The following is a 57,671-nucleotide window of genomic DNA, read 5'->3' on the forward strand; positions in this document are numbered from 1 at the left end:
CGCCGAAGCCCGACGCGGACCGCACGGCGCCCACCCCGCCGGCGACACCGGACGCCACCCCGACGCCGGAGTCGGACACGGGGTCCTGAGACGGACGCCGGACGGCGCGTCCCGCAGCCGACGTCGGCTGCGTGAGGCGCGCCTCCCGGCCGTCCCCGACCCGCTCAGCGACCCTCGAGCGCCTCGATCGTCGCCACGAGACCAGCCCGCCGCGGCGACCGCCGCGGCAACGCGGCGAGCAGGGCGCGGAGCACCCGCGCGTCCGCCGATCCGTCCGGCGTGCGCGACCACGCGAGGAGCGCGTCGACGCCGCCGTCGGCGACGACCGCCTCGCGGAACGCTCCGCGCACCCGGTCCCGCAGCGCGTCGACGCCCGGCGCGGCCGAGCCCGGGAGCACCGGTCCGGCGTACCGGTCGACGGCCTGGAGGCGCGCCCCGCGGTCGAGCGCGGACAGCACGCCGTCGACGTCGGTGCGGAGACCGGACAAGCGGTACGGCCGCGACGTCAGGGTCACGTCCGGCGTGGCCGCGGCGAGCACCCGGCGGAGGCGGACGACCTCCGCGCGGAGCGTGACCAGCGCACCGGGGTCGCCCCAGACCGCGAGGGCGAGGTCCTCGGCGGCGAGGCCGTCCGGGTGCGCCGCGAGGACCGCGAGGACCTCGGAGTGCCGGGCCGACAGCTGCACGGTCCGGTGCTCGGTGCGGAGGGTGGCGACGTCGGTGCCGAGCAGCCGCAGCTCGGCGTCCGCGTGACCGATCGGTCGGCCCGCGTGCGGGTGCTCCCGTGGCGGACGGAGCGCGGCGAGGGCGATCTCCGCCTCGGCGGCGGCGACCGTGGCGGTGAGGAGCGGCAGGGTGTGCCGGTCCACCGCGCGGTCGTCGCCCGTGACGTCGAGCACGCCGACGACGGTGCCGGCGCGGTCGTGCACGGGGACCGCACTGCACGACCACGGCTTCACCGCGTTCGCGTAGTGCTCCTCGGAGCGGATCTGCACCGGGCGGTCGATGCGGAGCGCCGTGCCGGGCGCGCTCGTGCCGACGTGCTCCTCGGCCCAGTCCGCACCGGGCACGAACCCCATGTCCTCGGCGGCACGACGGGCTCCGCTGGCTCCGTCGACCCAGACGAGCCGTCCGTCGGCGTCACCGACGGCGACCACGCAGTCCGCGGAGCGGGTCTCGTCGAGCAGGAGGCGACGGACGACCGGCAGCAGGACCGCCAGCGGGCCGTCACGCCGGGCGGCGTCGAGCTGGTCGTGGTCGAGCGCGAGCGTCGGCAGCCCGTCCGGATCGACGCGAGCCGACCGCTGCCAGGACGCGGCGACCAGCGGGCGGAGCGACCCGGGAGCGCGCATGCGTCCTCCGTCCGGGTCGCCGCCGCGCCGTCGCGTCGGGGTGGTCGGCCGCGTCGTCGCGGTCGTCGTCGTCAGCCTACGTCCGGCGCACCACCGGGACCAGACCGAGATCGACGAGCTCGGCGTCGTCGAACATCCGCGAGCGGGTGAGGAACCGCTTGCCCTCCGGCACCTCGAGGGAGAAGCCGCCGCCCCGGCCGTCGACGACGTCGATGGTGAGGGCGGTGTACTTCCAGTACTCGAACTGGGACTTCGACATGTAGACCTCGACGGGGGCGATGCCGTCGACCTCGAGCGCGCCGAGGAGCACGTCCCCGGGGCCGGTCAGGAACATCCCGACGGGGTAGCACATCGGACTCGAGCCGTCGCAGCAACCACCGGACTGGTGGAACATGAGCGGCCCGTGCCGGGCGGCGAGGGAGCGGAGGAGCTCCCCCGCCGCCGGCGTGACGGTGACCCGGTCGGTCGTCATCAGAAGAAACCCATCGGGCCCTCGGCGTAGGACACGAGCAGGTTCTTCGTCTGCTGGTAGTGGTCGAGCATCATCTTGTGGTTCTCGCGCCCGACCCCGGACTGCTTGTACCCGCCGAACGCCGCACCCGCCGGGTACTGGTGGTACGTGTTCTCCCACACACGGCCCGCCTGGATGTCCCGACCGGCGCGGTAGAGCGTGGTGGCCTCGCGGCTCCACACCCCGGCGCCGAGGCCGTACAGGGTGTCGTTGGCGATCGAGATCGCGTCGTCGTAGCCGCTGAAGGACGTCAGGGCGAGCACCGGGCCGAAGATCTCCTCCTGGAAGATCCGCATCGAGTTGTCGCCCTCGAACACCGTCGGGGTCACGTAGTAGCCGCCGGACAGGTCGCCGCCGAGGTCCGCACGCTCGCCGCCGGTCAGGAGCTTCGCGCCCTCCTGCTTGCCGATGTCGATGTAGCTCAGGATCTTCTCGAGCTGGTCGTTCGACGCCTGCGCGCCGATCATCGTCGACAGGTCGAGCGGGTGCCCCTGCTTGACCGCGCGCACCCGGTCGAGGCCGTCCGCGACGAACCCGTCGTAGATCTCCTTCGCCACGAGTGCGCGGGACGGGCACGTGCACACCTCACCCTGGTTGAGGTTGAAGAACGCGAAGCCCTCGAGTGCCTTGTCGTAGAAGGCGTCCTTCTCCTGCGCGACGTCCGCGAAGAAGAGGTTCGGGCTCTTGCCGCCGAGCTCGAGCGTCACCGGGATCAGGTTCTGGGAGGCGTACTGCATGATCAGCCGGCCGGTGGTGGTCTCACCGGTGAAGGCGACCTTCCGGACCTCGGGGTGCTGCGCGAGCGGCGCCCCGACCTCGAACCCGAAGCCGTTCACCACGTTGAGCACCCCGGCCGGGATGAGGTCCTGGATGAGCTCGACGAGCACGTGGATCGACGCCGGGGTCTGCTCCGCCGGCTTGAGCACGACGCAGTTGCCCGCGGCCAGTGCCGGCGCGAGCTTCCACACCGCCATCAGGATCGGGAAGTTCCACGGGATGATCTGCGCCACGACGCCGAGTGGCTCGTGGAAGTGGTACGCCACCGTGTCGTGGTCGATCTCCCCCGTCGACCCCTCCTGCGCGCGGATCGCGCCGGCGAAGTAGCGGAAGTGGTCGATCGCGAGCGGGATGTCGGCGCCGATGGTCTCGCGGATCGGCTTGCCGTTCTCCCACGTCTCGGCGACGGCGAGCATCTCGAGGTTCGCCTCCATGCGGTCGGCGATCTTGTTGAGGATGCCGGCGCGCTCGGCCACGCTCGTCCGACCCCAGGCCGGGAACGCCTTCCACGCCGCCGCGACGGCGCGGTCGACGTCGGTGGAGTCACCGCGGGCGACCTCGGTGAAGGTCTTCCCCGTGACGGGGGTCGGGTTCTCGAAGTACTGCCCACCGGTCGGCGGCACGTACTCGCCACCGATGAAGTGGTCGTACCGGGAACGGAACGAGACGAGGGAGCCCTCCTCGCCGGGTGCGGCGTAGCTGGTGGGCGACGGTGCGATGGTCATGGTGGACACCTTTCGACGACTCTGTCGGGGCGCTGGATCCGCGCCTGCCCGCACGCTACGTCGCCGCACGTTGCATCCGGTTGCGCGAGCCCGGCGGATAGGCTCGCCCCGTGGGGACGAACGACGACGCACTGTTCACGAGCCTGTTCGCGGCGCTCGAGGCCGCTCCGGACGACGCCGCCTTGCGGGGTCAGGTGGCGCAGCTCCTGCTCGACCGCGGTCGTGCGGCCGAAGCGTTGCAGCATGCCGGTCAGGTCCTGCAGCACGCTCCCGGCGACCCGGTCGCCCTCCGCGTGCTGACCGATGCGTCGGCGGCACTGCGCGGCCCCACGGCGGACGGTGGTGGCGCGGAGAGCCGACCCGCGCCTCCAGGCCGGACCCGCGACCCCTTCGACTGGCGAGCCGCCGAGGCGGAGCTGGGACACGCGGTGCCCGCGCCCTTCGTCGAGCCGGCCGACGATGCAGCCCCCGTCGACGACGCCGCAGGCGTCGACGAACCGCAGCGGCTCCGTGCGGACGGCGAGGGCACGAGCGAGCACGTCGTGGACGTCGAGGTCGAACGGCCGACGGTGACCCTCGACGACGTCGGCGGTCTCGAGGACGTGAAGCAGCGCATCCGCGAGTCGTTCCTCGAGCCCATGCGCCACCCGGAGATCGCCGCGGCCTTCGGCAAGACCCTCCGCGGCGGACTCGTCCTGTACGGACCGCCCGGGTGCGGGAAGACCTTCATGGCGAAGGCCATCGCCGGCGAACTCGGGGCGCACTTCGTGACGGTGCGCATCGACCAGGTGCTCGACCCGTACGTCGGCAACACCGAGAAGAACCTCCACGCCGTGTTCGAGGCCGCGCGGGCGAAGGCGCCCGCCGTGCTGTTCCTGGACGAGATCGACGCCCTCGGTGCCCGGCGATCGAGCATCGGGACCGGGTGGAGCGGCCTCCGCCAGATGGTGAACCAGCTGCTGCTCGAACTCGACTCGGTCGGGTCCGAGAACGACGGGCTCTTCGTGCTCGCCGCGACGAACAGCCCGTGGGACGTCGACCCGGCGCTGCTGCGACCCGGACGGTTCGACCGGATGACCCTCGTCCTGCCGCCGGACGCGCCGGCCCGCGAAGCGATCCTGCGCCACCACTTCTCGCGACGCCCGATCGCCGGGATCGAACTCCGCACGGTGGTGGAGGCGACGGACGACTTCTCCGGAGCCGACCTCGAACACCTCGTGACCTCGTCCGCCGAGCAGGCGATGTCCCGTTCGCTCGCGTCCGGGCAGATCGAGCCGATCACGATGGACGACGTCCGGACCGCCCTCGGGCAGGTGCGGCCGTCCACCGGGTCGTGGCTCGTCACCGCGAAGAACGTCGCGGCCTTCGCCAACGCCGACGGACGGTACGACGAGCTCGTCGCGCACCTGCACCGCAAGCGTGTCCTCTAGGGGCGGTCCCGGCAGCGTGCCGTCCGGCGGGGGTGCCGGCAGCCCGGCCGACGTCGTCGCGCGTGCCGGGGCGCTCCGCGCCGTCGGGCAGCTCGACGCGGCCGAGCGGGTCCTCGGGCAGGCGCTCGCCGCCGCCCCGGAGGACGGGACCCTGCTCACCGAGTGGGCAGGACTGCAGCAGGCGCGCGGCGACCTCGCCGGTGCCGAGGCGACGGCGCGTGCGGCCGTCCAGACGTCCCCGGAACAGCTCGGGCCGTACATCCGGCTCACCAACGTCCTCATCGCGCAGGGGCGGAACGCCGACGCTCGCGAGGTCACGACGGCGCTCATCGGGATGGCCCCGGACGTGGCGGCCGTCTGGGCGCACCACGCGCTCGCGAGTCTCGAGGACCGTGCGCGGCACACGCCACCGTCCGTCCGGACCGCCTACGATCGCGCACTCGAACTCGAACCGGAGACACCTGAGTGGTGGGCGATCGCCGCACTGTGCGAGCAGGTGTACGGCAACGTCACCCTCGCCCGAACGCTCGTGACCGAGGGGCTCCGCACCGCGCCCCAGCACCGGAGGCTGCTCGCGCTCCGTGCCGAGTACGCACCCGTCGGCGACCAGCCGGAGCTCCTCGTCGACCTGCTCGCCACCGACCCGGGCGACGTCGAGTCACGCGAGCTGCTCGACGCCGCCGTGAGCTGGCAGCGCCGTCTCGCGACCACGGCGGCGCTCCTACCCGCCGCGGTGGCCCTCGTCGCGCTGACCGGCTCGCCCCTCGCCACGACGGTCTCCGCCGTCCTGGCGGCCGTCGTCGCCCTGCTCGCCCACCGCCGATCCGCCGACCGCCGGCGACGGCTGCCGAGCGGGTACCGGGTCCCCGGCTCACGCTCGGGCCCGGTCGTCGCGCGGTCCGCCGGGTTCGGGGCCTGGGTCGCGGCCGCCGTCGGCATCGCAACGGCGTGGTGGTCGAGCGTGCCGGCACTCGCGGTGTTCGGAGCAGCGGTCGTGCTCGGAGCCGTGTCGATCGGCGCGACGCTGCTCGACGACGACCGTGTGCTCGCCGCCGCACGCGCCCGGACCGGACGCGTGCCGTGGGGCACGGCGTGGCGGTTCGGCGGCCTCCGACAAGAGACCGCGCTCTGGACCGGACTGGCACTCGGCATCGCCGGGGTCGTCGCTGCCGGGACCGGGCTCGGGTCGACGCTGCCGGCGGGCGCGGTGCCCCTCGTCGCGTGGCCGGTGGCGCTCGTCACCGCCGGGAGCGTCGTCGAGGCACTCCGTGCCGGACGCCACGCGCCGCAGCGGTACCTCCGGACGGTCGGCGTCCGGTACCGGCTGCTCGCGATCGGCGCCTGCACGATCGGGCTGATCGCGCTCGGTGCCGCCGGACTGGCGAGCCCGGGTGCGCGGACGGCGCCGGAGGGCGGTCCCGAACCCGACCGGCCGGTGCCGACGTTCTCGGTTCCGTCGTACCCCGCGCCGTCGACCCGTCCGAGCGTGCCGGTGCCCCTGCCGACCTTCGACCTGCCGACGATCCCGCCGATCGAGATCCCGACGGAGCCGGCCGGCGGCTGAGCACAACCGGCGGCCGTGGGTCGCGGTAGCGTCGAGGCGAGCAGTTCTGACAGGGAGGAGTGCTCGTGGATTCTCGTGCCGTCCGGACCTTCCGGGTGTTCGTCGTCGTCACCGCCGTCGTGGCCATCGCCCTCGGCGTCGTCGCGATCGTCTGGCCGCGGCCGTCGCTGGTCGTCGTCGCACTGCTCTTCGGCGTGTACCTCGTCGTCGCCGGGGCGCTCCGCGTGTTCGCCGCCGTCCGCGGCCACGGCACCCCGCCGGCGTGGCGATGGACCTCCGGCGTGGTCGGCGCCCTGGTCGGGGTGGCCGGGCTCGTGACGCTGCTCGACCCGGCCGTGCCGCTCGTGGTCTACGCCGTCCTGGCGGGCATCGGGTTCATCGTCGAGGGCATCGCCTCGCTCGTCGGGGGCTTCGTCGGCCACCCGGGTTCGTCGCGCATCCCGACGATCGTGAGCGGCGTGCTGTCGATCCTCGGCGGGGTGGTCGTCCTCGTCGCACCGGGGCTCGCGCTGACGGTGTTCATGGTGTTCTCGGGCATCGCCCTCATCGTCGTCGGGGCCGCGGCGCTCCTGCTCCTGCCGCCCCGAGCTGCGGTGCGGCGGTAGTCCCGCTACGCGCTACCGGTGCCGAAGAGCAGCCCGAGCGCGTACGTGACGGCCGCGGCACCGAAGCCGATGGCGAGCTGCCGGAGCGCTCGACGGAGCGGCGACGCACCGCTCAGCACGCCGACGACGGCCCCGGTGCCCAGCAGCGCGATGCCGACCAGGACCGCGGCGACCGCGATCGCCGGCCACCCCTCGAGCCCGAACAGGTAGGGCAGCACCGGGATGATCGCCCCGGAGGCGAAGAAGCAGAAGCTCGAGACCGCCGCGCTCATCCCGTTGCCGATCGCCTCGTGGTCGTCGGTCGGCGCGGTGCTGGTCGTCGCCGTGCCGCGCAGGACCTCGGCGGCGTGCGCCTGCGCCTCGGTCTCGGTCATCCCCCGCGCCCGGTAGACGAGGGCGAGTTCGTTCGCGTCGACGTCGAGGTCGGCCACGGCACGACCAGCCTCGGGGTGGGGTGCCGAGGCGGTGAGGAGCTCGCGCTGCGACCGCACCGACACGTACTCCCCCGCACCCATCGAGAGGGCACCCGCGAGCAGTCCCGCGATGCCGCTCAGCAGGACGAAGTGCCGGTCGGCCCCGGACGCGCTGATGCCGATGATGAGCGCGAGGTTCGACACGAGCCCGTCGTTCGCGCCGAACACCGCCGCACGGAACGTGCCCGACAGCCGCATCCGGCCCCGGTTCGCCAGACCCCGGACCACTTCGCCGTGGATGCGTTCGTCGGCCGCCATCCGCGCGGTCGCGTCGTCGTCGTCGGCGTAGGGCGAGCGGTCCTCCGCGCGCTGCATCAGCGCCAGCACGAAGACCGACCCGAACCGCTTCGCCAGCGAGGCGAGCACGCGGGTGCGGAGGCTGCCCCGCTGCGGCCGCCCGACGTCGTCGCCGAGGAGCTCGAGCCAGTGCTGCTCGTGCCGCCCCTCGGCCTCGGCCAGCGCCGACAGGATCTCGCGTTCCTCGCCGTCGCGCCGCGCGGCGAGGTTCCGGTACACGGCCGCCTCGGCACGTTCGTCGGCGAGGTAGCGGCGCCAACGGCGCACGTCGGCGCGTTGCGCCGTGGATCCGGTCTGGAGGCTCACACCACTCATCCTGCCGTGTCACGACGACACGAGCGCACCACCAGGGCGCCCTGTGGGTTCCCGGCGTCGGCCGGCGGTTGTGGAGGGAGAACGCGACAGGGCGCGGACCGGAGGCGACGTGCGCGTGCTGCGCCGTGCCTCCAGTCCGCGCCCCGTCGGACGTCGGACGCGCTCGTCAGTCGCGCACGTAGGCCGGCGCGGCCTCGGCGTGGGCGTCACCGACGCGGTGCACCCGGAGGTCGTTCGTCGAGCCCTCGATGCCGGGAGGCGACCCGGCCGTCACGATGACGCGGTCGCCGGGCGAAGCGAGCCCGTTCTCGAGCAGGACGTCGTCCACCTGCGAGAAGAGCTCGTCGGTGTGGGTCTTCCGCTCGACGAGGAACGAGCGGACGCCCCACGTCAGCGCCATGCGGCGGCGGGTCGCCTCGTTCGGCGTGAACGCGATGATCGGCAGGCCGTGACGCAGACGCGACATGCGACGAGCGGAGTCGCCGGACTCGGTGAACACGCAGAGGTACGACGCCTCGGTGAACTCCGCGATCTCGACCGCGGCGAGCGTGATGGCCCCGCCGAGGGTGCGCGGCTTCGTGCCGAGGGGCGCGATGCGCTCGAGACCGTGGTCCTCCGTCGACTCGACGATGCGGGCCATCGTGCGGACCGTCTGCACCGGGTACTCGCCGACGCTCGTCTCACCGGACAGCATGACCGCGTCGGCACCGTCGAGGACGGCGTTCGCGACGTCGGAGGTCTCGGCGCGGGTCGGGATCGGCGACGAGATCATCGACTCGAGCATCTGGGTCGCGACGATGACCGGCTTCGCCATCCGGCGAGCGAGCTCGACGGCACGCTTCTGCACGATCGGGACCGCCTCGAGCGGGAGCTCGACGCCGAGGTCACCGCGGGCGACCATGATGCTGTCGAAGGCGTCGATGATCTCCTCGAGCGCGTCGACGGCCTGCGGCTTCTCGACCTTGGCGATGACGGGGAGGCGCTTGCCCTCCTCGTCCATGATCTCGTGGGCGCGGTCGACGTCGGCGGCGTTGCGCACGAACGACAGGGCGATGAGGTCCGCACCCATGCGGATGCCCCAACGGAGGTCGGCTTCGTCCTTCTCGCTCAGCGCGGGGACGTTCACGGCGACGCCGGGCAGGTTGATGCCCTTGTTGTTCGACACGGTGCCGCCGACGACGACCTCGGTCCGGACCCGGACGCCGTCGGTGTCGAGCACGCGGAGGCGCACACGACCGTCGTCGATGAGCAGCGGGTCGCCGGGCTTGACGTCCTGCGGCAGCCCCTTGAACGTGGTGCCGCAGATCTCCTTGGAGCCGGGGACGTCCTCGGTCGTGATCGTGAAGACGTCGCCGACCGCGAGCTCGTGCGGGCCGTCGGCGAACTTGGCCAGGCGGATCTTCGGACCCTGCAGGTCGACGAGGATCGCGACGGGCTTGCCGAGCTCCTCCGCGGCGCGACGGACGTTCACGTAGTTGGCCTCGTGGACGCTGTAGTCACCGTGGCTGAGGTTGAGGCGGGCGACGTCGACGCCCGCTTCGATGATCTCCTTGACGGTCTCGTACTCCGACGTTGCCGGTCCGAGCGTCGAAACGATCTTTGCGCGTCTCAATGGATTCCTTCGTGGTTTCGGATGGTGCTTGGGTTTCCGCGCTGTGGGGCCGCGCGGAACGAAGCGAGGCCACCAGCACCCTATCGAGTGCTGGTGGCCTCACGCTCACGGGAGGGTGAGCAACTGGTGGTCGTGTCCGGACATCAGACCGAGAGCGCCCGGTCGGTCGCCTTGACCGGCGCCGGCAGGATCGTCGAGCCCTCGAGGTACTCGTCGACCTTCGCCGCCGCGGCACGGCCCTCTGCGATCGCCCAGACGATCAGGGACTGCCCACGACCGGCGTCGCCGGCGACGAACACGCCCGGCTCGTTGGTCGTGTAGTCGGCCTGGCGGGAGACGGCGCCCGAGACGGTCGTCGGCAGGCCGAGCTGCGGCTCGAGCGTGTCGGTCTCCGGCCCGGTGAAGCCCATCGCGATGAGGACGAGGTCCGCGGGGATCTCGCGCTCGGTGCCGGCCTTCGGGACCCGGCGTCCGTCGAGGTACTCGGTCTCGGCGACACGGAGCGAGCGGACCTCGCCGGCCTCGTTCGACAGGAACTCGACGGTCGACGCCAGGTAGTGCCGCTCGCCGCCTTCCTCGTGGGCGCTCGTGACCTCGAACACGGTCGGGAACATCGGCCACGGCTGCTCGGAGGGACGCTCCAGCGGCGGCTGCTTGCCGATCGCCAGGTTCGTCACGCTGAGCGCGCCCTGCCGGTGCGCGGTGCCGATGCAGTCCGCACCGGTGTCGCCACCGCCGATGACGATGACGTGCTTGCCCTCGGCCGTCAGCTGGTTGTCGACCTTCGTGCCGGCGTTCGCCCGGTTCTGCTGGACGAGGTAGTCCATGGCGAAGTGCACGCCCTCGAGGTCGCGCCCCGGGATGGGCAGGTCGCGGGGCACCGTGGCGCCGGTGGCGACGACGACCGCGTCGTAGCGGGACTTCAGGTCGTCCCAGGTGATGTCACGGCCGATCTCGACGCCCGCCCGGAAGCGGGTGCCCTCGGCCTGCATCTGGGCGAGACGCGCGTCGATCTGGCGCTTCTCCATCTTGAAGTCCGGGATGCCGTAGCGGAGGAGCCCGCCGATGCGGTCGTCACGCTCGTAGACGGCGACGGTGTGCCCGGCGCGGGTGAGCTGCTGCGCGGCGGCGAGTCCGGCGGGGCCGGAGCCGACGACGGCGACGGTCTTGCCGGTCAGGCGCTCCGGCGGATGCGGGGTGACCCACCCGTTCTGGAACGCCTCGTCGATGATCGAGACCTCGACCTGCTTGATCGTCACCGGGGGCTGGTTGATGCCGAGCACGCACGAGGACTCGCACGGTGCCGGACAGAGCCGACCGGTGAACTCCGGGAAGTTGTTCGTCGCGTGCAGCCGCTCGATCGCCTGGCGGCCCTCGCCGCGCCACGTCAGGTCGTTCCACTCCGGGATGAGGTTGCCGAGCGGGCAGCCCTGGTGGCAGAACGGGACGCCGCAGTCCATGCAGCGCCCGGCCTGGCGCTTGAGCGCGCCGGACTCCTGCTGCTCGTAGACCTCTTTCCAGTCCATGAGCCGCACGGGGACGGGTCGACGGGGCGGGAGCTCGCGCTCCTGCACCTTGAGGAAGCCCTTGGGGTCAGCCACCAGTTACCTCCAGAATGCGGTTCCAGACGACGTCGCCGTCCGGGTCGAGGCCTTCGTCGACGGCCTGCTGTCGGGTCTCGAGCACGGCCGCGTAGTCACGCGGCAGCACCTTGACGAAGTCGCTCAGGTCGCCGGAGTCGAGCAGTTCGGCCGCCAGCGCCGACCCGGTCTCCGCCTGGTGACGGGCGAGCAGGTCGGTGACGATCTCGACGTCGGCGCTGTCGAGCGCCTCGAGTCGGAGCTCGCTGGACGCGAGCGAGTCGGTGTTCACGTGCTCCTCGCGGAGGCCGCGGACGTACGCCGTGCCACCGGACATGCCGGCGCCGAGGTTCCGTCCGGTCTCGCCGAGGATGAGCGCGAGGCCACCCGTCATGTACTCGAGCGCGTGGTCGCCCACGCCCTCGACCACCGCGGTGGCGCCCGAGTTGCGCACCAGGAAGCGCTCGCCCACGATGCCGCGGATGAACATGCTGCCCTGGGTCGCGCCGTAGCCGATGACGTTGCCGGCGATGACGTTCTGCGCCGGGTCGAACCCGGAGCCGGCGTCGGGCCGCACGATGATCTCGCCGCCCGACAGCCCCTTCCCGACGTAGTCGTTGCTGTCGCCGATGAGCCGCAGCGTGATGCCGGCCGGCAGGAACGCGCCGAGCGACTGGCCCGCCGAACCGCGGAGGGTCACGTCGATCGATCCAGCAGGCAGCCCGTTCTCGCCGTGGCGCAGGGTCACCTCGTGGCCGAGCATCGTGCCGACGGCACGCTCGGTGTTACGGATCGGCAGGTCCAGCGCGATCGTGCCGCCGTGCTCGAGCACGTCCGACGTCTGCTGGATGAGCTGCACGTCGAAGTGCTGCTCGAGCTCGTGGTCCTGGTCGCGGTGGTGCCGACGTGGCTCGTCCGCCTCGAAGCGCGGACCGTTCAGGACGGGCTCGAGGTCGAGACCTGATGCCTTCCAGTGCTGGACGGCGCGGTCGACGTCGAGGGCGTCGGCCTGGCCGATCGCCTCTTCCAGCGTGCGGAAGCCGAGCTCGGCGAGGAGCTCGCGCACTTCCTGCGCGATGAACTCGAAGAAGTTCACGACGAACTCGGGCTTGCCGGTGAAGCGCTTCCGGAGCTCCGGGTTCTGCGTCGCGACGCCGACCGGGCAGGTGTCCAGGTGGCACACCCGCATCAGGATGCAGCCCTCGACGACGAGCGGCGCCGTCGCGAAGCCGTACTCTTCCGCACCGAGCAGCGCGGCCACGACGACGTCACGGCCGGTCTTCATCTGCCCGTCGACCTGCACGACGACGCGGTCGCGCATGCCGTTCAGCATCAGGGTCTGCTGCGTCTCGGCGAGGCCGATCTCCCACGGGGTCCCGGCGTGCTTGAGCGAGTTCAGCGGCGACGCACCCGTCCCGCCGTCGTGCCCGGAGACGAGCACGACGTCGGCGAGGGCCTTCGTCACACCGGCGGCCACGGCCCCGATGCCCGACTGGCTCACGAGCTTGACGTGCACACGAGCGGACGGGTTGGCCCGCTTCACGTCGAAGATCAGCTGCTTGAGGTCCTCGATCGAGTAGATGTCGTGGTGCGGCGGCGGCGAGATGAGGCCGACGCCCGCGGTGGCGTGGCGGGTACGGGCGACCCACGGGTACACCTTCGTGGGGGGCAGCTGTCCGCCCTCGCCGGGCTTCGCACCCTGCGCCATCTTGAGCTGGATGTCCGTCGCGTGGGTCAGGTACATGCTCGTGACGCCGAAGCGCCCGGATGCCACCTGCTTGATCGCGCTGCGACGCTCGGGGTCGAGCAGTCGGTCGACGTCCTCGCCGCCCTCGCCGGTGTTCGACCGGCCGCCGAGCCGGTTCATAGCGATGGCGAGCGTCTCGTGGGCTTCCTTCGAGATGGACCCGTAGGACATCGCACCGGTGTTGAACCGCTTGACGATCGACTCGATGGGCTCGACCTCGTCGAGCGGGATCGGCTTCCGGGCGTCCGTCTTGAACCGGAACAGCCCGCGGAGCGTCATGAGCTGCTCGGACTGGTCGTCGACGGCCTTCGAGTACTCGCGGAAGATGTCGTACCGGCGCGACCGGGTCGCGTGCTGCAGCCGGAACACCGTGTCCGGGTTGAACAGGTGCGGCGGGCCCTCGCGGCGCCACTGGTACTCGCCGCCGGTCTGCAGGCGCTCGTGCGAGAGCACCGCGCCGTCCTGGGGGTACGCCTGGGCGTGCCGCTCGGCGTTCTCCTTCGCGATGACCTCGATGCCGACGCCGCCGAGGATCGACGAGGTGCCGGTGAAGTAGCGGTCGACGAACTCCTGGCTCAGCCCGACGGCCTCGAACGCCTGGGCGCCGGCGTAGCTCGACACCGTGGAGATGCCCATCTTCGACATGATCTTCAGCACGCCCTTGCCGAGCGCCTTGATCACGTTCTTGACGGCCTGCTCCGGGGTGATGCCGGTGATCATGCCCTGGCGGACGAGGATCTCGCAGGTCTCCATGGCGAGGTACGGGTTGATCGCCGACGCGCCGTACCCGATGAGGGTCGCCACGTGGTGGACCTCGCGCACGTCGCCGGCCTCGACGATCAGGCCGACCTTCATGCGCTGCTCGGTGCGGATCAGGTGGTGGTGCACCGCCGCGAGCAGCAGGAGGCTCGGCACGGGCGCCTGCTCGGCGTTGCCGTCGCGGTCGGACAGCACGATGAACTGCTTGCCCGCTTCGATCGCGGCGTCGACCTCGTCGCACACCGCCGCGATCCGCTTCTGCATCGCCTTCTTGCCGGCGTCGACCCGGTACAGGCCCTTGATCGTGACCGTCAGGTGCCGACCGGTCTCCGTCTCGAAGTGCTGGATCTTCGCGAGCTCGTCGTTGTCGATGACCGGGAAGTCGAGCGTGATCTGCTTCGCGTGCTCCGGGCCGGCGGTGAGGAGGTTGCGCTCCGGACCGAGGCCCATCCCCATCGACGTGATGACCTGTTCGCGGATCGAGTCGAGCGGCGGGTTCGTGACCTGGGCGAACTGCTGCGTGAAGTAGTCGAACAGCAGCCGCGGACGCTGGGACAGCACGGCGATCGGCGTGTCCGAGCCCATGGCGCCGAGGGGCTCCGCACCGGTCTGCGCCATCGGACGCAGCAGGATGCGGACCTCTTCCTCGGTGTAGCCGAACGCCCGCTGGCGTCGGGTCACGGAGGCCGGGGTGTGCACGATGTGCTCGCGGTCGGGCAGGTCGGCGAGGTTGATGCGACCCTGCTCGAGCCACTCGCCCCACGGACCCGACGTGGCGAGCTCGCGCTTGACCTCGTCGTCCTCGATGATGCGACCGGCCTCGGTGTCGACGAGGAACATCCGTCCGGGGCGCAGGCGGCCCTTGCGGACGACCTTGCCAGCGGGCACGTCGATGACACCCGTCTCGGAGCCCATCACGATGAGGCCGTCGTCGGTGACGAGGAAGCGCCCGGGGCGCAGGCCGTTGCGGTCGAGGGTCGCGCCGACGACGGAGCCGTCGGTGAACGTGATCGCGGCGGGGCCGTCCCACGGCTCCATGAGCATCGAGTGGTACTCGTAGAACGCCCGGAGCTCGGGGTCCATCCCGACCTGGTTCTCCCAGGCCTCCGGCACCATCATCGACACCGCGTGCGGCAGCGAGCGACCGGTGAGCGTGAGGAGCTCGAGGACCTCGTCGAAGGAGGCCGAGTCGCTCGCGCCCGGGCTGACGATCGGCAGGAGCGGTGCCAGGTCGCCGAGCAGTTCGCTGTGCAGCTGCGACTGGCGCGCCCGCATCCAGTTGCGGTTGCCGCGGACGGTGTTGATCTCGCCGTTGTGCGCCAGCGTCCGGAACGGCTGCGCGAGCGGCCACGACGGGAAGGTGTTGGTGGAGTAGCGCGAGTGGACGATCGCGAGCTTCGACGCGAAGCGCTCGTCGCTGAGGTCCGGGTAGAACGGCTCGAGCTGGAGCGTCGTGACCATGCCCTTGTAGACCATGGTCCGGCTCGACAGCGACATGAAGTAGACCTCGGTGTCGTGCTCGGCACGCTTCCGCAGGCGGAAGGCCTGACGGTCGAGGGCGATGCCGCTCCACGACGCACCGTGCACGTCGTGCCGGATCGACGCGACGAAGAGCTGCTCGAACGCCGGCATCGCGGCACGGGCCAGCGTTCCGAGGACCTCCGGGCGCACCGGGACCTCGCGCCAGCCGAGGACACGCAGGCCCTCTTCGCGGGCGAGCCGCTCGACGGCGCCCTTCACCGCGTGCCGCTCGTCCTCGTCGACGGGCAGGTACGCCGTCCCCACGGCGTACTCCCCCGCGTCCGGCAGGTCGAACCCGACCTCGTCGCGGAAGAACGCGTCCGGCACCTGGCAGAGGATGCCGGCGCCGTCACCGGTGCCCGCGTCCGAACCGACGGCACCGCGGTGCTCGAGGTTGCGCAGGGCGCCGAGCGCGGCGTCGACGATGTCGTGCCCCGCCGTGCCGCGGAGGGTCGCGACCATCGCGAGACCGCACGCGTCCTTCTCGTTCGCCGGGTCGTACATGCCGGCGGCGTCCGGGATCGCGGAGAACCGCCGGTGCGGCGGCACGAGGGCTGCGGACTGGGGTGGCTGGAGCGCCATGGGGAACCGTCCTCACGAGGAAGTGGAACAGGGACAGCGGTGGCCCGGTGGTGCGTTCCGCCCGAGCGGGCGGGACTGGTGCCCGTGCTCGCCGTCAGTGAGTTGCCCTGGCGGCGTGCGAGGTGTCGGACTCGCTTGTGGCAGGTCCAGCTGGGTGCGGCTGGCGATCGTGACCGATCCGGGATCGGTCACGCAGGAGGGGTGCTTCCTAGGCGCGGCCAGTCGCGGGAGTGGCGACCGGATCGGACTCGGTGACCGCCGCCGGAGCGTCGTCGTCGTTCTCCGACCAGGTGTCGTCCGAGTCTACATCGGACTTCGAGCGCGGCTCGCGACCGGGCAGGTACGGACTCGGCTCCTTGCCGACGTGCCGCCTGGTCTGCACGAGGAAGATGACGATGCCGAGCAGGATCGCCGCGAAGGCCACCCAGACGTTGGTGCGGATGCCGAAGAACGTCTCGCTCGTGTCGACGCGGATCGACTCGAGCACGGAGCGGCCGGTGCCGTACCAGACGAGGTAGAGCGCCATGACGCGGCCCCACTGCAGCTGGAACTTGCGGTCGAGCAGCAGGATCACGACGACGCCGACGACGTTCCAGATGATCTCGTAAAGGAACGTCGGGTGGAACAGCGTGCCCTCGGGCAGGCCCTTCGGGTACGCAGCGTTCGACGACTCGATCTGCAGGCCCCACGGCAGGCTGGTGGGCATGCCGAACAGCTCGTGGTTGAAGTAGTTGCCGAGGCGACCGAAGGCCTGGGCGAGCAGGACGCCCGGCGCGACGGCGTCGATGAACGCGCTGAAGCGCAGGCCAACCTGCCGGCAGCCGATCCAGGCGCCGACGGAACCCAGGATGAGCGCACCGAAGATCGCGAGGCCGCCTTCCCAGATGTAGAGGAAGGAGAGCGGGTCGCGGCCAGGACCGAAGTAGTCGCTGACGTGCGTGAACACGTGGAAGAGCCGGCCGCCGATGATGCCGGCGGGCACCGCCCAGATCGCGATGTCGATGATGATCCAGCGCTCGACCCCGCGGGCGTTGAGGCGGCGGTTCGCGAGCACGACGGCGGCGACGATCCCCAGGAGGATGCAGATCGCGTACGCGTGGATGCGGAAGTCGAGCGGCAGCGACCAGCCGAACACGTCACGCAGCCAGGCGGTGAGGTCGAAGTACTGCCAGGCGGTGCTCGGGCTCGGGATGCTCAGGAGGGGCATGGAGGTGCTGTCGCCTTTCGGTGCTGGCTGCCGCGGTGCTGGCTGGCTGTGCCGACGTGTCGCCGGACCCGCTCACTGTAGCGCGGGACGCGACCCGGTCAGGAACCGGGGGCCCGGTCCTGTGGAAACTGTGACCGACGCCGGTGACGGACTGGAGGCGCGGAGCGGGTGACCGACGTCGGTCACGCACACCGCGCCTCCAGTCCGAACGTCGGTGACCGACGGACGACCGAACGGCCGGGTCGCGTCGGCTGCGGCTGGACCGTCAGCGGCGCTGCGCGCCCGTCGTGAGGTCGGCAGCCCGGTCGGCGACGCCCTGGACGCCCAGGTCGGCCAGCGCCCGGACGAAGGCCGACCCGACGATGGCGCCGTCCGCGTACTCGAGGACCTCGCCCACCTGGTCGGCCGTCGAGATGCCGAGCCCGACGCAGGTGCGCTCGACGCCGGCGTCCCGGAGCCGCGACACGACCGTCCGGGCCGCAACGTCGACGCCCACGCGGGCACCGGTGACGCCCATCGTCGACACGGCGTAGACGAACCCACGGCTCGACGCGACCGCCTGCTGCATCCGTGCGTCCGTCGAGGACGGCGCGGCGAGGAACACCCGGTCGAGGCCGGTGCGCTCGGACGCGCCGATCCACTCGGCACCCTCGTCCGGCACCAGGTCCGGCGTGATGAGCCCGGCGGCCCCGGCTGCGACGAGGTCGTCGGCGAACCGGTCGACCCCGTAGCGGAGCACCGGGTTCCAGTACGTCATCACGAGCACGGGGACGTTCGCCCGCTCGGTGATCTGGTGCACGGCGTCGAAGACCTGCGCGACCCGGAAGCCGTTGGCCAGGCTCTCCTCGGCCGCACGCTGGATGACCGGGCCGTCCATGACGGGGTCGGAGTAGGGCAGCCCGAGCTCGATGACGTCCACGCCGTTCTCGGCGAGGGCGACCGCGGCGTCGACGCTGGTCTGCACGTCCGGGTAGCCGGCGGGCAGGTAGCCGACGACGGCACCCGCGCGCTCGGCGTTGGCGGTGTCGATGGTGTCCGCGACCGTCCGGTGCGCGTTCGTCCGGCCGGAGGTCTGGTCAGTGGTCACAGCTGTACCGCGTTCTCGTCGAGGATGCCGAAGTAGCGACTGGCGGATGCCACGTCCTTGTCGCCACGGCCGGACAGGGACACCAGGATGACGCCGTCGGGACCGAGCTCCTTGCCGAGCTTCATCGCGCCGGCGAGGGCGTGCGAGGACTCGATCGCGGGCAGGATGCCCTCGGTGCGACTCAGCAGGCGGAACGCCTCCATCGCCTCGTCGTCGGTGATCGGCTGGTACTTCGCCCGACCGATCGACGCGAGGTACGCGTGCTCCGGGCCGACGCTCGGGTAGTCGAGTCCCGCGGAGATGCTGTGGCTCTCGATCGTCTGGCCGTCCTCGTCCTGCATGAGGTAGGACTTCGTGCCCTGCAGGACGCCTTCGCGACCCAGGGTGATGCTCGCGGCGTGGCGACCGGTCTCGACGCCGTCGCCGCCGGCCTCGAAGCCGTGCAGCGCGACCGACTCGTCGTCGAGGAAGGCCTCGAAGATGCCCATCGCGTTCGACCCGCCGCCGACGCACGCGGCGACGGCGTCGGGCAGCCGGCCGACCTTGTCGAGGACCTGCTGGCGGGCCTCTTCACCGATGACCTTGTGGAACTCGCGCACCATCTCGGGGAACGGGTGCGGACCGGCGACCGTGCCGAGCAGGTAGTGCGTCGAGTCGACGTTGGCGACCCAGTCGCGCAGGGCGTCGTTGATGGCGTCCTTCAGCGTGCGGGAGCCGGTCTCGACCGGGATCACCTCGGCGCCGAGCAGGCGCATCCGGGCGACGTTGAGCGCCTGGCGCTCGGTGTCGACCGCACCCATGTACACGACGCAGTCCATGCCGAACAGCGCCGCGGCGGTCGCGGTGGCGACGCCGTGCTGGCCGGCGCCGGTCTCGGCGATGAGGCGGGTCTTGCCGAGCCGCCGCGCCACGAGCGCCTGGCCCAGCACGTTGTTGATCTTGTGCGAGCCGGTGTGGTTGAGGTCCTCGCGCTTGAGGATGATCCGGGCACCGCCGGCGTGCTTCGCGAACCGCGGCGCCTCGGTGATGATCGACGGCCGTCCGGTGTAGTCGCGCTGGAGCGTGTCGAGTTCCTCGCGGAAGGCCGGGTCGGCCCACGCTTCGCGGAAGGCCGCCTCGAGTTCGTCGAGGGCGAGCACCAGCGACTCGGGGACGAAGCGCCCGCCGAAGTCGCCGAAGTACGGCCCGTGCAGGTCACGGAGTGAAGTCACGATGGGTCTCCCGGGACGAGCCCGGCGAACCGGGCTGTGGAGCGCCCGGCGAGCCGGGCTGTGGGACGCCCGGCGGACCGGGCGGTGGGACGCCCGGCGGACCGGGCGGTGGGACGCCCGGCGCACCGGGCGGTGGAGCGCGTCGGTCTCAGCCGCGGTCGGCGGCTGCGATGAAGGACGCGAGCGTGGCGGCGGGGTCGTCGCCCGTCACGAGCGCCTCTCCCACCAGGACGACGTCGGCACCCGCGGCACGGTAGTGCGCGACGTCGGCGGGACCGGCGACCGCGGACTCCGCGACACGGACGACCCCGTCGGGGATGCGGTCGGCGAGTGACCCGAACAGGTCGCGGTCGAGCGAGAAGTCGGTGAGGTCACGGGCGTTGACGCCGAGGATCCGCGCACCGGCGTCGAGGCCGCGGGCGACCTCGTCCCCGGAGTGCGCCTCGACCAGGACCCGCATGCCGAGCTCCTCGGCCAGGGCGTGGAGCTCGACCAGCTGCTGCTGCTCGAGCGCCGCGACGATGAGGAGCACGACGTCGGCACCCGACGCCCGCGCCTCGATCACCTGGTAGGGGTCGGCGATGAAGTCCTTGCGGAGCACCGGGACGCCGACGCGGGCCTTGACGGCTTCGAGGTCGGCGAGGCTGCCGAGGAACTTCCGCCCCTCGGTGAGCACGCTGATCGTCGACGCGCCGCCACGCTCGTAGTCGGCCGCGAGGGACGCCGGGTCCTCGATCGTCGCCATCGACCCGCGGGACGGGCTGGCGCGCTTGACCTCGGCGAGGATCTTCACCCGGTCGCCCGGTGCGAGGAACTCGAGGGCGTCGAGCGGGGACGCCACCCGGTCGAGGTCGCGTTCGACGTCGGAGTACGGGCGGTCGACGCGACGGGCAGCGGCGTCCTCGAGCGCGCCCGCGACGAGGGTCTCGAGCACGTTCGGCATGGCCGGACCTACTCGGAGTGGTGCTTGGGGACGAACTTCGGACCGTCGACGCCGTAGCCCGCCTTCTTCATGACGCCACCGACGATGAGGCCGATGAGCACCACGCCAGCGGAGGCCCAGACGCCCCACGGCTGGTCGAACCAGAAGAACAACGTGCCGGCCGCGAATCCGATCAACATGATCACGACGGCGGTCCAGGCTGCCGGCGAGTGGCCTTCGCCGAGTTCTGCGGGCTCAGTGTTGCTCACGGTGCTCCTCGTTCTGCTTCGGCGCCGTCGTTCGACCGGCGCCCCTCCGATCCTACCGGTTCCTCCCCGGGTGCCGAGGCGGCCCCGCCGGTGTCGTCGGCCTGCTCGGTCGGGTCCACACCGGCGCTCAGGTCGTCCCAGTCGACGATCGCATCGCGCTCGACCGGCGCGACCGTGCGGGCCTCGGCAGCCGCGCCGGCGGTGGCCGCGCCGTACTTGCGGCTCGGCCCCGGCCAGGACCGCTGCACGACGAGCGCGACGACGCCGAGGAGCACGGCGAGCACGCCCCCGACGATGCCGACGGCGGGCCACGCGGACACCTCGACCGAGTCGACGACCCGACGGACCGCGGTGAGGTCGCTCACTCCCGCGACGGCGCCGACCGCGCCCTTCGCCGCCGCGACCGGGTCGGCGAGTGCCGAGATGCCGGACCAGACGACGCCGAGGCCGAGCAGGACCTCGATCGACGCCAGCACGATGCGGACCACCCGTCCGGCGATCGTCATCGCCAGGAACAGCGCCAGGCTCGCGATGGCCAGCGCGGTGTACTGCGGCACCACGGCGGTGCCGTCCGCGTCGACCCGGGAGGTCACGGCGGCACCGGCGTGCAGGTCCACGGTGAACCAGGTCTGCGTCCACGCGAGCATGATGATGCCCGCGACGGCCAGTCCGGCGACGACGACGAGCGGGCGGGAGCGTCGGGCGTTCACGAGCGCACCTCGCGCATCCGGTTGGCGGTCGCCACGGCACGGAGCGGGGCCGCCGCCTTGTTCACGGCTTCCTCGTGCTCGGTCTGCGGGTCGGAGTCGGCGACGAGCCCGGCACCGGCCTGCACCCGCGCGACGCCGTCCTTGATCAGGGCTGTCCGGATCGCGATCGCCAGGTCGGCGTCCCCGGCGAAGTCGAAGTAGCCGACGACCCCGGCGTACGCCCCGCGCTTGGCGGGTTCGAGCTCGTCGATGATCTGGAGCGCGCGCGGCTTCGGCGCGCCCGACAGGGTCCCCGCGGGGAACGTCGCCCGGAACACGTCGATCGCCGAGGCTTCGGGACGGACCGCACCCTCGACGCTGGACACCAGGTGCATGATGTGGCTGAACCGCTCCACCGTCATGAACTCGGTCACGGCGACGGTGCCCGGCTCGCAGACCTTCTGCAGGTCGTTGCGTGCGAGGTCGACGAGCATGAGGTGCTCGGCGCGCTCCTTCGGGTCCTCGAGCAGTTCCTCGCCGAGGCGGACGTCCTCTTCCGGGGTCGCCCCACGCGGGCGGGAGCCGGCGATCGGGTGCGTGATGGCACGGCCGGACTGCACCTTCACCAGCGCCTCCGGTGAGGCGCCGACGATCCAGAAGCGCTCGTCGGCGGTGTCGGCCAGTGACAGGAAGTACATGTACGGGCTCGGGTTGAGCGTCCGCAGCACGCGGTAGACGTCGAGCGGGTCGGCCGTCACCTCGTGGTCGAACCGCTGCGAGATCACGACCTGGAACACGTCGCCGTCGCGGATGAAGTCCTTCGAGCGCTCGACGGCGGCCATGTACTCCGCCGGGGTCGAGCGGTGCGTCGGCGTCGGGTCGGCGATGTCGAACGCCTCGGCCACGGTCGCGACGCTCGGCACCACCAGGTCGCCCTGCATCCGGTCGAGCCGGGCCTGTGCGTCGGCCCAGAGGACGTCGGGCTCGTCGGTGCCGTCGTTCAGCACGCTCGCGACGAGCAGCACGAGCCCGGTGCGGTGGTCGAGGGCGGCGAGCTCGGACACGAACGCGAGCGACTGCCCGGGGACGTCGAAGTCGGCTGCAGGGACGTTCGGCAGGTGTTCGAGCTGCCGGACCGCTTCCCAGCCGATGAAACCGACGGTGCCGCCGACGAGCGGCGGGCTGCCCGGGATGCGCGGGGTCGCCCAGCGCTCGTGCAGCCGCGCGAGGACCTCGAGCGGCTCGCCGTCGAGCGAGTCGACGGCGCGCGATGCCGGGATCCCGGTGTCGATCCACGCCGCGCGGTCGCCGTCCTGGGTGAGCACGCCGAAGCTGCGCACGCCGACGAAGGACCAGCGCGACCAGAGGCCGCCCTGCCCCGCCGACTCGAGCAGGAACGATCCGGGGCGGCCGTCGGCGAGCTTGCGGTAGACGCCGACCGGCGTCTCGCTGTCCGCGTAGAGGGCGCGCACCACCGGCACGACGCGGTGGTCGGCGAGCAGGCCGTCGAACTCCGGCCGGGAGGTCGTGTGCGGCTGGTCGGAGAGCGTCGCGGTCGTCATCGGGTCGCCTCCACTGCCGGGGCGGCCTGGGCAGACGCGGTCGCGTCCGTCGCCGCGTCCGTCGGGGCGGATGCGGTCACCGGGTCGAGGGGGTCGACGTCGAAGCACCGGTGCGCGCCGGTGTGGCACGCCGCGCCGACCTGGTGCACCGTGACGAGCAGCGTGTCCGCGTCGCAGTCGAGCGCCGCGCCGCGCACGTACTGCGCGTGCCCGGAGGTGTCGCCCTTGCGCCAGTACTCGTTCCGCGAGCGGGACCAGAAGGTCACCCGCCCCTCGGTGAGGGTGCGGCGGAGGGCTTCCCGGTCCATGTAGCCGAGCATGAGGACGTCCTTCGACGACTCCTCTTGCACGATGGCGGGGAGCAGCCCGTCCGCACCGAACCGTGCGCGGTCGAGGACCGCGTCCGTGCTGGTGCTGGTGCTGTCGGTCATGAGACTCCTAGCGTACGGCGTGGCCGGCCGCGCGCAGCGCGTCCTTGACGTCGCCGATCGTCATCTCGCCCCGGTGGAAGACGCTGGCGGCGAGGACCGCGTCCGCACCCGCCTCGACGGCGGGGGCGAAGTGCTCGAGCCGACCCGCGCCTCCAGACGCGATGACCGGCACCGAGGAGACCGCACGGACGGCGGCCACGAGCTCGAGGTCGAACCCGTTCTTCGTGCCGTCCGCGTCGATGGAGTTGACCAGCAGCTCCCCTGCACCGCGCTCGACGGCCTCGTGTGCCCAGGCGACCGCGTCGAGGTCGGACTCGGTCCGCCCGCCGTGGGTCGTCACCACGAAGCCGGAGGGCATGCGGTCCGAGCGCTTGACGTCCAGGGAGAGCACGACGGCCTGCGCACCGAACCGGTCCGCGATCTCGCCCACGAGCTCGGGGCGGGCGATCGCCGCGCTGTTCACGCCGATCTTGTCCGCACCGCACTGCTGCAGCCGCGAGACGTCGTCGACGCTCCGGACGCCGCCGCCCACCGTCAGCGGGATGAAGACCTGCTCGGCCGTCCGGGTCACGGTGTCGTACATCGTCGAGCGGTTCTCGACCGTGGCACCGACGTCGAGGAACGTCAGCTCGTCGGCACCCTGCTCGTAGTACCGCGCGGCGAGCTCGACGGGGTCACCGGCGTCCTGCAGGTCGAGGAAGTTCACGCCCTTGACGACGCGACCCCCCTGCACGTCGAGGCACGGGACGACCCGGACGGCGACGCCACCGGCGGTCACGGCGTCGGTCACAGCCGTGCGGCGTGGATCGGGCTGACGAGGATGGCTCGCGCGCCGAGGTCGTAGAGCGCGTCCATGATGAGGTTGGCGTCCTCGCGCGGGATCATCACCCGGACCGCCGACCAGTCGCGACCGTGCAGCGGGGACACCGTCGGGGACTCGATGCCCGACGCCACCGCCGTGGCCTGCTCGAGGAGCGCCGTCGGGATGTCGTAGTCGAGCATCACGTAGCCGCGGGCGACCAGGACGCCCTGCAGCCGGCGCCGGAGGACGTCGATGCCGGGGATCGACTCGTCGGTCGAGATGAGGAGCGCGGTCGACTCGAGGATCACCGGGCCGAAGATCTCGAGCCCGGCGGCACGGAGCGTGCTGCCCGTCGAGACGACGTCGGCCACGGCGTCGGCGACCCCGAGCCGCACGGCGCTCTCGACCGCGCCGTCGAGCTTCACGAGCGTCGCGGTCACGCCATGCTTCGCCAGGAAGTCCCCGACGAGGCCGGGGTAGCTCGTCGCGACCCGCACGCCGTCGAGGTCCTGCAGCGAGGCGTACCGCCCTGGAGTGCCGGCGAAGCGGAACGTCGAGTCGGCGAAGCCGAGCGCGTCGACCTCGTGCGCGGCGGACCCGGAGTCGAGCAGGAGGTCGCGGCCGGTGATGCCGACGTCGAGCGCGCCCGAACCGACGTACGTGGCGATGTCGCGCGGACGGAGGAAGAAGAACTCGACCCCGTTGCGCTCGTCGAGCAGGTGGAGCGCCTTCGGGTCGCGGCGACCGGCGTACCCGGCCTCCTTGAGCATCTCGGAGGCGGTCTCGGAGAGGGAGCCCTTGTTGGGCACGGCGATGCGGAGCATCAGTGGGTCTGCTTTCTGTGGGGTCGTCGGCGGTCGTCGGTGCGCCGGGCGGCGCTTCCTACAGATGTCGCCAGACGTCCGCCGGGGTGAGCCCCTGGGCGACCATGAGGACCTGGAGGTGGTAGATCAGCTGCGAGATCTCCTCCGAGGTGCGCTCGTCGCCCTCGTACTCGGCCGCCATCCAGACCTCGGCTGCCTCTTCCACGATCTTCTTGCCGATCTGGTGCACGCCGGCGTCCAGTTCGGCGACGGTGCCGGAGCCCTCGGGGCGCGTGCGCGCCTTCTCTGTGAGCTCCTGGAACAGGTCGTCGAACGTCTTCACGCGGACCAGGCTACCGTCCAGCGCGGACTCCCCCGACGTACCGTCCGGACGGGAGGCGCGGCTCGGCCCCGCGACGCCGGTCACCCCGGCAGCCTCGGCCGTCACGAGCCGGCGACGGCTGCGGCTGCCGCCTCGCGCAGGTCCGTGATGCGCGACGCCGGCTCGCCGCCGTACACGGCCGACCCCGCCACGAGCGTGTCCGCGCCGCTCCGCACGGCCTCGGGCACGGTGTCGACCGCGATCCCGCCGTCGACCTCGAGCCACACGTCGAGCCCGGAGGCGTCCACGGCCGCGCGGGCGTCGGCGAGCTTCGGCATGACGGAGGACATGAAGGCCTGGCCGCCGAACCCCGGCTCGACGGTCATCAGCAGGATCATGTCGTACGAGTCGAGGTGGTGCAGGACCTGCGTGATCGGGGTGCCGGGCTTGACCGCCACGGCCGCCCGCGCGCCGTTCGACCGGATCGCCGCGGCCGTCGCCACCGGGTCGTCCGCCGCCTCGAAGTGGAAGGTGACGCTCGACGCCCCGGTCTCGGCGTACTTCGGGGCCTCGGTGTCCGCGTTCGTGATCATCAGGTGCACGTCGAGCGGCACCGGCGACACCTGCTGCAGGCGCTGCACGATCGGCAGGCCCAGCGTCAGGTTCGGCACGAAGTGGTTGTCCATCACGTCGACGTGCACCAGGTCGGCGGTCTCGATGCGGTGGAGCTCGCGCTCGAGGTTCGCGAAGTCGGCGGACAGGATGCTCGGCGAGATACGGATCGTCACCGCGCAAGCCTACCGGCGCCCGCAAAACGCAACGTGGACGGTTTCGCGCAGCGGAGTAGCGCTGCGAGAAACCGCTCCCGTTGCGTTTTGCGGAAGGGTTCCGCCGCGATCGTCAGGCGACACGACGGAACAGCGCGATGAACATCGCGTCCGTTCCGATGCGGTGCGGCCAGAGCTGCGCCGTGTCGCCGTCCGCCACCTGCGGGTCCCGCGCGGCGATCGAGCGCACGACCCCGGCGGTGTCGACCTGCTCGAGCACGCCGCCGTGCCGAGCCATGAGCGCGTCCACCTGCCCGCGCGTCTCGGCCAGGTGCGGAGAGCACGTCACGTACGCCAGCGTCCCGCCCACCGCGAGCACCCGCACCGCCGCGTCGAGCAGCTCGGTCTGCAGCGCGGCGAGCTCCGGGACGTCCTCCGGCTGCTTCCGCCAACGGGCCTCCGGACGACGCCGCAGCGCTCCGAGCCCGGTGCACGGGGCGTCGAGGAGCACCCGGTCGAACGTGACGCCCGCGCCGTCGCGGCCGTACCGTCGCCCGTCGCCCTGCACGACGGTGACCGTGTCGTCGAACCCGGCGAGTGCCTTCCACACGAGCCCGGCACGTGCCGGGACGAGTTCGTTGGCGACGAGGGTCGCCCCGGTCCGGACCGCCTCGGCAGCGAGCAGCGCCGCCTTGCCGCCGGGTCCGGCGCACAGGTCGAGCCACCGCTCGCCCGGCCGCACCTCGGACGACCGGCTGAGCGCGAGCGCCGCCAGCTGCGAGCCCTCGTCCTGCACGCGCAGCCGTCCGGCCGCGACGCCCGGCACGCGGGCGGGGTCGCCGGAGATGCCACGGATCCCGACCGGCGACACGGGCAGGTCCGGCACGTGGTCGTCGTCCCGGACGGGAGGCGCGACCTCGGTGTCGACGTCGACCTCCGCTCCGGGGTCGGCCGGTGCCGACTCGGTGAGCACGACGTCCGCCGCACCGGTCACGTCCGCCTCCTCGGGGAGCACGTCGTCTTCCGGGAGCACGTCGTCGACGTCCCCGGCGCGGGCGGTGGCGTCCGTGACGTCCTCGTCGGTGGCGATGCCGGGGAGCGCGGCGAGCTGCACCCGCGGTGCGACGTTGTCGGCGGCCAGGAGCGCCGCGAGCTCGTCGCGGGACCGCTCGGCGGCGAGGGCGTCGCGGAGCGCGGACACCACCCACACCGGGTGCGACCAGCGCGCGGCCAGCAGGGCGTCGCCACCACGGCCCTCGGTGATGAGGGCGTCCCACTCGTCGTCGGTACGGGCGCCGACCTTGCGCAGCACCGCGTTCACGAAGCCCGTCGCCCGGTGCGCTCCGACCTCGCGGGCGAGCTCGACCGTGGCGGACACCGCGGCGTGCGTCGGCGTGCGCATGCCGAGCAGCTGATGGGCGCCGAGCCGCATCACGTCGAGCACGTCGGACTCGATGTTGTCGATGCGGCGGCCGGACGCGAGGGCCACGATCGCGTCGTAGCGGCCGAGCATCCGGATCGTGCCGTACGTCAGCTCGGTGGCGAACGCGGCGTCACGCGCGGTGAGCCCGGCACGGCGGATGCGCGTCGGCAGCAGGAGGTTCGCGTAGGCGTCGTCGACCTGCACGGCGCGGAGCACGTCGAAGGCGACCCGGCGTGCGCTCGTCTGGCGCGGGCCGTGGTTGCGGCGCTGCGGGGAGGTCGAGCGGCTCATGCGAGGACCTTCCCGTCCAGCGTGCCGAGGCCGCGCGCCCAGGCGGCGGCGTCCATCGCCTTCTTGCCGGCCGGCTGCACCTCGGTGAGCACGAGCGGGTCGTCGGCGGTCCCGACGAGCAGCCGACCGCCCTGGACGGCCAGTGCACCGGGGGCGAGCGACGGGGCGGGGTCTGCCGTGCCTCCAGGCAGTCGCGCGCTGCGGAGCAGCTTCACGCGGGTGTCGCCGAGGTGCGCGTACGCGCCGGGCTCGGGCGTGACCCCGCGGAGGCGGGCGTGCACGGTGGCGGCGGGCGCGGCGAAGTCGATCCGGCCGTCCTCGATCGTGAGCTTCGGGGCGGCGGTCGGCTCGCCGGACTGCTCGGTGGCGACGGCGGTGCCGGCGGCGATGGCGTCGACGACCCGCGCGACGACCTCGGCACCGGTGTCGGCCATGGCGGCGAGGACCTCGCCGGAGGTCGCTTCGGGGTCGATGTCGAACGGCTCGCTGGCGTACACCGGGCCGGCGTCGAGCGCCTCGACGAGCTGGAACACCGTCGCGGCGGTGCGGGTGTCGCCGGCCATCACGGCGCGCTGCACGGGGGCGGCGCCACGGTACGCCGGCAGGTCGGAGAAGTGCAGGTTCACCCAGCCGTGGCGGGGCGCGTCGAGCGCGGCTCGGCGGAGCAACGCGCCGTACGCGACGATCACACCGAGGTCGACGTCGAGTGCGGCGATGCGGGCGGTGACCTCGTCGTCGACACGAGCGGCCTCGATCACGGGCAGTCCGAGCTCCGTGGCCACCTGCGCGACCGGGGTCGGGGTGTGGACGCGCTTCCGGCCCTGCGGGGTCGCGGGACGGGTGAGCACCGCGACGATCTCGTGGTCGGACGCCGCCAGCCGGCGGAGGGTGGGGACGGCCGCAGCGGGGCTGCCGGCGACGACGAGACGCATGGGTTCGATCCTCCCACGTCCCGGCGCGGCGGATCGCGCCGCGTGGTGTCCCGAGCGCGCGGACGCCGCCCGTCCCTGTGTGGCGCCGGAGTGCCGGCTGCGTAGCGTCCGTGGACGAGCAGTCCGCCCCTCCAACCGCACCGCTGAACCGACAGGAGTCACCATGAGCGACGTCACCACCTCCACCAACCGCTACGCCGGGTCCTCGATCCAGAAGATCGCGCTCGTCGTCGGCATCGTGTTCCTGCTCGTCGGGATCGCCGGGTTCATCCCCGGGCTCACCACGGGCGACCTGGCCGGCGCGGGCCACGGATCGATGGCGATGCTGCTCGGCATCTTCCAGGTGTCCGTGCTGCACAACATCGTGCACCTGCTCTTCGGGGTCGTCGGGCTCCTCGCCGCCGGGCGGGCCACCGGATCGCGGATGTACCTCGTGATCGGCGGGATCGTCTACTTCGTCCTCTGGATCTACGGCCTGTTCACCGCCGGCCACAGCTCCGGCGCGAACTTCGTCCCGCTCAACAACGCCGACAACTGGCTGCACCTGGTGCTCGCCGTGGGCATGGTGGCGCTCGGTGTCGTCTTCCCGCGCGAGCGTCGTCGGCCGGTGAGCGCCTGAGACGGGTCGCCGATCGCCGGTCGCCTGGTCGCTGATCGCTGATCGCAAAACGCAACGAGGGCGGTTGTCCGCAGCGGTACAGCGCTGCGAGCAACCGCCCTCGTTGCGTTTTGCGGGCGGGACACCGGGGCCCTCCCGGTCAGCCTGCGCTGGCCGCCGCGTCCCGCGCCTGCCGGAACGCCTCGACACACCGGACGACCTGCTCCTCGGTGTGCGCGGCGGAGAGCTGCACCCGGATCCGCGCCCGTCCCTTCGGCACCACCGGGTAGCTGAACGCCGTGACGTAGATGCCCCGGGCCTGCATCTCGGCGGCGATCCGCGCGGTCAGGGCCGCGTCGTGGAACATCACGGGCACGATCGGGTGTTCCCCCGGCAGCAACTCGAACCCGGCCTCGGTCATCAGCGCCCGGAACTGCGCCGCGTTCGCACGCAGGCGAGCACGGGCGTCGTCGGACCGTTCGATCAGGTCGAGCGCGGCGACGGTGCCGGCGGCGATCACCGGCGCGAGCGAGTTCGAGAACAGGTACGGCCGTGACCGCTGCCGCAGCAGGTCGACGATCTCGCGGCGTGCGGCCACGTACCCGCCCGACGCCCCGCCGAGGGCCTTGCCGAACGTGCCGGTGTAGACGTCGACCCGGTCGGCCACCCCGCACAGCTCCGGCGTCCCGCGGCCGTGCTCGCCGACGAAGCCGACCGCGTGCGAGTCGTCAACGATCACGAGGGCGTCGTACCGGTCGGCCAGGTCGCAGATCTCGGCGAGCGGTGCGATCGAGCCGTCCATCGAGAAGACCCCGTCGGTGACGACCGCGCGGAACCGGGCGTCCTTCGCGGCGATGAGCTGCGCCTCGAGGTCGGCGACGTCGCGGTTCCGGTAGCGGAACCGCTGCGCCTTCGAGAGCCGTACGCCGTCGATGATCGAGGCGTGGTTGAGCTCGTCGGAGATGATCGCGTCCTCCGCGCCGAGGAGCACCTCGAACAGGCCGCCGTTCGCGTCGAAGCACGAGGAGTACAGGATCGTCGCCTCGGTGCCGAGGAACGCCGACACTCGACGCTCGAGGTCGAGGTGCAGGTCCTGCGTGCCGCAGATGAACCGCACGCTCGCCATGCCGTAGCCCCAGCGGTCGAGGGCCTCCTTCGCAGCGTCCACGAGGTCCGTCGAGTCGGCGAGCCCGAGGTAGTTGTTCGCGCAGAAGTTGAGCAGGTCGAGGCCGTCCGCCTCGATCGCTGCGCGCTGCGGTCCGGCGATGCCGCGCTCCCGCTTCGTCAGGCCGGCCGCCTCGATGCCGGCGAGCTCCGCCGACAGGTGGTCCTTGATCGCGCCGTACATCAGATCTCCGTCCAGTCGATGACGACCTTGCCGCCATCAGCGGTCGCCGCCGCGGCGAACGCTGCTTCCCAGTCGTGCGCCGCGAAGCGCTCGGAGACGATCGAGCCGATGCGTTCCCGCAGCACCGCGCTGGTCTGCAGCATCGAGCTCATCGTCTGCCAGGTCTCGAACATCTCGCGGCCGTAGATGCCCTTCACGGTGAGCATGTGCGTGACGACCTTGCCCCAGTCGACCGCGATCGACCCTGTCGGCAGCCCGAGCATCGCGATGTTCCCGCCGTGGTTCATGGTCTCGACCATCGACGGCAGCGCGCTCGGGGCGCCGGACATCTCGAAGCCGACGTCGAAGCCCTCGCGCATGCCGAGCTGCTCCTGCGCCGCACGGAGCAGCGCCGTCGCATCACCACCGCCGACGTCGACGCCGAGGTCCGCGCCCATCGCGGTCGCCATCGCGAGCCGGTTGGCGCTGACGTCCGTCCCGACGACGAAGCGCGCGCCGGCGTGTCGGGCGACGGCGATCGCCATCAGCCCGATCGGGCCGCACCCGGTGACGAGGACGTCCTCGCCGACGAGCGGGAACGCCAGCGCCGTGTGCACCGCGTTGCCGAGCGGGTCGAACAGCGCGCCGACATCGGGGTCGACGTCGGTGTGGTGCACCCAGACGTTGGCGCCGGGCAGCGTGAGGTACTCCGCGAAGGCCCCGTCGCGTTGGACGCCGAGCCCCTTCGTCCGGATGCACATCTGGCGCCGCCCGGCCCGGCAGTTCCGGCAGGTGCCGCACACGATGTGCCCCTCGCCGGAGACCCGGTCCCCCACGGCGACGTCACGGACGGCAGCGCCGACCTCGACCACCTCGCCGAAGAACTCGTGCCCGGGGACGAGCGGCGTCGTCACCGCCGAGGCCGCCCAGTCGTCCCACCGCCGGATGTGCAGGTCCGTCCCGCAGATCCCGGTGCGGAGCACCCGGATGAGGACCTCGTCCTCGGTGGGGATCGGCACCGGCCGTTCCGTCATGGTCAGTCCCGGAGCAGCGTCCGGCTTGTACAGCGCCCTCATCGGCGTCATCCGCGTCACCTCGTCGTGCGTGATGTCTGTTCGTGGCGGCTCGTGACCGCCGTCGACCAGCCTGGCACACGTCGCCCCCGCCGCCCGTACATGTCACGTGCACGGCGTGCACGGCGCACTCCGGCGGGACGATCGCTTCGAGTTGCGTACGCATGTTCCGACGATCCACCCGTCGATCGACAGGTGGGACGTCGAACGATGCACACGCACACGCTGCGTGCGCATGTTCCGACGATCCACGCGTCGATCGACAGGTGGGACGTCGCACGATGCACACACATCCGACGATGAGCCACGCCAGCGCACGCCCGGCACGGCGCGCGCCCGGCGACGGCCTGGAGGCACGGTGCGCGCCCGTCACGACGGCCGACGACCCGCAGCGCGCAGCCGACCGGGTGCGCCGACCGGGTCAGACCTCGCTGAAGGGTTCCGCGTCGTCGAGGCGCACCCGGAGCGCCGGCGCCGCCCGACGACGGTTGCCCCCGGGCAGGACCCGCCGTGTGGACGACCGTCGGATGACCTCGGCCTTGAGCGTCGCCGCGACCTCGGCCCCGTGCGCGTACGGGAACCGCACGATCGCCCGCACCGTCCCCGGGAGCGCGTCGTCCTCGACGGGTACCGGTCCGAGCACCGGTCCCGCCGTCGCGCCCTCGAGCGCCTCGACGGCCGCGGTGACGGCCTCGTCGGTGCCGGTCAGCGTCGCGACCCGGACCGCCGGCGGGAAGTGCAGTTCGCGCCGGTCGGCGAGTTCGTCGTGCGCGGGCCCGTCGAGCCGCCACAGGGCCATCGCCGTCGCGAGCTTCCCGCCGATCCCGACCAGGTAGGTCGCGGCGCCGGGAGCACCCTTCGCCGCGGCGTTCGTCCAGAAGCGCAGGACGTCCTCCTGCACGCGGAGGCCCTCGCGGGCGAGCATCCGCTCCCCGTCGAGCAGCAGCACGCACGCGTACCCGCCCGGCACCGACGGCTCGGCGCCGCGGGTCGCGACCACGACGGACGGGCGGGCGGGCACCTCGTCGAGCGGCCGGGAGCCGTCGGCCACCACGATCCGGGTACCGGGGAACGCTCGCCCGAGTTCGTCCGCGGTGCGCTGCGCCCCCTGGCCGACCGGCTTCACGGTGCCGTTGCCGCAGGTCGGGCAGCGGAACCCGACCGCGAGCGCGCCGCAGAACCGGCACTGCGGGGTCGCGCCGCGGTGCGGACTGCCGAGCGGCCCGCCGCAGATCCGGCAGTGCGCGCGTTCGCCGCACTCCGCGCAGACCAGGCCGGTCCCGAAGCCCGGGCTCGCGACCTGCACCAGGACGGCGCCGTGCTGGCTGGCCTCGCGCGCGGCACGCCACGCCGAGCTCGGGATGCGGGCCTGCGCCGCGTAGCCCTCGGCGCCGGTCTGCTGGATCGTCGGGATGACCTTCGGGGTCTTCGCCCGGTACGGCGTGACCTCCTGCAGCCAGTGGAGCTCGACGAGCCGCTGCACGTCGGTGCTGCGGGCGTGCGAGACGAACAGCAGCGCGGCGCCGGACTGGGCGGCGCGGACCAGGGCGACGTCACGGGTGTGCACGTACGGCGCGCGGGGTTCGGTGAACGAGGCGTCCCCGTCGTCCCACATCGCGATGAGCCCGAGCTCGGTGGCCGGCGCGTACACCGCCGTGCGGTTCCCGATCGCGACGACGGCGTGGGTGCGGGCCTGCAGGAGCGCCTTCGCGCGCTGACCGTTCGTCTGCTTGGCGTCGAACCGGACGACCCGCTCCGCCGGCAGCAGTGCGAGGAGCGCCCGCTCGAGGTCGGTCACGTCGCGGAAGTCGGGCACGGCGACGACCGCTGACTGCTCGGCGGCGACGGCGTGCGCGGCCGCCTGGGCGATCGTGGCGGCCCATCCGGGGACCCAGAGGACGTCGTCCCCCTCGCCGAGTGCGACGGGGTGGGGGACGGCGGAGACCGCAGCCCGACCGTGGTCGGCGACCAGCGCCTCCAGGACGCCCTCGGCGTAGCCGGTGACGGGCGGCGGGCTGACCTCCGCCGGCGACCACGAGGTGTCACGGGCGAGCCAGGCCTTCTCGGCACGGACCTGCCGCGTCGGCACGGCGAGCCGGAGCACGTCGGACGCGACGCCGGCGGCGCGGTCGGCGACGGCGCGGGCGAGGGTCCAGATCTCCGGCGCGAGCACCGGTACCGGGGACACCAGGGTCTCGATCGCGCTGAGCTCGCCCGGGTAGGACCCCTCGGTGACGAGCTCGACCACGTACGCGTCGGACATCCGTGCCCCGGTCCGGAGCGGGACCTTCACGCGGACCCCCGGCACGCAGTCGTCCTCGAGCTCGGCCGGCACCCGGTAGTCGAACAGACGGTCCAACTGCGGGAGCGGCGAGTCGAGGACGACGCGCGCGACGGTGGGCACGCAGTGCCTCAGACGGCGGCGGCGACGAGTCCTGCGGCGGCGCGGAGTTCCTCGACGCGGTCGAGCTGCTCCCAGGTGAACCCGGGGAGCTCACGGCCGAAGTGCCCGTACGTCGCGGTCTGCGCGTAGATCGGGCGGAGCAGGTCGAGGTCGCGGATGATCGCGGCCGGACGCAGGTCGAACACCTGCCGGATCGCTGCCTCGATCGTGGCGTCGTCGACGTGCCCGGTGCCGAACGACTCGACGTACAGCCCGACGGGGGCGGCGCGGCCGATCGCGTAGGCGACCTGGACCTCGAGCCGGTCGGCGAGGCCCGCGGCGACGGCGTTCTTCGCGACCCAGCGGAGCGCGTAGGCCGCGGAACGGTCCACCTTCGACGGGTCCTTGCCGCTGAACGCACCGCCGCCGTGGCGGGAGGCCCCGCCGTAGGTGTCGACGATGACCTTGCGCCCGGTGAGGCCGGCGTCGCCCTGCGGGCCACCGATCTCGAAGCGGCCGGTCGGGTTCACGATGACGTCGACGTGCGACGAGTCGAGGTCGACCAGGTCGAGCACCGGACGGATGACGTGCTCGGTGACGGCCGCGGTGAGCTCGTCGAGCGTGACGGCGGGCGAGTGCTGCGTGGAGAGCACGACGGTCTCGACGGTCTTCGGGACGACGCCGTCGTAGCCGACGGTGACCTGGGTCTTGCCGTCGGGGCGGAGGAACGTCAGCAGCCCGGACTTGCGGACCTCGGCCAGGCGCTCGGCCAGGCGGTGCGCCAGCCAGATCGCGACCGGCATGTACTCGGGGGTCTCGTTCGTCGCGAAGCCGAACATGATGCCCTGGTCACCCGCGCCCTGGCGGTCGAGCGGGTCGACGCCGGAGCCGGAGCGGGCGTCGAGCGACTCGTCCACGCCCTGCGCGATGTCGGGCGACTGCGCGCCGATGGAGACCTCGACACCGCAGGTGTGGCCGTCGAAGGAGACCTCGGACGAGTTGTATCCGATGCCCGTGATGACGTCACGGACGAGCTTCGGGATCTCGACGTAGCCGGAGGTGGTGACCTCGCCCGCGACGTGCACGAGCCCGGTGGTCACCATGGTCTCGACGGCGACGCGCGCGTGCGGGTCGACCGTCAGCAGTGCGTCGAGGATGGTGTCCGAGATCTGGTCGCAGATCTTGTCGGGGTGCCCCTCCGTCACCGACTCGGACGTGAAGAGGCGCAGAGCAGCTCCAGTCACCGCGGTCAGTCGGTGGGCTGCTGCTGCTTGGTGACGGTGAGCTTGTCCTCGTTGATCTCGTGCAGCGCGACGGACAGCGGCTTGTCGTCGATCGTCGAGTCGACGAGCGGCCCGACGTTGTCGAAGAGCGAGCCCTCGTGCAGGTCGGCGTAGTAGTCGTTGATCTGGCGCGCGCGCTTCGAGGCGAAGATGACGAGCGCGTACTTCGACTCCACCTTGGCGAGCAGGTCGTCGATGGGCGGGTCGATGATGCCCTGGGGGTTGGCCATGGTGTCTCCTGTCGACAGGGGAAAAGCGGGACGCCCGTCAGGGCGCAGAGAACAAGTCTACGACCTCGCGTGCCGCGGTGCCGACATCGGAGTTCACGATGCGCACGTCGAACTCGTCCTGGGCGGCCAGTTCGACCTTCGCGGTGTCGAGTCGACGGGCCTGTTCCTCGGCGGATTCGGTGCCGCGGCCGATGAGGCGACGCACGAGTTCCTCCCACGAGGGCGGCAGCAGGAACACCAGGACCGCCTCGGGCATGGCGTCCCGCACCTGGCGGGCACCCTGCAGGTCGATCTCGAGCATCACCTTGTCCCCGGCGTCGAGCGCGCGGTCGATCGGTGGACGCGGGGTGCCGTACCGGTACGAGTTGTGCACGGTCGCCCACTCGAGGAGCTCGCGGTCGCGGATCATCCGGTCGAACTCGGCGTCGTCGACGAAGTAGTAGTGCACGCCGTCCACCTCGCCGGGGCGGGGCTTCCGGGTCGTCGCCGACACGCTGAGGTTCACGTCCGGGTACTGCTCGCGGATGAAGGCGCTCACCGTGCCCTTGCCGACCGCGGTGGGTCCGGCGAGGACGACGAGCTTCGACGTCCCGCGCTTCCGGCCGCGCGCGGCGAGCCAGTCCGCCAGTTCCGAGCGCTGCCGGGTGCCGAGGCCGCCCAGGCGCTTCGACGGCGCGATGCGGAGTTCGCCCATGATCGTCTCGGCGCGGGCCGGTCCGATGCCGGGCAGGCTCGTCAGCAGGTCACGGACCCGCAGGGACTTCTCGGCGGGCGCCTCGACGTCGGACCACGCCAGGCGGCCGACCTCGAGCGCGGACCGCTCCCCCGACGCGATCGCGGCCTTGACCGCCGCGCGGGCACGTCGAGCGGCCACCGCGGCCTGGGCCGCGGCGACCCGGTCGACCTCGGGCGGGTTGCGGTGGGCGGGCAGACCCTCGCGGTCCGACGTCATGCCGCCGCCCCCAGTGCGGCGCGGATCCGCTCGGCGCGGTCGGAGACGAGTGCCGCGACGCCGTCGGGCCCGTCGGTCAGGAGCCCACGGGACTCGCTGACGAGCACCTGCTCGGCACGGGCGCCGTACAGCGCGCGGAGGTCCTCGATGCGGGCGCCCTGGGCACCGAAGCCCGGGGCGAGGACCGGCGCCGTGCCGATCGCGTCCGCGTCGATGCCGAAGTCGTCGAGGTCGAGGGTCGCGCCGAGCACGAGCCCGACGTCGCCGAGGGGCTGGTCGCCGCCGGCCCGGTTGTCGTCTGCCACGCTCAAGACGATACCGGCAGCCACGCTGTGTCTCGCCCACGGGCCCTCGGCGAGGACGGCGGTCTGCAACACCCGCGCCTCCGGGTTGCTCGTCGCCGCCAGCACGAAGACGCCCGCCCCGTTCCGGCGCGCGACCGACACCGTGCCGGCGAGTGACCCGTAGCCGAGGTACGGCGAGACCGTCATCGCATCGGCCGCGAACGGCCCGTCACGGTCCAGCCACGCGAGCGCGTAGTCGTCCCCCGTCGTCCCGATGTCGCCCCGCTTCACGTCGGCGACGACCAGGAGGCCCGCATCGCGTGCCCGACGGATCGTCGCGTCGAGCGCACGGTAGCCCGCGACCCCCGCCGCCTCGAAGAAGGCGACCTGCGGCTTCACGATCGCCGCGCGGCCGGCGGCCGCGTCGACGAGGGTCGCGCCGAAGGCCGTCAGGCCGGCCTCGTCGCGGCCGAGCCCCCACGCCGCCAGGGTGGCGGCGTGGGGGTCGATGCCGACGCAGAGGGCGGAACGCGACCCGATGGCGGCCGCGAGCCGGACGCCGAAGGAGGCCGTGCCTCCAGTCGGGGTGGTGCCCACGCTGGCAGCCGTCACCAGGTCGCGCGCTCGAGCGCGTAGTCCTGCAGGCTCCGCACGCTGTGCGGCGAACCGATCGTCTCGATCGCCGCGACGGCGGCCCCGAGCTGCGCGATCGTCGTGAACAGCGGCTTGTCCGCCGCGACCGTGGCCGCACGGATCTCGTACCCGTCCGCCCGACCGGCGGCACCCGACGGCGTGTTGATGACGATGTCGACCTCGTTGCGGGCCAGCAGGTCGACGACGCTCTCGCCGCCCTCGCTGTACTTGCCGACCAGCGTGACCTCGATGCCGTTGCGCTGGAGCACCTCGGCGGTGCCCTCGGTCGCGGTGATCGTGAACCCGAGCTGCTGCAGGCGGTGCACCGGCAGCACGACCTGGCGCTTGTCGGTGTCGGCGACGCTCACGAAGACGGTCCCGCTCGTCGGCAGGCCGCCGTACGCGGCTTCCTGCGACTTCAGGAACGCGCGCGGGAAGTCGCGGTCGATGCCCATGACCTCTCCGGTGGAGCGCATCTCGGGGCTGAGCACGGAGTCGACGACCTGGCCCTCGCGGGTGCGGAAGCGACGGAAGGGCAGGACGGCTTCCTTGACGGCGATCGGCGACTGCATCGGGACGAAGGCGCCGTCGCGGGCGGGCAGGAGCCCTTCGTCGACGAGCGCGGCGATGGTCGTGCCGGTCATGATGCGGGACGCGGCCTTCGCCAGCGGGATGCCGAGTGCCTTCGAGACGAACGGTACGGTGCGGCTGGCGCGGGGGTTCGCCTCGAGGACGTAGAGCACGCCGGCGCCGATGGCGAACTGCACGTTGAGCAGCCCCTGCACGCCGATGCCGCGGGCGATCTTCTCGGTCGCGTCGACGACCCCCTGGATCTCGGCGCGGCCGAGGCCGACCGGGGGCAGGGTGCACGCGGAGTCACCCGAGTGGATGCCGGCTTCTTCGAGGTGCTCCATGATGCCGCCGATGTAGAGCCGCTCGCCGTCGAAGAGCGCGTCGACGTCGATCTCCACCGCGTCGTCGAGGAAGCGGTCGACCAGCAGCGGGAGCTCCGGGCCGATGATCGCCTGGTCGGCCATCCGGTCGAAGTAGTCCGCGAGGGTCTCGGAGTCGTAGACGATCTCCATACCGCGGCCGCCGAGCACGAACGAGGGGCGGACGAGGACCGGGTAGCCGATCTCCTCGGCGACGGCGGTCGCGCTGGCGAGGTCGTGCGCGGTGCCGTTCCGGGGGGCGAGCAGGCCGGCCTGGTCGAGGATGGCGGAGAACTGCCCGCGCTCCTCGGCCGAGTCGATCGCGGCGGGCGAGGTGCCGAGGATCGGGATGCCGGCGGCCTCGAGCGGCTTCGCGAGCCCGAGGGCGGTCTGGCCGCCGAGCTGCACGACGACGCCGACGAGCTCGCCGGACGCCGCCTCGGCCTCGATGACCTCGAGAACGTCCTCGGTCGTGAGGGGCTCGAAGTACAGGCGGTCCGACGTGTCGTAGTCGGTGGAGACGGTCTCCGGGTTGCAGTTGATCATGATCGTCTCGAACCCGGCGGCGCTCAGCGCGAAGGACGCGTGCACGCAGGAGTAGTCGAACTCGACGCCCTGCCCGATGCGGTTCGGGCCGGACCCGAGGATGACGACCTTCTTGCGGTCGCTCGGGGCGACCTCGGTCTCGGCGTCGTACGACGAGTAGTGGTACGGCGTCAGGGCCGGGAACTCGCCGGCGCAGGTGTCGACGGTCTTGAACACCGGACGGATGCCCTCGGCGTGCCGGGCGTCACGGGCCTCCTGCTCGGTGATGCCCCGGAGCGACGCGATCTGGATGTCGCTGAAGCCGTGCTCCTTCGCCCACCGCAGGGTGTCCGCGTCGAGCGTCTCCGCTGCCCGTACCTCGTCGGCGACCTCGTTGATGAGGACGATCTGGTCGATGAACCACGGGTCGATCTTCGTCGCCTCGAAGACCTCGGCCGCGGTGGCCCCGGCGACGAGCGCCTGCTGCACCGTCACGATGCGGCCGTCGGTCGGGACGGACGACTTCGACAGCAGGGCGTCCTTGTCGAGCTCGGCCGCCGGGGTGTCCCAGTGGAACGACGAGCCGCGCTTCTCGAGCGACCGGAGCGACTTCTGCAGCGCCGTGGCGTAGTTGCGGCCGATCGCCATCGCCTCGCCGACGCTCTTCATCGTCGTGGTCAGGGTGGCGTCCGCGGCGGGGAACTTCTCGAACGCGAACCGCGGGGTCTTCACGACCACGTAGTCGAGGGTCGGCTCGAAGCTCGCCGGCGTGACGCGGGTGATGTCGTTCTCGATCTCGTCGAGGCGGTACCCGATGGCGAGCTTCGCGGCGATCTTGGCGATCGGGAAGCCCGTCGCCTTCGAGGCGAGCGCCGACGAGCGGGACACCCGCGGGTTCATCTCGATGACGATGACGCGGCCGTTCGACGGGTCGACGGCGAACTGGATGTTGCAGCCACCGGTGTCGACGCCGACGCGACGGATGATGTCGATGCCGATGTTCCGCATGTTCTGGTACTCGCGGTCGGTCAGCGTCAGCGCGGGAGCGACGGTGATCGAGTCGCCCGTGTGGACGCCGACCGGGTCGACGTTCTCGATGGAGCAGATCACGACGGTGTTGTCGTAGTTGTCCCGCATCAGCTCGAGCTCGTACTCCTTCCACCCGAGGATCGACTCCTCGAGCAGGACTTCCGTCGTCGGGCTGGACTGCAGTCCGTCCCCGACGAAGCGGATGAGCTCTTCCTCGTTGTACGCGAAGCCGGAACCGAGACCGCCCATGGTGAAGGACGGGCGGACGACGAGCGGGTAGCCGAGGTCCTTCGCGAACTCGGTGGCCTCTTCCAGCGTGTGGGCGATGTGGCTCCGTGCGACGTCCGCACCGGACTCGAGGACGAGCTCCTTGAAGAGCTGGCGGTCCTCACCGCGCTGGATCGCGTCGACCTTTGCGCCGATGAGCTCCACGCCGTACTTGTCGAGGATGCCCTCGGCGTCGAGCTTGATCGCGGCGTTCAGGGCGGTCTGCCCGCCGAGCGTCGGCAGCACGGCGTCCGGCTGCTCGATCTTGATGATCTCCTCGAGCGACGGGCTCGTGATCGGCTCGATGTAGGTCGCGTCGGCGAAGTCCGGGTCGGTCATGATCGTCGCCGGGTTCGGGTTGACGAGGATCACACGGACGCCCTCGGCGCGGAGGACGCGGCACGCCTGGGTGCCGGAGTAGTCGAACTCGGCGGCCTGCCCGATGACGATCGGGCCGGACCCGATGACGAGGACGGAGTTGATGTCTGCGCGCTTCGGCATCAGTTGGCTTCCTTGGTGATGTCGGCGGCCGGGGTGGTCGCGGTGGCGGTCGCGGGGTCGAGCGGCTCACCGGCGCGACGCTCGCGCACCAGGTCGGCGAAGCGGTCGAAGAGGTACATGCTGTCGTGCGGTCCGGCGGCGGCCTCGGGGTGGTACTGCACGCTGAACGCGGGCACGTCGAGGGCGCGGAGCCCCTCGACCACGTTGTCGTTGAGCGAGTAGTGCGAGACCTCGACGCGACCGAAGCCCGCCGGGGACTCGAGGACCTCGCCGAGCGGGGCGTCGACCGCGAACCCGTGGTTCTGGCTCGTGATCTCGACCTTGCCCGTGACGGTGTCGAGCACCGGCTGGTTGATGCCGCGGTGCCCGAACGGCAGCTTGTAGGTGCCGAAGCCGAGCGCGCGGCCGAGCAGCTGGTTGCCGAAGCAGATGCCGAAGAACGGGCGGCCGGTGCGCAGGCTGTCCTGCAGCAGTGCCACCTGCGCGTCGGACGCGGCGGGGTCGCCGGGGCCGTTCGAGTAGAAGAGCGCGTCCGGTGCGAGCGCTTCCAGCTCCGCCGCGGTGATGTCCTGCGGCACGACGTGCACCTCGAACCCGCGCTGCGCGAGGTAGCGCGTGGTGGACGCCTTCACGCCGAGGTCGAGCACGGCGAGCCGGCCGATCTGCTCGCCGACGGCGGGGACGACGTAGGTCTCCGGGGTGGACACGACCGCCGAGAAGCTCGCGCCGGCCATCGTCGCCTGCGACACGACCGCGTCCAACTGCGACTCGGCGGACAGCGCCGCGTCCTCGCCGCTGAACACGCCGCCCTTCATGGCGCCGGCGTCGCGGATCCGGCGGGTGAGCGCGCGGGTGTCGACGCCGGAGATCCCGACGATGCCGTCGCGCACCAGGTGCTCGTCGAGCGACGCGTTCGCGCGGTGGTTCGACACCACGCGGCTGGGGTCGCGCACGACGTACCCGGCGACCCAGATGCGACGGGACTCGGGGTCCTCGTCGTTCACCCCGGTGTTACCGATGTGCGGCGCGGTCTGCACCACGATCTGCCCGGCGTAGGACGGGTCGGTCAGCGTCTCCTGGTACCCGGTCATGCCGGTCGCGAAGACCACCTCGCCGAGCGTGCGCCCGCGGGCGCCGTACGCCCAGCCGTCGTACCGGGTGCCGTCCTCGAGGACCAGTACGGCCCGTTCGCGTGTCATCAGTTCGTCCCTTCGCCCGCGGTGTGCGGGTGTTCGTGCTTCGTCGACAGTCCCTGCAGGGCGACGAGCGCTGCTGCGTCCCCCTCCGGGAACCGGAAGTAGGTGTCGAGGTCCGTCGCACCTGCGGCGCCGGTCGCCGTCCATCGCAGACGGACCAGTCCCCCGGGCTCGACCACGCGGTCGATCGCCCACGTGGCGCGGTCGGCGCCGCGGAGGGCGTCGGCTGCGATCCACCGGTCGGGGGTGCCGGCGTGGTGCAGGACCACGCCGGTGTCGTGGACGGTCACGCCGCCGCGGCCCCGGAAACCGAGACCGCCCGCCGTGATCCGCTCGAGGGGCTGGTCGGCGCGGGTCGTCGCGACGGTGAACCCGTCCCACGACCCGGCCGCCGGACCGACCGTGGTCGGCACGGGGACGGGAGGCACGGCTTCCGCCTGCTTCCTGGCCCGCGTCCGCCAGGTGCGCACCATGGCGACGAAGAGCAGGGCGACGAGGGCGAGGATGATCCCGCCTTCGAGCCAGCGCAGGCCGTCACCGCTCATGCCGTCGCCGCCGTCCGGACCGCGCGAGCGTGCGCGGCGACCGTCTCAGCGTCGACGACCTGACCGTCGAGCACCGTGGCGGAGCCGTGGTGGAACGTCGCCACGACGCGGCCGGGGAGCCGCATGCCGAGGTACGGGGAGTTCTGCGACTGCCCCGCCAGGTCGGTGACCGCGAACTCGCGGACGGCCGACGGGTCGTAGAGCGTGATCTCGGCCGGCGCGCCCTCGGCGATCCGCTGGCCGTGTCCCTCGACCTGCCCGATCCGGGCCGGCGCCTCGGACAGCACCCGGGCGATGTCCGCCCAGTCGAGTCGGCCGTCCTCGACCACGGCGGCCTGCACGACGCTGAGCGCCGACTCGAGACCGACCATGCCGTTCGCCGCGGCCGGCCACTCGCAGCACTTCGCCTCGGCGGTGTGCGGGGCGTGGTCGGTGGCGACGATGTCGATCGTGCCGTCGGCCAGGGCACCCCGGAGCGCGTCGACGTCCTCGCGGGAACGCAGCGGCGGGTTCACCTTGTACCGCGCGTCGTAGCCCGCGGCGCCGTCGTGCCCGGCGATGAGGTCCTCGGTGAGGATCAGGTGGTGCGGGGTGACCTCGGCCGTGACGTCGATGCCGCGGGACTTGGCCCAGCGGATCACCTCGACGCTGCCTGCCGTGGAGACGTGGCAGACGTGCAGCCGTGCACCGACGTGGTCGGCGAGCAGGACGTCGCGGGCGATGATCGCCTCTTCCGCGACGGCCGGCCAGCCGGCGAGGCCGAGCTCGGACGACAGCCGGCCCTCGTTCATCTGGGCGCCGATCGTCAGGCGCGGCTCCTGCGCGTGCTGCGCGAGCACCCCGCCGAAGCCCTTGATGTACTCGAGCGCCCGGCGCATCAGGAGTGGGTCCGCCACGCACGACCCGTCGTCCGAGAAGACCCGGACCTTCGCGCGGGAGGTCGCCATCGCCCCGATCTCGGACAGGTGCGTGCCCTGCAGCCCCTGCGACACCGCACCGATCGGCCGGACCGTCACGTAGCCGGCGTCGTCCCCGAGCGCCTGCACCTGCTCGACCACGCCGGCGGTGTCCGCGACCGGACTCGAGTTCGCCATCGCGTTCACCGCGGTGAAGCCGCCGGCGGCCGCGGCACGCGAGCCGGTGAGCACCGTCTCGGACTCCTCGTGACCGGGCTCGCGCAGGTGGGTGTGGAGGTCCACGAGACCGGGCAGGGCGATGAGCCCGTCCGCGTCGACGACGGTGGCGCCGGCCGTGTCGAGACCGGACCCGACCGCGGAGACGCGTCGTCCCTCCAGGCGGATGTCGGCACGCGAGCCGTCGACCAGCTGCGCGCCGCGGATGAGGTGGGCGGTCATGCGACGGTCTCCTTCGGTGGTGCTGCGGTGGTGCTCGTCTCGCTGCCGGTCAGTGCCAGGTAGAGGACCGCCATCCGGACCGAGACGCCGTTCTCGACCTGCTCGACGACCGTCGAGCGGGGATCGTCGGCGGCGACGCCGGCGATCTCGAGCCCGCGGTTCATCGGGCCCGGGTGCATGATCAGGGTCCGTTCCGACAGTCGGGCGAACCGGCTCGCGGTGAGGCCCCAGTGGCGGGTGTACTCGCGCGGGTTCGGGAAGAACGCGTCGTTCATCCGCTCCTGCTGGATGCGCAGGGTCATCACGACGTCCGGGTCCTCGGCCAGCGCGGTGTCGAGGTCGTGGTGCACGGCGGCACCGAACGGCGTGGTCGTCGCGGGCAGCAGCGTGGGCGGTGCGGCGAACGTGACGCTCGCGCCGAGCGTGCGGAGGAGCCAGGCGTTGCTGCGGGCGACCCGGCTGTGCAGGACGTCGCCGACGATCAGCACGCGGACGCCGTCGAGCGCCTGCCCGCGGCTGGCGGAGCCGTGCAGCCGGCGGCGCATCGTGAACGCGTCGAGCAGCGCCTGGGTGGGGTGCTCGTGCGTGCCGTCGCCGGCGTTCACCACGGGCACGTCGATCCAGTCGGCGTCGGCGAGGACCCGCGGGGCTCCGGACGCGCCGTGGCGCAGCACGATTCCGTCGATGCCCATCGCTCCGAGGGTCTGGACGGTGTCCTTGAGGGACTCGCCCTTCGAGACGCTGGAGCCCTTGGCGGCGAAGTTGAGGACGTCGGCCGACAGGCGCTTCGCGGCGGCCTCGAACGAGATGCGGGTCCGGGTGGAGTCCTCGAAGAAGAGGTTCACGACGGTCTTGCCGCGGAGGGCCGGGAGCTTCCGGACCTCACGCGTGTTGACCTCGGCCATCTCCTCGGCGACGTCGAGGATGTGGATCGCCTCGGCGCGGGAGAGGTCGGCGGTGGAGAGCAGGTGCTTCATTCGCTTCCCCCGTCCCCGGACCGCTCCGGCACCTCGGGCTGTTCGATCAGCACGACGTCGGCACCGTCGGTCTCGGTCAGGCGCAGCGTGACCCGCTCGTCGGAGGCCGTGGGCAGGTTCTTGCCGACGTGGTCGGCGCGGATCGGGAGCTCGCGGTGGCCGCGGTCGACGAGGACGGCGAGCCGGACCGCACGCGGCCGACCGATGCCCTGCAGCGCGTCGAGCGCTGCCCGGACCGTGCGGCCGGAGTACAGCACGTCGTCGACGAGCACGACGACCTTGCCGTCGATGCCGCTCGCCGGGATCGTCGTGCGCTGCGGCGCCCGGCCGATGCCGTGGCCGAGGTCGTCGCGGTGCATCGTGACGTCGAGCGTGCCGACGCGGGAGCTGCCGGCGGTCCACTGGGGTTCGATGTCGGCCAGGATGCGGTCGAGCCGCTCGGCCAGGACGGCACCCCGTGTCGGGATGCCCAGGAGCACCAGGTCCGAGGCGCCGTGGTTGGCCTCGAGGATCTCGTGCGCGATGCGTGTCAGAGCACGCGTGATGTCGGAGTGCTGCAGGACCGTTCTGGTACCCACGCCGACCTCCTTCCCCGCCTCACCGGACGGACTTAAAGGATGCTGACGTGGTCAACCCTACCGGGACTCCTGGTCCCCTGCGACCGTCCGACCGGACGGTGCGTGGTCGGACTGCTCGGACTTCTCGCCCGGTCCGCGGCCGCCGGCGACCGCGCCGAGCACGCCGTTGACGAACCCGGCGGACTCCTCCGTCGACAGGGACTGGGCGAGCTCGACGGCCTCGGCGATCGCGACGGCGTCGGGGACCTCCGGGTTGAACCGGAGCTCCCAGACACCCATGCGGAGGATGCACCGGTCGAGCACGGGCATGCGCGCGATGGACCAGCCCTGCGCGTGCTCCACGATGACCTTGTCGATCTCGTGACGGTCGTCGTCCACGCCCGTGACGATCTGCCGCGCGTAGTCCCAGCTGGAGGCGCGCTCCGGCTGGTCCAGGTGGCGGACCGTCTCGGTGGCGAGGACGTCCGAGATCGGGAGCTCCCGCACCTCGGCGACGTACAGCATGTCGAGGGCGCGCTTGCGGGCCTTCGAACGAGCACTCATACGGTCAGCGCCTAGGAGTTGACGCGGCCGAGGAAGTTGCCGTCGCGCGTGTCGATCTTCACCAGCGTGTCGGTCTCGAGGTAGAGCGGCACCTGGATCTGGTAGCCGGTCGCCTTGATCGTGGCCGGCTTCGTGCCACCCGACGAGCGGTCGCCCTGCAGGCCCGGCTCGGTCTCGATCTCGGTGGTGATCGAGGTCGGGAGCTCGATGTAGAGCGGGGTGCCCTCGTTGATCGCGATGGTCACCATCGCGGACTCGAGGAGGAAGTTCTTCGCGTCGCCGACGACCGTCGCGGGGACCGGGATCTGGTCGTAGGTGTCGGTGTCCATGAACACGTACGAGTCGCCGTCCTCGTAGAGGTACTGGTAGTCGCGGCGGTCCACGGTCGCGGTCTCGATCTTCGCACCCGCGTTGAAGGTGCGGTCGACGACCTTGCCCGACACGACGTTCTTGAGCTTGGTGCGCACGAACGCGCCGCCCTTGCCCGGCTTGACGTGCTGGAACTCGACGACCGACCAGAGCTGCCCGTCGATGATGAGAACGGCGCCGTTCTTGATGTCAGTGGTACTGGCCATGAGTCTTCGGTGTCCCGTTCGGTCGTGTGTTGTGAAGGTCTGGGGCCGCTCGGGCCCCGGACGAGTGTAGCGGACGGGGCCGGGGTCACTCCCGCTTCCGGGCGACCGCGGCGTCGATCGCCGCCCAGGCGAGCAGCACCACCGCCGCGCCGCCGAGCAGCCCTCCGGCGACGCCGGTCGAGAGCACCGCGGTCGGACGCGCCGGCAGCGCCAGGTACACGATCGACAGCACGCCGGCGCCGGCGCCGAGCAGCACCAGCAGCACGCGGCGGATGACGCCGTTCAGGGTCCGGCGGTCACGCCGGTCGGAGAACAGCCGGATGTTCACGGACAGCTTGCCGGTCTCGATCGCCTCGCCGATCCGGTCCACCCGACGCGGCAGGCGGCGCGCGGCCGACACCGCGCCGAACAGCTCGCGGACGGCGACGTCGCGGATCCGCCCCGGTCGCAGCTGGTCGCGGATCTGCTCGCCGGCGAGCGAGCGGGACTCCTCGAGCAGGTCGAACGACGGCGTGAGGGTGCGGAGGGTCCCCTCGAAGATCGCGAGGGCACGGGCAGCGGCCACGAAGTCCGGCGGTGGCTTCAGGCGGTAGCGGCCGAACACCTCGACGGCGTCGTCCACGGTCTCCACCCCGATGCGGGCGCCGGGACCGAGCTCGTCGGCGACGAACCGGGCGATGGCGCGTCGGAAGTCCGGTTCGTCCTCGGCGTCGCGCACCGGCGCCATCCGGAGCACGGCGTCGGCGATGGCCTCGGTGTCGTCCTGGATGTACGCGGCCAGGAGCTGCTGCACCGTGTCCCGCAGGCCGGGGTCGAGCCGCCCGACGGAGCCGAAGTCGATGAGCGCGGGCCGGCCGTCGGGCAGCAGCAGGACGTTCCCGGGGTGCATGTCCGCGTGGTATACCCCGTCGAAGACGACCTGCCGCAGGAACACACGGAGGATCGCCCGCATCGGGGCGTCGAGGTCACGGTCGGACCGCTCGGCCCGGATCGCACTGAGCGTGTCCCCCTCGAGGAACTCCATCACGAGCACCCGCCGCCCGGAGAGCTCCGGGTACGGATCCGGGAAGCGCACCTCGTCCGGCCGTGCGCTCCGGGCCTGCGCCGCACGGAGCGCCGTGAGGTTCCGGAGCTCGGAGGTGAAGTCCACCTGGCGGACCAGGTCGTCGGCGTACTGCGCGGCGACGTCCTGCACGCCGACCTGCCGGGCCTCGGTCGAGAGCCGCGCCATGAAGCGGACCACCCGGAGCGCGATGTCCACGTCCCGCCGCACGGCCGTGTCGATGCCCGGCCGCTGGACCTTCACGGCGACGCTCGTGCCGTCGGTCAGCCGGGCGCGGTGCACCTGGGCGATGGACGCGGCGGCGACGGGCACGGGGTCGAACGCCGAGAAGACCTGCTCGACCGGCGCACCGAGTTCCCGTTCGAGGAGCGCCGCCACCTCGTCCGGATCGGCCGGCGTCACGCTCCGCTGCAGGTGCGCGAGTCCCTCGGTCCACTCCTCCGGCAGCAGGTCGTCGCGGGTCGAGAGCAGCTGGCCCATCTTCACGAAGCCGCCGCCGGCCTCCTCGAGCGCGCGGCGCAGGTGGTCGGCCTGCCGGGTGCGGAGCGCGGACTTCTCGGGGTCGTGCGAGAAGTCGAGGCGACGGAACGGCAGGAGCTCGTGACGGCGGGCGATCGCGAGGAGCTCGGCGAACCGTCGTCCGCGGGACCGGAGGGTTCCGGTCTCGACGTCGGGGGCGCTGCCGAGGTCGCTCAGGCGGGGCGGGGTGGGCACGGGTTCAGTCTGCTCCCCCGGCCTGCGTGGTCCGCTCCTCCACAGCCTGGAGGCACGGCTCGGTCTCCACAGGTCGGCCCGCGTCCGTCTCCACGTCGAGCCCAGTGCCGCAGGCTGCCGTCATGGAGACAGCACTCATCGGGGCGGTCATCGCCGCCGGCGCGGCGATCGCGGCCGCCGTCGTCAGCTGGTTCGGCGCCTTCCAGTCGCGCCGGGCCGCCGACCGCGACCACACGTGGCAGCGGCTGACCTGGGCGATCCGGCGCGCCGAGACGCAGTCGGAATACGACATCTCGAGAACTGTGCTCGAGCGGTTGATGCACGTAGCGTGGGCGCCCAAACCCGACAGGAACCTCGCACGACGCGCACTCCGCCGGCACCGGTTCGAGCACGTCCGCGACCGAGAACCAGAGGCCCACTGATGCGATTCTTCCGACCGTTGCCCGACGCGCCGCAGTTCAAGATCGACGGCACCGACGAAGACGACGCGATCCTCGATGCGTGGGTGGACGGCGCCACCCTCGCGGAGTGGTACGAAGTGGAACGGACCGGCATCACCACCGTCTCGATGCGGGTGAAGTGGTGGTGGCGGCGCACCCGACGGGTGCTGCGATGACGACCCGCTAGACGCCGACCTCCTGGTAGGCGGTGAAGAGCAGGTGGTCCTCGGGGCCCTCGAGCGTGACCGGCTTGCCGACCCCGTCGAGGATGATGAACCGCAGCATGCCGGCACGCGCCTTCTTGTCACGGCGCATGGTCGCCAGGAGCCCCTCCCACCGGCCGACCCCGTACGTCGTCGGGAGCTCGAGCGACTCGAGGATCGAGCGGTGCAGGTCCACCGTGGCGTCGTCCAGGTGCCCGGTCAGGCGCGCGAGCTCGGCGGCGAACACCATGCCGACCGACACCGCCGCACCGTGCCGCCACTGGTAGCGCTCCGCGTGCTCGATCGCGTGCCCGAGGGTGTGCCCGTAGTTCAGGACCTCGCGCCGGCCCTGCTCGGTGAAGTCGTCCGAGACGACCTCGGCCTTGAGCTGGATCGCGAGCTCGACGACCCGGCGGAACTCCGGCGTGGTGGGGTCGGTGACCCGGGCGACGTCGGCCTCGACGATGTCGAGGATCTCGGGCACGGCGATGAACCCGGCCTTCACGATCTCGGCGAAGCCGGTCAGGATCTCGTTCCGCGGCAGGGTGCGCACGAGGTCGAGGTCCGCCACGACGGCGCGGGGCGGGTAAAACGCGCCCACGAGGTTCTTGCCCTCGTTCGTGTTGATCCCGGTCTTGCCGCCGACGCTCGCGTCCACCATGCCGAGCACGCTCGTCGGGATCGCCACGTACGGCACGCCCCGCAGCCACGTCGCGGCGACGAAGCCGGCGAGGTCGGTCACGGCACCGCCACCCAGGCCGATGACGGCGTCGGTGCGGGTGAAGTCCGACTGGCCCATGATCTGCCAGCAGAACGCGGCGACCTCGACGCGCTTGGCGCCCTCGGCGTCGGGGACCTCGGCGATGAGCGCGTCGAGCCCCACGTCGACGAGCAGGTCGCGCAGACCGTTCGCCCGCGCACCGAGCGTCGGCGCGTGCACGATGAGGACCTTGGCGACGCGGGGTCCGAGCAGCGCCGGCACGGAACCGAGCAGGTCGTTGCCGACCGCCACCACGTAGCCGTCGTCACCGCCGACCCGGATCTCGGTGGTGCCCTCCGGCAGGATCGACTCGATGGACTCGCTCACGGGGTTCCTTCGTTCGTGGTGGCGTCGGCGCGCAGCCACGCGACGACGTCGTCGACGACGTGGGACATCGGCCGACGAGAGGTGTCGAAGACGGCGTGCGCGAGTTCGGCGTAGGTCGCCGCGCGCTCGTCGAGGATGGTCTGCCAGGCGTCGATGCCGCCGTTCGCGAGCAGCGGTCGGTCGCTGCCGGCGATCCGGTCGGCGACGGCCTCGGGCGAGACCGTGAGCAGGACGACCCGGGCACCGGCCAGGGCGTCCCGCGTGGCGGCGTGCGTGACCGCACCGCCGCCGACGGCGATCACCCCGCCGGTCGCCAGGGCCGCGCGGACGGCCGCGGCCTCGAGCGCACGGAACGCCGGCTCGCCCCGGTCGGCGAAGATCCCCGGGATCGGTCCGTGCTCGCGTGCGATCACCCGGTCGGTGTCCGTGAACGGCACGCCGAGCGCCTTGGCGACCCGCTTGCCGACGCTCGACTTGCCGGCCCCCATCGGCCCGATGACGACGACGGGAGCCGCGGACGCGGTGGTGCTCACCAGGCGGTGGAGTGCTCGGCGGCCTCGGTGCGACGGCTGCGGAGCGTCTCCGGGATCGACGCCAGGTAGGCGTCGAGGTTCCGCTTCGTCTCGACGACGTTGTCCCCGCCGAACTTCTCGAGCACGGCGTCGGCGAGCACCAGCGCGACCATGGCCTCGGCCACGACACCCGCGGCGGGCACGGCGCAGACGTCGGAGCGCTGGTGGTGCGCCGAGGCGTCCTCGCCGGTGGTGACGTCGATGGTGTGCAGGGCGTGCGGGACGGTGGCGATCGGCTTCATGCCGGCACGGACCCGCAGCACGGTGCCGGTCGACATGCCGCCCTCGGTGCCGCCGGCACGGTCGGTCGTCCGGACGATCTCGCCGTCCTCGCGGTAGAGCTCGTCGTGCGCCTCGGACCCGCGGCGTGCAGCGGTCGCGAAGCCGTCGCCGACCTCGACGCCCTTGATCGCCTGGATGCCCATGATCGCGGCCGCGAGTCGGGCGTCGAGTCGACGGTCCCACTGCACGTGCGAGCCGAGGCCAGGCGGGACGCCGTAGAACAGCACCTCGACGACACCGCCCAGGGTGTCGCCGTCCTTCTTCGCAGCCTCGACCTCGGTCACCATGCGGGCGGAGGTCTCGGCGTCGAAGCAGCGCAGCTGGTCCTCGTCGAGGCGGTCGACGTCGTCCGGCAGCGGCAGCGCGGTGCCGTCGGGCACGCGGACGGTGCCGACCTGCAGGGTGTGCGCCACGGAGCGGATGCCGAGCTCCGCCAGGAACGACTTCGCGACGGCGCCGAGCGCGACCCGGGCAGCGGTCTCGCGGGCCGACGCGCGCTCGAGGATCGGACGGGCCTCGTCGAAGCCGTACTTCTGCATGCCGACCAGGTCGGCGTGACCCGGACGAGGACGGGTCAGCGGGGCGCTGCGACCGCGGGAGAGCTCGGTCTGCTCGACGGGCTCGGGGTTCATGACCTCGACCCACTTCGGCCACTCGGTGTTGCCGATGCGGATCGCGATCGGGCTGCCGAGGGAGTACCCGTGCCGGACGCCGCCGGACACGTGCAGCTCGTCCTGCTCGAACTTCATGCGGGACCCACGGCCGTAGCCGAGCTTGCGACGCGCGAGGTCGGTACGGATGGACTCGAACGACACCGGGACGCCCGCGGGCAGCCCCTCGAGCATCGCGATCAGTTCGGGTCCGTGGGACTCACCAGCGGTCAACCAACGAAGCATGGTCCCCATCCTCCCACAGCGCACACCCGTGCGACGCGGCCCGCGACTACTGGTAGTCGGGGTGCGCGCGGAGCCAGGCCTGGAACTGCTTCACGGCCACGAGGTGCTGGGCGTAGGTGTCCGAGAACACCGTCTCCCCGGTCTCGAGGTTCACCGTCACGAAGTACTCCCAGTTGCCCGTGGCCATCTTCGTCACCGCGTTGATGGCGAGGTCGCCCGGGTTCGAGATCGGCGCCGGCGGCAACCCGTCGTGCACGTAGGTGTTGTACCGGTTGCCCGCGTCGGCACGCTCGGCGTCGGTGGTGGTCACCGTGTGCGTGTTCCCCGTGCCGTAGGCCACCGTGGCGTCGGACTGCAGCCGCATGCCCTTGTCGAGCCGGTTCTGGAACACCCGGGCGACCTTCGGGTAGTCGGCGGCGAGGCCGGCTTCCTTCTGCACGAGGGACGCGAAGACGATCACGTGCTCCTGGTCGGCCTCGGCGACACCCGCCGCGGCGAGGTGCTCTTTCATGGTGTCGACCATCGACTTGAAGTACTGCGTCGCCGTCCACCCCGGGTTGATCGGGTACGTGGCCGGGAACAGCCAGCCCTCGAGCGTGGTGACGTTCGCCGGCAGGCCGTAGGCGGCGAGGTCCTTCGCGGCCGCGGCGACGTCGGCTTCCGACAGGCCCGCCTTCGAGACCATGCCGGCCTCGACGTCCTGCAGCGCGGTGCCCTCGGGGATGACGATCGACGCCTGCACGCGGTTCTTCGTGTCCTGCAGTGCGGCGAGGGCCGTCTTCGAGCTCATCTTCTTCTTGAGCGCGTACGAACCCGGCTGGAACTGGACGTCCGGCGCCGCCAGCAGCAGCTTGTAGAACACCTTCGAGGACTTCACGACGCCACTGCGCTGCAGCGTCTTCGCGACGTCCTCGCCGATGTCGCCCTGCTTGATCGTGATCGTCACCTTGCTGGTGCCGCTGCCCGAGTAGTCGTCGGGTTCCTTGCTCCCGCTGACCGCGGCGATGACCTGCTGGATCTTCGGCGCCGCGAACGCGTACGCCGACACCCCGCCGGCGAGCACGACCGCCACGATGACGATGCCCGCGATGAGCGGGCCGCGACGTCGCTTCCGACGCGGACCACGCGGCTCGCGTGGCGCTCTGGAGGCTCCCCCGCGTCCACCGCGACCGCCGCGTCCGTCGTCTCCCGTGCCTCCAGGCCCGTCGTCGCCCTGGGCAGGACCGCCCGCGCCCGCCGATGCGGATGCGCGGTCGGCGTCGTCGAGGTGCACCTCGCCGGTCAGGAGCGCGTGGACCTCGGGGTGCAGTTCCGCCGCGCTCCGCGCGACGGGTGCGTCGGCCGGCGAGGACGGGCGGTCGGCCGTGCCGGCCGCCTCGGCTGCGCGGGCCGTCTCGGAGGCGCGGGCCGCTGCTGCGGCGCGCTCGCCCTCCGCAGACCGGCGCTCCGCGTCGGCCGCGCGAGCAGCCTCGGCAGCGCGGGCTTCACGCCGGGACAGGTGCCGCGTGGGCTCCGAACTCGCGCTGGTGGGGTCGACCGCGTCGCCGCGCTCATCGGGGGTGGCCGCACGGTCGGAAGGGTTCTTCCGCCGCTCGGCGTCGTTGCCGGGCGCGATGATCGCGTTCCAGTCCAGGTCGTCTGCCAACGGTCCTCGGTCTCTCGGTCGGGAACTCCGCCTGGGCATCGTCGTCTCGGTCGACGGCAGGGAGCCCGGTTCAGGGGAGCGTGGCCCCCGGTGGGGCACTGGACGCACGCTCGTGGTCGAGCGCTTGTTGCAGAATGATAACAGCGGCCGCTTGGTCGATCACGGCGCGGGACTTCTTCGTGTTCCGGCCGGCCTGGTGCAGCCCCCGCTGGGCGGTCACCGTCGACAGGCGTTCGTCCACCAGCCGCACGGGTCGGTGCTCGGCGAGCCGGGCTGCGAACTCCCGGGCATCGGCGGTGGACGGGGTGTCCCCGCCCGACATCGACAGTGGGAGCCCGACGACGATCTCGAGCACGTCGTACTCGTCCGCGAGCTCGGCGATCCGCCGCACGTCGGTCGCGTCGTCGCGCGCGACGGTCTCCACCGGCGTCGCGAGGAGTCCGTCGCGGTCGCACACCGCGACCCCGATCCGGGCGCGACCGACGTCGACGCCGAGTCGCCGCCCGGAACGGATCGCCACGGTCAGGCCGCGAGCCGGTCGGTCACCGCACGCAGCGCAGCCGGCAGCGCGGACGCGTCCGTGCCACCGCCCTGCGCGAGGTCCGGCTTCCCGCCACCGCCACCGCCGAGCACGCCGGCGGCCTCCTTCGCGAGCGGGCCCGCCTGGACCCCGGCCGCGCGTGCAGCGTCGTTGGTGGCCACGATGACGACGGGCTTGTCGTTGATGACGGCGCCGAGCACGACGACGGCGGCACCGTCACCGAGCTGGCTGCGGACGCCCGTGGCGAGGGCGCGGAGGTCGTCGCCGGACTGCAGGCCCTGGACCGACTCCGCCACCACGGTCGTGGCACCGACGGTCGTCGCCTGGCGTGCGAGCGACGGCACACGCTGCTGCAGGTTCGCGGACTCGAACTCGGCGATCCGCTTCTGCGCGCCACGCAGGTCCTCCATCAGGGACTGCACGCGCGTCGGCAGGTCCTCGCGCGGGGCCTTGAGCGCGCTCGAGAGCTGCGACACGATGGTCCGCTCGACGGCGAGGTCGCGGAAGCCCTCGAGTCCGACGAGGGCCTCGACGCGGCGGTTCGTCGAACCGACGCTCGACTCCCCCACCAGGTTGACGAGCCCGACCTGGGCGCTCGACGCGACGTGCGTACCACCGCAGAGCTCGCGGGACCACGGGCCGCCGATGTCGACCATGCGGACCTCGGAGCCGTACTTCTCACCGAAGAGCGCCTGCGCGCCGAGGGACTTGGCCTCGTCGAGCGGGAGGACCCGGGTCGAGACCTCGAGGTCGGAGCGGATCGCGTTGTTCACCACTTCCTCGATCTCGGAGCGCGTCGCGAGCGACACCGGGTGCGACCACGAGAAGTCGAGGCGCATGTAGCCGGACTTGTTGTACGAGCCGGCCTGCAGTGCCTCCGGCCCGAGGATGTCGCGGAGCGCGGCGTTCACGAGGTGCGTCGCGGAGTGGGCCTGGGTCGCGCCGCGGCGGTACTCGGAGTCGACCACCGTCGTCGCCGGCGCACCGACCCCGACCTCGCCCGACCGGACCTGCACGGTGTGGCTCCAGAGCCCGGCGACCGGGCGCTGCACGTCGAGCACCTCGAGGTCGAAACCGTTGCCCACGATGGAGCCCTGGTCGGCGTCCTGTCCACCGGACTCGGCGTACAGGGAGGTCTCACCGAGGATGACCTCGGCGATGTCACCCGCGACCGCACGGTCGACGCTGACGCCGCCGACGATGATGCCGAGGACTTTCGTCTCCGCCTCGAGCGCGTCGTAGCCGAGGAAGACCGTCTCGCCCTTCGCCCGGAAGGCGCTGTAGACGCTGAGGTCGGCGAGGGCGGTCTTCTTGCTCTTCGCGTCGGCCTTGGCCCGCGCCCGCTGCTCGGACATCAGGGTCTCGAAGGCGGAGCGGTCGACGTGGACGCCGGCTTCCTCCGCCATCTCCATCGTCAGGTCGATCGGGAACCCGAACGTGTCGTGGAGCAGGAACGCCGTGTCGCCGCCGATCGAGGGCGCACCGTCCTGCTTGGCACGCTCGACCGCGACGTCGAGGATCGTGGTGCCCTGCGCCAGCGTGCGGAGGAAGGTCTCCTCTTCCGCGTAGGCGATGCGCGAGATCCGGTCGTAGTCGGAGCCGACCTCGGGGTAGGCGTCCCGCATGGCGTCACGAGACGCGGGGAAGAGCTCCGGGAAGGTCGCCCCCTCGACGCCGAGCAGGCGCATCGCGCGGACCGTGCGACGGAGCAGACGGCGGAGGATGTAGCCGCGGCCCTCGTTCGACGGGCTGACCCCGTCGGCGATGAGCATGAGCGCGGACCGGACGTGGTCGGCGATGACGCGCATGCGGACGTCGTCCTCGTGCACCGCGCCGTAGCGACGACCGGAGATCTCCGCCGCGCGGTCGAGGACCGGACGGACCTGGTCGATCTCGTACATGTTGTCGACGCCCTGCTTGATGAACGCGACGCGCTCGAGGCCCATGCCGGTGTCGATGTTCTTGTTCGGCAGCTCGCCGGTGATCTCGAAGTCGTACTTCGACCGCACGTCGGCGATCTGGTACTGCATGAAGACGAGGTTCCAGATCTCGACGTAGCGGTCGTCGTCGGTGGCCGGGCCGCCGTCGATGCCGTACTCGGGGCCGCGGTCGAAGAAGATCTCCGAACAGGGGCCAGCCGGACCGGGCTGCCCGGTCGACCAGTAGTTGGTGTCCTTGCCGAGCCGCTGGATGCGCTCCTCGGGCAGGGACGAGTGCTGCTTCCAGAACGCGATGGCCTCGTCGTCCTCTTCGTAGACCGTCACCCAGAGGTCGTCGGGCGAGAAGCCGAGGCCGCCGTCGGACTCGGGCTGCGTCAGGAACTCCCAGGCGTACTGGATCGCCTGCTCCTTGAAGTAGTCGCCGAACGAGAAGTTGCCGTTCATCTGGAAGAACGTGCCGTGCCGCGGGGTCTTGCCGACCTCTTCGATGTCGTTCGTGCGGATGCACTTCTGCACGCTGGTGGCACGCGGGTACGGCGACGGGACGAGCCCGGTCAGGTACGGGATGAACGGCACCATGCCGGCCACCGTGAACAGGAGCGACGGGTCGTCCGACACGAGCGAGGCGGACGGGACGACGGTGTGGCCGCGGTCACCGAAGAACTGGAGCCAACGGCGGCGGATCTCTGCGGTCTGCATGGTGCTTCCTGATTCAGGTTCGGCGGGGAGTGCCAGGACGGCGGCGGGGTGCGCGACGTCAGGCGTCGGTGCGGAGTTCGGCCTCGCGGGAGCGGTAGCCGTCGGCGACGGCACCCGTGAAGGCCTTCGTGCGGGCGTCGACGTCGGCGAAGAAGCGTGCGCCGCCGGGGGTGTTCGCGACCCGGTGCGCGACGGCGAACCCGATGACGACGCCGACGACGACGAAGAACAGCTGCTTCACGGTGCCTCTCCCTCTGCACGCGCGAGCGGTGCGTGCCCAGACGATCTTACTGATGGAGCCGGCCGGGAACGCCGAACGGCGGGCCGTCCTGTGGAGAGGACGACCCGCCGTTCGGGTGTGATCAGGAGATCAGCGAGCTGCGTAGTACTCGACGACGAGCTGCACTTCACAGGTCACGGGGACCTCGGCGCGCTTCGGACGACGGGCCAGGCGGGCCTGGAGCTTGTCGATCTCGACCTCGAGGTAGCCCGGGACCTTCGGGAGGACTTCCTGGTGACCACCGGCAGCGGCGACCTGGAAGGGCTCGAGCGACTCGGAGCGCTGCTTCACGTGGATGAGCTGGCCCTCCTTGACGCGGAAGGAGGGGCGGTCGACGAGCTTGCCGTCGACGAGGATGTGGCGGTGCACGATCAGCTGACGGGCCTGCGCGGTCGTGCGGGCGAAGCCGGCACGGAGCACGAGGGCGTCGAGGCGCTGCTCGAGGAGCTCGACCAGGTTCTCACCGGTCAGGCCCTTCGTCTTGCGGGCCTCTTCGAAGACGATGCGGAGCTGCTTCTCGCGGATGCCGTACTGGGCGCGCAGACGCTGCTTCTCACGGAGACGGACGGCGTAGTCGCTGTCCGCGCGACGGCGGGTGCGGCCGTGCTCACCGGGGCCGTAGGGGCGCTTCTCGAGGTAACGGGCCGCCTTCGGCGTCAGCGGGATGCCGAGCGCGCGGGACAGGCGGGTCTTGCTGCGGGTGCGTGACTTGGTAGACACAGGGTCCTTTTCTCTGTACTGAACTGAACTGATCGTCGGTCACCGCACGCGCACGAGCGGTCGAACCCGACGAAGGGATCCAGAGGGATGAGCCTGTGGGATCGGACGGCTACAGTCCGAACCTCTGTCCCCGTGCCACTGCTGTGGCACTGTGTCCTCGACGCAGCCGCACGCGAGGACCAGGACGTAGGCCCGTCAACGATAGCAGCATCCGGACGCCGGGAGAACCCGCCTG

51 protein-coding genes are annotated in these 57,671 nt (G+C 72.0%); 6 read left to right on the forward strand and 45 right to left on the reverse strand.

All coding sequences use genetic code 11. The annotated features are described in order from the left end of the window. Positions 1–164: 164 nt before the first annotated feature. The 3 genes from BIU96_RS06115 to BIU96_RS06125 all read right to left on the reverse strand — a co-directional run bounded on the left by BIU96_RS06115 (position 165) and on the right by BIU96_RS06125 (position 3,365). Positions 165–1,352 (reverse strand): GAF domain-containing protein, encoded by a 1,188-nt coding sequence (locus BIU96_RS06115; RefSeq protein WP_071291726.1) that lies wholly within the window; start codon positions 1,350–1,352, stop codon positions 165–167. A 76-nt stretch (positions 1,353–1,428) separates the two neighbouring features. Further along, entirely contained in the window at positions 1,429–1,824 is a 396-nt protein-coding gene (locus tag BIU96_RS06120; RefSeq protein ID WP_071291727.1) for a DUF779 domain-containing protein, read from the reverse strand. After that, the gene (locus BIU96_RS06125; RefSeq protein WP_071291728.1) at positions 1,824–3,365 is read right to left on the reverse strand and encodes an aldehyde dehydrogenase family protein; all 1,542 of its coding nucleotides are present in this window, start codon (positions 3,363–3,365) and stop codon (positions 1,824–1,826) included. The genes BIU96_RS06120 and BIU96_RS06125 overlap by 1 nt, the downstream gene beginning before the upstream one ends. 110 nt (positions 3,366–3,475) lie before the next feature. Between BIU96_RS06125 and BIU96_RS06130 the strand changes: the two genes are divergently transcribed. From BIU96_RS06130 to BIU96_RS06140, 3 genes are all read left to right on the forward strand, one after another. Beyond that, positions 3,476–4,795 (forward strand): 26S protease regulatory subunit, encoded by a 1,320-nt coding sequence (locus BIU96_RS06130; protein ID WP_071291729.1) that lies wholly within the window; start codon positions 3,476–3,478, stop codon positions 4,793–4,795. A gap of 16 nt (positions 4,796–4,811) precedes the next feature. Next, the gene (locus tag BIU96_RS06135; protein WP_071291730.1) at positions 4,812–6,359 is read left to right on the forward strand and encodes a lipopolysaccharide assembly protein LapB; all 1,548 of its coding nucleotides are present in this window, start codon (positions 4,812–4,814) and stop codon (positions 6,357–6,359) included. Between the two features lie 65 nt (positions 6,360–6,424). Further along, entirely contained in the window at positions 6,425–6,964 is a 540-nt protein-coding gene (locus BIU96_RS06140) for an HdeD family acid-resistance protein (RefSeq protein ID WP_175477470.1), read from the forward strand. 5 nt (positions 6,965–6,969) lie between these two features. Here the strand turns inward: BIU96_RS06140 and BIU96_RS06145 are convergent, their stop codons facing one another. From BIU96_RS06145 to fmt, 18 genes are all read right to left on the reverse strand, one after another. After that, positions 6,970–8,049 (reverse strand): VIT1/CCC1 transporter family protein, encoded by a 1,080-nt coding sequence (locus BIU96_RS06145; protein ID WP_071291732.1) that lies wholly within the window; start codon positions 8,047–8,049, stop codon positions 6,970–6,972. Between the two features lie 166 nt (positions 8,050–8,215). Then, positions 8,216–9,661, reverse strand: coding sequence for a pyruvate kinase (gene pyk / locus BIU96_RS06150; protein ID WP_071291733.1), 1,446 nt, complete (start codon positions 9,659–9,661; stop codon positions 8,216–8,218). 143 nt (positions 9,662–9,804) lie between these two features. Then, positions 9,805–11,262 carry a glutamate synthase subunit beta gene (locus BIU96_RS06155; RefSeq protein ID WP_071291734.1) on the reverse strand — a complete coding sequence of 486 codons (1,458 nt, stop codon included), beginning with the start codon at positions 11,260–11,262 and terminating at the stop codon, positions 9,805–9,807. After that, complete coding sequence (gene gltB / locus BIU96_RS06160) at positions 11,255–15,772, reverse strand: glutamate synthase large subunit (protein WP_071291846.1); 4,518 nt, start codon at positions 15,770–15,772, stop codon at positions 11,255–11,257. The genes BIU96_RS06155 and gltB overlap by 8 nt, the downstream gene beginning before the upstream one ends. A 286-nt stretch (positions 15,773–16,058) precedes the next feature. Beyond that, the gene (gene lgt, locus BIU96_RS06165; RefSeq protein ID WP_083402698.1) at positions 16,059–17,057 is read right to left on the reverse strand and encodes a prolipoprotein diacylglyceryl transferase; all 999 of its coding nucleotides are present in this window, start codon (positions 17,055–17,057) and stop codon (positions 16,059–16,061) included. Between the two features lie 265 nt (positions 17,058–17,322). Next, positions 17,323–18,087, reverse strand: coding sequence for a tryptophan synthase subunit alpha (gene trpA, locus BIU96_RS06170; protein WP_071291848.1), 765 nt, complete (start codon positions 18,085–18,087; stop codon positions 17,323–17,325). Positions 18,088–18,140: 53 nt separating this feature from the next. Further along, a complete protein-coding gene (gene trpB / locus BIU96_RS06175) occupies positions 18,141–19,355 on the reverse strand; it encodes a tryptophan synthase subunit beta (protein WP_071291735.1) in 1,215 nt (404 codons plus the stop codon). Between the two features lie 148 nt (positions 19,356–19,503). Next, positions 19,504–20,289, reverse strand: a complete 786-nt coding sequence (gene trpC / locus BIU96_RS06180) for an indole-3-glycerol phosphate synthase TrpC (RefSeq protein ID WP_071291849.1) — start codon at positions 20,287–20,289, stop codon at positions 19,504–19,506. 17 nt (positions 20,290–20,306) lie between these two features. Then, on the reverse strand, positions 20,307–20,546 hold the full coding sequence (locus BIU96_RS06185; RefSeq protein ID WP_070416235.1) for an HGxxPAAW family protein: 240 nt from the start codon (positions 20,544–20,546) through the stop codon (positions 20,307–20,309). Further along, positions 20,543–21,256: a Trp biosynthesis-associated membrane protein gene (locus BIU96_RS06190; protein WP_071291736.1), complete on the reverse strand. Its 714-nt coding sequence runs from the start codon at positions 21,254–21,256 to the stop codon at positions 20,543–20,545. The genes BIU96_RS06185 and BIU96_RS06190 overlap by 4 nt, the downstream gene beginning before the upstream one ends. Beyond that, positions 21,253–22,797, reverse strand: coding sequence for an anthranilate synthase component I (locus tag BIU96_RS06195; protein ID WP_071291737.1), 1,545 nt, complete (start codon positions 22,795–22,797; stop codon positions 21,253–21,255). Before BIU96_RS06195 ends, BIU96_RS06190 begins: the two co-directional genes overlap by 4 nt. Next, complete coding sequence (gene hisI / locus BIU96_RS06200; protein ID WP_071291738.1) at positions 22,794–23,228, reverse strand: phosphoribosyl-AMP cyclohydrolase; 435 nt, start codon at positions 23,226–23,228, stop codon at positions 22,794–22,796. Before hisI ends, BIU96_RS06195 begins: the two co-directional genes overlap by 4 nt. Before the next feature lie 7 nt (positions 23,229–23,235). Further along, positions 23,236–24,018, reverse strand: coding sequence for an imidazole glycerol phosphate synthase subunit HisF (gene hisF / locus BIU96_RS06205; RefSeq protein WP_254785996.1), 783 nt, complete (start codon positions 24,016–24,018; stop codon positions 23,236–23,238). Then, the gene (gene hisG / locus BIU96_RS06210) at positions 24,015–24,854 is read right to left on the reverse strand and encodes an ATP phosphoribosyltransferase (protein WP_071291739.1); all 840 of its coding nucleotides are present in this window, start codon (positions 24,852–24,854) and stop codon (positions 24,015–24,017) included. The genes hisF and hisG overlap by 4 nt, the downstream gene beginning before the upstream one ends. 58 nt (positions 24,855–24,912) lie before the next feature. After that, positions 24,913–25,176 carry a phosphoribosyl-ATP diphosphatase gene (locus BIU96_RS06215; protein WP_071291851.1) on the reverse strand — a complete coding sequence of 88 codons (264 nt, stop codon included), beginning with the start codon at positions 25,174–25,176 and terminating at the stop codon, positions 24,913–24,915. Between the two features lie 101 nt (positions 25,177–25,277). Continuing rightward, positions 25,278–25,943, reverse strand: coding sequence for a ribulose-phosphate 3-epimerase (gene rpe, locus BIU96_RS06220; RefSeq protein WP_071291740.1), 666 nt, complete (start codon positions 25,941–25,943; stop codon positions 25,278–25,280). 112 nt (positions 25,944–26,055) lie between these two features. After that, entirely contained in the window at positions 26,056–27,636 is a 1,581-nt protein-coding gene (locus BIU96_RS06225) for an RsmB/NOP family class I SAM-dependent RNA methyltransferase (RefSeq protein ID WP_083402700.1), read from the reverse strand. Next, positions 27,633–28,568 carry a methionyl-tRNA formyltransferase gene (fmt, locus tag BIU96_RS06230; protein WP_071291741.1) on the reverse strand — a complete coding sequence of 312 codons (936 nt, stop codon included), beginning with the start codon at positions 28,566–28,568 and terminating at the stop codon, positions 27,633–27,635. Before fmt ends, BIU96_RS06225 begins: the two co-directional genes overlap by 4 nt. Before the next feature lie 163 nt (positions 28,569–28,731). On the opposite strand from fmt, the gene BIU96_RS06235 reads away from it, so the two are divergent. Then, positions 28,732–29,187 (forward strand): DUF4383 domain-containing protein, encoded by a 456-nt coding sequence (locus BIU96_RS06235; RefSeq protein ID WP_139199853.1) that lies wholly within the window; start codon positions 28,732–28,734, stop codon positions 29,185–29,187. A gap of 139 nt (positions 29,188–29,326) precedes the next feature. Here the strand turns inward: BIU96_RS06235 and BIU96_RS06240 are convergent, their stop codons facing one another. From BIU96_RS06240 to BIU96_RS06315, 16 genes are all read right to left on the reverse strand, one after another. Further along, positions 29,327–30,514 carry a glycine C-acetyltransferase gene (locus BIU96_RS06240; RefSeq protein ID WP_071291742.1) on the reverse strand — a complete coding sequence of 396 codons (1,188 nt, stop codon included), beginning with the start codon at positions 30,512–30,514 and terminating at the stop codon, positions 29,327–29,329. After that, entirely contained in the window at positions 30,514–31,569 is a 1,056-nt protein-coding gene (gene tdh / locus BIU96_RS06245) for an L-threonine 3-dehydrogenase (RefSeq protein WP_071291854.1), read from the reverse strand. The genes BIU96_RS06240 and tdh overlap by 1 nt, the downstream gene beginning before the upstream one ends. Positions 31,570–31,987: 418 nt before the next feature. Continuing rightward, on the reverse strand, positions 31,988–33,970 hold the full coding sequence (locus tag BIU96_RS06250; protein ID WP_071291743.1) for a hypothetical protein: 1,983 nt from the start codon (positions 33,968–33,970) through the stop codon (positions 31,988–31,990). Between the two features lie 8 nt (positions 33,971–33,978). Continuing rightward, positions 33,979–35,193 carry a methionine adenosyltransferase gene (metK, locus tag BIU96_RS06255; RefSeq protein ID WP_071291744.1) on the reverse strand — a complete coding sequence of 405 codons (1,215 nt, stop codon included), beginning with the start codon at positions 35,191–35,193 and terminating at the stop codon, positions 33,979–33,981. A 5-nt stretch (positions 35,194–35,198) separates the two neighbouring features. After that, complete coding sequence (gene rpoZ / locus BIU96_RS06260) at positions 35,199–35,462, reverse strand: DNA-directed RNA polymerase subunit omega (RefSeq protein WP_022906709.1); 264 nt, start codon at positions 35,460–35,462, stop codon at positions 35,199–35,201. Positions 35,463–35,499: 37 nt separating this feature from the next. Next, positions 35,500–36,414 carry a guanylate kinase gene (gene gmk / locus BIU96_RS06265; RefSeq protein WP_071291745.1) on the reverse strand — a complete coding sequence of 305 codons (915 nt, stop codon included), beginning with the start codon at positions 36,412–36,414 and terminating at the stop codon, positions 35,500–35,502. Beyond that, the gene (gene pyrF, locus BIU96_RS06270) at positions 36,411–37,295 is read right to left on the reverse strand and encodes an orotidine-5'-phosphate decarboxylase (RefSeq protein ID WP_254785998.1); all 885 of its coding nucleotides are present in this window, start codon (positions 37,293–37,295) and stop codon (positions 36,411–36,413) included. The genes gmk and pyrF overlap by 4 nt, the downstream gene beginning before the upstream one ends. A gap of 11 nt (positions 37,296–37,306) precedes the next feature. Beyond that, complete coding sequence (carB, locus tag BIU96_RS06275) at positions 37,307–40,585, reverse strand: carbamoyl-phosphate synthase large subunit (RefSeq protein WP_071291746.1); 3,279 nt, start codon at positions 40,583–40,585, stop codon at positions 37,307–37,309. Next, positions 40,585–41,784, reverse strand: coding sequence for a glutamine-hydrolyzing carbamoyl-phosphate synthase small subunit (carA, locus tag BIU96_RS06280; protein ID WP_071291747.1), 1,200 nt, complete (start codon positions 41,782–41,784; stop codon positions 40,585–40,587). The genes carB and carA overlap by 1 nt, the downstream gene beginning before the upstream one ends. Next, positions 41,784–42,326 (reverse strand): hypothetical protein, encoded by a 543-nt coding sequence (locus BIU96_RS06285; protein WP_071291748.1) that lies wholly within the window; start codon positions 42,324–42,326, stop codon positions 41,784–41,786. The genes carA and BIU96_RS06285 overlap by 1 nt, the downstream gene beginning before the upstream one ends. Continuing rightward, positions 42,323–43,681: a dihydroorotase gene (locus BIU96_RS06290; protein WP_071291749.1), complete on the reverse strand. Its 1,359-nt coding sequence runs from the start codon at positions 43,679–43,681 to the stop codon at positions 42,323–42,325. The genes BIU96_RS06285 and BIU96_RS06290 overlap by 4 nt, the downstream gene beginning before the upstream one ends. Beyond that, entirely contained in the window at positions 43,678–44,658 is a 981-nt protein-coding gene (locus BIU96_RS06295) for an aspartate carbamoyltransferase catalytic subunit (protein ID WP_071291750.1), read from the reverse strand. Before BIU96_RS06295 ends, BIU96_RS06290 begins: the two co-directional genes overlap by 4 nt. Then, complete coding sequence (pyrR, locus tag BIU96_RS06300; protein ID WP_071291751.1) at positions 44,655–45,236, reverse strand: bifunctional pyr operon transcriptional regulator/uracil phosphoribosyltransferase PyrR; 582 nt, start codon at positions 45,234–45,236, stop codon at positions 44,655–44,657. The genes BIU96_RS06295 and pyrR overlap by 4 nt, the downstream gene beginning before the upstream one ends. A gap of 57 nt (positions 45,237–45,293) precedes the next feature. Continuing rightward, positions 45,294–45,779, reverse strand: a complete 486-nt coding sequence (gene nusB, locus BIU96_RS06305; RefSeq protein WP_071291752.1) for a transcription antitermination factor NusB — start codon at positions 45,777–45,779, stop codon at positions 45,294–45,296. An 11-nt stretch (positions 45,780–45,790) separates the two neighbouring features. Continuing rightward, positions 45,791–46,354, reverse strand: coding sequence for an elongation factor P (gene efp / locus BIU96_RS06310; RefSeq protein ID WP_071291753.1), 564 nt, complete (start codon positions 46,352–46,354; stop codon positions 45,791–45,793). 85 nt (positions 46,355–46,439) lie between these two features. After that, positions 46,440–48,131, reverse strand: coding sequence for an AarF/ABC1/UbiB kinase family protein (locus BIU96_RS06315; protein WP_071291754.1), 1,692 nt, complete (start codon positions 48,129–48,131; stop codon positions 46,440–46,442). 122 nt (positions 48,132–48,253) lie between these two features. Between BIU96_RS06315 and BIU96_RS06320 the strand changes: the two genes are divergently transcribed. Both BIU96_RS06320 and BIU96_RS06325 read left to right on the forward strand, forming a co-directional pair. Next, complete coding sequence (locus BIU96_RS06320) at positions 48,254–48,553, forward strand: hypothetical protein (RefSeq protein WP_071291755.1); 300 nt, start codon at positions 48,254–48,256, stop codon at positions 48,551–48,553. Further along, positions 48,553–48,747: a hypothetical protein gene (locus BIU96_RS06325; protein WP_071291756.1), complete on the forward strand. Its 195-nt coding sequence runs from the start codon at positions 48,553–48,555 to the stop codon at positions 48,745–48,747. Before BIU96_RS06320 ends, BIU96_RS06325 begins: the two co-directional genes overlap by 1 nt. Before the next feature lie 7 nt (positions 48,748–48,754). Here BIU96_RS06325 and aroB read toward each other — a convergent pair whose 3' ends face one another. The 8 genes from aroB to rpsD form a co-directional block, all read right to left on the reverse strand. Next, on the reverse strand, positions 48,755–49,837 hold the full coding sequence (gene aroB, locus BIU96_RS06330; RefSeq protein ID WP_071291857.1) for a 3-dehydroquinate synthase: 1,083 nt from the start codon (positions 49,835–49,837) through the stop codon (positions 48,755–48,757). A 20-nt stretch (positions 49,838–49,857) separates the two neighbouring features. After that, a complete protein-coding gene (locus tag BIU96_RS06335) occupies positions 49,858–50,349 on the reverse strand; it encodes a shikimate kinase (protein WP_071291856.1) in 492 nt (163 codons plus the stop codon). Between the two features lie 41 nt (positions 50,350–50,390). Next, positions 50,391–51,611, reverse strand: a complete 1,221-nt coding sequence (gene aroC, locus BIU96_RS06340) for a chorismate synthase (protein ID WP_071291757.1) — start codon at positions 51,609–51,611, stop codon at positions 50,391–50,393. Positions 51,612–51,657: 46 nt separating this feature from the next. Then, a complete protein-coding gene (mltG, locus tag BIU96_RS19350; RefSeq protein ID WP_254786000.1) occupies positions 51,658–53,256 on the reverse strand; it encodes an endolytic transglycosylase MltG in 1,599 nt (532 codons plus the stop codon). Positions 53,257–53,326: 70 nt separating this feature from the next. Beyond that, entirely contained in the window at positions 53,327–53,770 is a 444-nt protein-coding gene (gene ruvX / locus BIU96_RS06350; RefSeq protein ID WP_217642239.1) for a Holliday junction resolvase RuvX, read from the reverse strand. An 8-nt stretch (positions 53,771–53,778) separates the two neighbouring features. Then, on the reverse strand, positions 53,779–56,436 hold the full coding sequence (gene alaS, locus BIU96_RS06355; RefSeq protein WP_071291759.1) for an alanine--tRNA ligase: 2,658 nt from the start codon (positions 56,434–56,436) through the stop codon (positions 53,779–53,781). Positions 56,437–56,494: 58 nt separating this feature from the next. After that, the gene (locus BIU96_RS06360; protein ID WP_071291760.1) at positions 56,495–56,677 is read right to left on the reverse strand and encodes a hypothetical protein; all 183 of its coding nucleotides are present in this window, start codon (positions 56,675–56,677) and stop codon (positions 56,495–56,497) included. 129 nt (positions 56,678–56,806) lie between these two features. Continuing rightward, positions 56,807–57,436 (reverse strand): 30S ribosomal protein S4, encoded by a 630-nt coding sequence (gene rpsD / locus BIU96_RS06365; protein ID WP_022905490.1) that lies wholly within the window; start codon positions 57,434–57,436, stop codon positions 56,807–56,809. Positions 57,437–57,671 lie beyond the last annotated feature (235 nt).

The organism is Curtobacterium sp. MCBA15_008 (genome assembly GCF_001865065.1).
GTDB lineage: Bacteria > Actinomycetota > Actinomycetes > Actinomycetales > Microbacteriaceae > Curtobacterium.

What these genes read in the sequence shown, in the direction of transcription:
- hisG (WP_071291739.1), bottom strand. Translation starts at nt 24,854, where the DNA reads ATGCTCCGCATCGCCGTGCCCAACAAGGGCTCCCTCTCCGAGACCGCC.
- BIU96_RS06125 (WP_071291728.1), bottom strand. Translation starts at nt 3,365, where the DNA reads ATGACCATCGCACCGTCGCCCACCAGCTACGCCGCACCCGGCGAGGAG.
- BIU96_RS06325 (WP_071291756.1), top strand. Translation starts at nt 48,553, where the DNA reads ATGCGATTCTTCCGACCGTTGCCCGACGCGCCGCAGTTCAAGATCGAC.
- carA (WP_071291747.1), bottom strand. Translation starts at nt 41,784, where the DNA reads ATGACACGCGAACGGGCCGTACTGGTCCTCGAGGACGGCACCCGGTAC.
- BIU96_RS06240 (WP_071291742.1), bottom strand. Translation starts at nt 30,514, where the DNA reads ATGTACGGCGCGATCAAGGACCACCTGTCGGCGGAGCTCGCCGGCATC.
- tdh (WP_071291854.1), bottom strand. Translation starts at nt 31,569, where the DNA reads ATGAGGGCGCTGTACAAGCCGGACGCTGCTCCGGGACTGACCATGACG.
- lgt (WP_083402698.1), bottom strand. Translation starts at nt 17,057, where the DNA reads ATGCCCCTCCTGAGCATCCCGAGCCCGAGCACCGCCTGGCAGTACTTC.
- fmt (WP_071291741.1), bottom strand. Translation starts at nt 28,568, where the DNA reads ATGCGTCTCGTCGTCGCCGGCAGCCCCGCTGCGGCCGTCCCCACCCTC.
- BIU96_RS06120 (WP_071291727.1), bottom strand. Translation starts at nt 1,824, where the DNA reads ATGACGACCGACCGGGTCACCGTCACGCCGGCGGCGGGGGAGCTCCTC.
- BIU96_RS06335 (WP_071291856.1), bottom strand. Translation starts at nt 50,349, where the DNA reads ATGGGGGCCGGCAAGTCGAGCGTCGGCAAGCGGGTCGCCAAGGCGCTC.
- BIU96_RS06285 (WP_071291748.1), bottom strand. Translation starts at nt 42,326, where the DNA reads ATGAGCGGTGACGGCCTGCGCTGGCTCGAAGGCGGGATCATCCTCGCC.
- nusB (WP_071291752.1), bottom strand. Translation starts at nt 45,779, where the DNA reads ATGAGTGCTCGTTCGAAGGCCCGCAAGCGCGCCCTCGACATGCTGTAC.
- gltB (WP_071291846.1), bottom strand. Translation starts at nt 15,772, where the DNA reads ATGTACGACCCGGCGAACGAGAAGGACGCGTGCGGTCTCGCGATGGTC.
- BIU96_RS06115 (WP_071291726.1), bottom strand. Translation starts at nt 1,352, where the DNA reads ATGCGCGCTCCCGGGTCGCTCCGCCCGCTGGTCGCCGCGTCCTGGCAG.
- BIU96_RS06295 (WP_071291750.1), bottom strand. Translation starts at nt 44,658, where the DNA reads ATGAAGCACCTGCTCTCCACCGCCGACCTCTCCCGCGCCGAGGCGATC.
- rpoZ (WP_022906709.1), bottom strand. Translation starts at nt 35,462, where the DNA reads ATGGCCAACCCCCAGGGCATCATCGACCCGCCCATCGACGACCTGCTC.
- hisI (WP_071291738.1), bottom strand. Translation starts at nt 23,228, where the DNA reads ATGACCGACAGCACCAGCACCAGCACGGACGCGGTCCTCGACCGCGCA.
- BIU96_RS06195 (WP_071291737.1), bottom strand. Translation starts at nt 22,797, where the DNA reads ATGACGACCGCGACGCTCTCCGACCAGCCGCACACGACCTCCCGGCCG.
- efp (WP_071291753.1), bottom strand. Translation starts at nt 46,354, where the DNA reads ATGGCCAGTACCACTGACATCAAGAACGGCGCCGTTCTCATCATCGAC.
- aroC (WP_071291757.1), bottom strand. Translation starts at nt 51,611, where the DNA reads ATGCTTCGTTGGTTGACCGCTGGTGAGTCCCACGGACCCGAACTGATC.
- carB (WP_071291746.1), bottom strand. Translation starts at nt 40,585, where the DNA reads ATGCCGAAGCGCGCAGACATCAACTCCGTCCTCGTCATCGGGTCCGGC.
- BIU96_RS06320 (WP_071291755.1), top strand. Translation starts at nt 48,254, where the DNA reads ATGGAGACAGCACTCATCGGGGCGGTCATCGCCGCCGGCGCGGCGATC.
- gmk (WP_071291745.1), bottom strand. Translation starts at nt 36,414, where the DNA reads ATGACGTCGGACCGCGAGGGTCTGCCCGCCCACCGCAACCCGCCCGAG.
- alaS (WP_071291759.1), bottom strand. Translation starts at nt 56,436, where the DNA reads ATGCAGACCGCAGAGATCCGCCGCCGTTGGCTCCAGTTCTTCGGTGAC.
- BIU96_RS06145 (WP_071291732.1), bottom strand. Translation starts at nt 8,049, where the DNA reads ATGAGTGGTGTGAGCCTCCAGACCGGATCCACGGCGCAACGCGCCGAC.
- BIU96_RS06235 (WP_139199853.1), top strand. Translation starts at nt 28,732, where the DNA reads ATGAGCGACGTCACCACCTCCACCAACCGCTACGCCGGGTCCTCGATC.
- BIU96_RS06290 (WP_071291749.1), bottom strand. Translation starts at nt 43,681, where the DNA reads ATGACCGCCCACCTCATCCGCGGCGCGCAGCTGGTCGACGGCTCGCGT.
- BIU96_RS06225 (WP_083402700.1), bottom strand. Translation starts at nt 27,636, where the DNA reads ATGAGCCGCTCGACCTCCCCGCAGCGCCGCAACCACGGCCCGCGCCAG.